At 70.4% G+C, this 57,060-nt stretch carries 49 protein-coding genes (1 of these 49 only partly in view); 26 read left to right on the forward strand and 23 right to left on the reverse strand.

The annotated features are described in order from the left end of the window. Positions 1-23: 23 nt before the first annotated feature. From ACFWXQ_RS12650 to ACFWXQ_RS12660, 3 genes are read right to left on the reverse strand one after another with little or no spacing between them, the layout of a single operon-like run. Positions 24-2,585: an ABC transporter permease gene (locus ACFWXQ_RS12650; RefSeq protein WP_383942120.1), complete on the reverse strand. Its 2,562-nt coding sequence runs from the start codon at positions 2,583-2,585 to the stop codon at positions 24-26. Between the two features lie 37 nt (positions 2,586-2,622). Then, positions 2,623-3,402, reverse strand: coding sequence for an ABC transporter ATP-binding protein (locus ACFWXQ_RS12655; RefSeq protein WP_383380713.1), 780 nt, complete (start codon positions 3,400-3,402; stop codon positions 2,623-2,625). After that, complete coding sequence (locus tag ACFWXQ_RS12660; RefSeq protein ID WP_383942117.1) at positions 3,399-3,746, reverse strand: SHOCT domain-containing protein; 348 nt, start codon at positions 3,744-3,746, stop codon at positions 3,399-3,401. The genes ACFWXQ_RS12655 and ACFWXQ_RS12660 overlap by 4 nt, the downstream gene beginning before the upstream one ends. Before the next feature lie 180 nt (positions 3,747-3,926). Here ACFWXQ_RS12660 and ACFWXQ_RS12665 point away from each other — a divergent pair, with 180 nt between their 5' ends. The 3 genes from ACFWXQ_RS12665 to ACFWXQ_RS12675 all read left to right on the forward strand — a co-directional run bounded on the left by ACFWXQ_RS12665 (position 3,927) and on the right by ACFWXQ_RS12675 (position 6,093). Continuing rightward, complete coding sequence (locus ACFWXQ_RS12665) at positions 3,927-4,505, forward strand: TetR/AcrR family transcriptional regulator (protein ID WP_383942115.1); 579 nt, start codon at positions 3,927-3,929, stop codon at positions 4,503-4,505. 41 nt (positions 4,506-4,546) lie between these two features. Continuing rightward, positions 4,547-5,131 carry a DUF4865 family protein gene (locus ACFWXQ_RS12670; protein ID WP_383942112.1) on the forward strand — a complete coding sequence of 195 codons (585 nt, stop codon included), beginning with the start codon at positions 4,547-4,549 and terminating at the stop codon, positions 5,129-5,131. 65 nt (positions 5,132-5,196) lie between these two features. Further along, a complete protein-coding gene (locus ACFWXQ_RS12675) occupies positions 5,197-6,093 on the forward strand; it encodes a phosphotriesterase (RefSeq protein WP_383942109.1) in 897 nt (298 codons plus the stop codon). A gap of 77 nt (positions 6,094-6,170) precedes the next feature. Here the strand turns inward: ACFWXQ_RS12675 and ACFWXQ_RS12680 are convergent, their stop codons facing one another. Further along, complete coding sequence (locus ACFWXQ_RS12680; RefSeq protein WP_307528437.1) at positions 6,171-7,412, reverse strand: ROK family protein; 1,242 nt, start codon at positions 7,410-7,412, stop codon at positions 6,171-6,173. Between the two features lie 84 nt (positions 7,413-7,496). Then, a complete protein-coding gene (locus ACFWXQ_RS12685) occupies positions 7,497-8,147 on the reverse strand; it encodes an alpha-ketoglutarate-dependent dioxygenase AlkB family protein (protein ID WP_383942106.1) in 651 nt (216 codons plus the stop codon). A 74-nt stretch (positions 8,148-8,221) separates the two neighbouring features. Here ACFWXQ_RS12685 and ACFWXQ_RS12690 point away from each other — a divergent pair, with 74 nt between their 5' ends. After that, on the forward strand, positions 8,222-9,391 hold the full coding sequence (locus tag ACFWXQ_RS12690) for a methyltransferase (protein ID WP_383942103.1): 1,170 nt from the start codon (positions 8,222-8,224) through the stop codon (positions 9,389-9,391). A gap of 27 nt (positions 9,392-9,418) precedes the next feature. Here the strand turns inward: ACFWXQ_RS12690 and ACFWXQ_RS12695 are convergent, their stop codons facing one another. Then, positions 9,419-10,195: a helix-turn-helix domain-containing protein gene (locus ACFWXQ_RS12695; RefSeq protein ID WP_383942100.1), complete on the reverse strand. Its 777-nt coding sequence runs from the start codon at positions 10,193-10,195 to the stop codon at positions 9,419-9,421. A gap of 196 nt (positions 10,196-10,391) precedes the next feature. Here ACFWXQ_RS12695 and ACFWXQ_RS12700 point away from each other — a divergent pair, with 196 nt between their 5' ends. Together ACFWXQ_RS12700 and ACFWXQ_RS12705 are read left to right on the forward strand one after the other, a co-directional pair. Next, positions 10,392-11,171: a phytanoyl-CoA dioxygenase family protein gene (locus ACFWXQ_RS12700; protein ID WP_383942097.1), complete on the forward strand. Its 780-nt coding sequence runs from the start codon at positions 10,392-10,394 to the stop codon at positions 11,169-11,171. Next, entirely contained in the window at positions 11,168-11,443 is a 276-nt protein-coding gene (locus ACFWXQ_RS12705; protein ID WP_383942193.1) for a hypothetical protein, read from the forward strand. Before ACFWXQ_RS12700 ends, ACFWXQ_RS12705 begins: the two co-directional genes overlap by 4 nt. A gap of 3 nt (positions 11,444-11,446) precedes the next feature. Here ACFWXQ_RS12705 and ACFWXQ_RS12710 read toward each other — a convergent pair whose 3' ends face one another. Both ACFWXQ_RS12710 and ACFWXQ_RS12715 read right to left on the reverse strand, forming a co-directional pair. After that, complete coding sequence (locus ACFWXQ_RS12710) at positions 11,447-12,304, reverse strand: ketose-bisphosphate aldolase (RefSeq protein ID WP_383942094.1); 858 nt, start codon at positions 12,302-12,304, stop codon at positions 11,447-11,449. Between the two features lie 11 nt (positions 12,305-12,315). After that, entirely contained in the window at positions 12,316-13,200 is an 885-nt protein-coding gene (locus ACFWXQ_RS12715; protein ID WP_383942091.1) for an SIS domain-containing protein, read from the reverse strand. 169 nt (positions 13,201-13,369) lie between these two features. On the opposite strand from ACFWXQ_RS12715, the gene ACFWXQ_RS12720 reads away from it, so the two are divergent. From ACFWXQ_RS12720 to ACFWXQ_RS12750, 7 genes are all read left to right on the forward strand, one after another. Next, positions 13,370-14,149, forward strand: a complete 780-nt coding sequence (locus ACFWXQ_RS12720) for a DeoR/GlpR family DNA-binding transcription regulator (RefSeq protein ID WP_383945428.1) — start codon at positions 13,370-13,372, stop codon at positions 14,147-14,149. Between the two features lie 257 nt (positions 14,150-14,406). Next, on the forward strand, positions 14,407-15,960 hold the full coding sequence (locus ACFWXQ_RS12725; RefSeq protein WP_386268137.1) for a hypothetical protein: 1,554 nt from the start codon (positions 14,407-14,409) through the stop codon (positions 15,958-15,960). After that, the gene (locus ACFWXQ_RS12730) at positions 15,957-17,078 is read left to right on the forward strand and encodes an AAA family ATPase (RefSeq protein ID WP_383945434.1); all 1,122 of its coding nucleotides are present in this window, start codon (positions 15,957-15,959) and stop codon (positions 17,076-17,078) included. The genes ACFWXQ_RS12725 and ACFWXQ_RS12730 overlap by 4 nt, the downstream gene beginning before the upstream one ends. After that, positions 17,079-21,548, forward strand: coding sequence for an FxSxx-COOH system tetratricopeptide repeat protein (gene fxsT / locus ACFWXQ_RS12735; RefSeq protein WP_383945437.1), 4,470 nt, complete (start codon positions 17,079-17,081; stop codon positions 21,546-21,548). Between the two features lie 112 nt (positions 21,549-21,660). After that, positions 21,661-22,830 carry a hypothetical protein gene (locus tag ACFWXQ_RS12740; protein WP_383945440.1) on the forward strand — a complete coding sequence of 390 codons (1,170 nt, stop codon included), beginning with the start codon at positions 21,661-21,663 and terminating at the stop codon, positions 22,828-22,830. Then, positions 22,827-23,981 carry a caspase family protein gene (locus ACFWXQ_RS12745; RefSeq protein ID WP_383945443.1) on the forward strand — a complete coding sequence of 385 codons (1,155 nt, stop codon included), beginning with the start codon at positions 22,827-22,829 and terminating at the stop codon, positions 23,979-23,981. Before ACFWXQ_RS12740 ends, ACFWXQ_RS12745 begins: the two co-directional genes overlap by 4 nt. A 377-nt stretch (positions 23,982-24,358) precedes the next feature. Continuing rightward, positions 24,359-26,080, forward strand: a complete 1,722-nt coding sequence (locus ACFWXQ_RS12750; RefSeq protein WP_383945446.1) for an HEXXH motif domain-containing protein — start codon at positions 24,359-24,361, stop codon at positions 26,078-26,080. 75 nt (positions 26,081-26,155) lie between these two features. Here the strand turns inward: ACFWXQ_RS12750 and ACFWXQ_RS12755 are convergent, their stop codons facing one another. Next, a complete protein-coding gene (locus ACFWXQ_RS12755) occupies positions 26,156-26,896 on the reverse strand; it encodes a response regulator (protein ID WP_383945491.1) in 741 nt (246 codons plus the stop codon). 14 nt (positions 26,897-26,910) lie between these two features. Next, positions 26,911-28,572, reverse strand: a complete 1,662-nt coding sequence (locus tag ACFWXQ_RS12760; protein ID WP_383945449.1) for an ATP-binding protein — start codon at positions 28,570-28,572, stop codon at positions 26,911-26,913. 301 nt (positions 28,573-28,873) lie between these two features. Here ACFWXQ_RS12760 and ACFWXQ_RS12765 point away from each other — a divergent pair, with 301 nt between their 5' ends. Genes ACFWXQ_RS12765 through ACFWXQ_RS12775 form a run of 3 tightly spaced genes read left to right on the forward strand, consistent with a single transcriptional unit; the run spans position 28,874 to position 31,894 of the window. Then, positions 28,874-29,860: a Bug family tripartite tricarboxylate transporter substrate binding protein gene (locus ACFWXQ_RS12765; protein WP_383945494.1), complete on the forward strand. Its 987-nt coding sequence runs from the start codon at positions 28,874-28,876 to the stop codon at positions 29,858-29,860. Further along, positions 29,857-30,399: a tripartite tricarboxylate transporter TctB family protein gene (locus ACFWXQ_RS12770; RefSeq protein WP_383945452.1), complete on the forward strand. Its 543-nt coding sequence runs from the start codon at positions 29,857-29,859 to the stop codon at positions 30,397-30,399. The genes ACFWXQ_RS12765 and ACFWXQ_RS12770 overlap by 4 nt, the downstream gene beginning before the upstream one ends. A 1-nt stretch (position 30,400) precedes the next feature. Then, positions 30,401-31,894, forward strand: a complete 1,494-nt coding sequence (locus ACFWXQ_RS12775) for a tripartite tricarboxylate transporter permease (protein WP_383945455.1) — start codon at positions 30,401-30,403, stop codon at positions 31,892-31,894. A gap of 42 nt (positions 31,895-31,936) precedes the next feature. On the opposite strand, the gene ACFWXQ_RS12780 is transcribed toward ACFWXQ_RS12775, so the two are convergent. Further along, entirely contained in the window at positions 31,937-32,422 is a 486-nt protein-coding gene (locus ACFWXQ_RS12780; RefSeq protein WP_383945458.1) for a PaaI family thioesterase, read from the reverse strand. Between the two features lie 268 nt (positions 32,423-32,690). Between ACFWXQ_RS12780 and ACFWXQ_RS12785 the strand changes: the two genes are divergently transcribed. Further along, entirely contained in the window at positions 32,691-33,377 is a 687-nt protein-coding gene (locus tag ACFWXQ_RS12785) for a polysaccharide lyase family 7 protein (protein ID WP_383945461.1), read from the forward strand. A 28-nt stretch (positions 33,378-33,405) separates the two neighbouring features. Continuing rightward, the gene (locus tag ACFWXQ_RS12790) at positions 33,406-35,712 is read left to right on the forward strand and encodes a Tat pathway signal sequence domain protein (RefSeq protein ID WP_383945464.1); all 2,307 of its coding nucleotides are present in this window, start codon (positions 33,406-33,408) and stop codon (positions 35,710-35,712) included. Positions 35,713-35,832: 120 nt separating this feature from the next. Here ACFWXQ_RS12790 and ACFWXQ_RS12795 read toward each other — a convergent pair whose 3' ends face one another. Together ACFWXQ_RS12795 and ACFWXQ_RS12800 are read right to left on the reverse strand one after the other, a co-directional pair. After that, complete coding sequence (locus ACFWXQ_RS12795; RefSeq protein WP_383945467.1) at positions 35,833-37,518, reverse strand: thiamine pyrophosphate-binding protein; 1,686 nt, start codon at positions 37,516-37,518, stop codon at positions 35,833-35,835. Further along, complete coding sequence (locus ACFWXQ_RS12800; protein ID WP_383945470.1) at positions 37,515-38,300, reverse strand: cyclase family protein; 786 nt, start codon at positions 38,298-38,300, stop codon at positions 37,515-37,517. The genes ACFWXQ_RS12795 and ACFWXQ_RS12800 overlap by 4 nt, the downstream gene beginning before the upstream one ends. A gap of 381 nt (positions 38,301-38,681) precedes the next feature. Between ACFWXQ_RS12800 and ACFWXQ_RS12805 the strand changes: the two genes are divergently transcribed. Beyond that, the gene (locus ACFWXQ_RS12805) at positions 38,682-39,032 is read left to right on the forward strand and encodes a hypothetical protein (protein WP_383945473.1); all 351 of its coding nucleotides are present in this window, start codon (positions 38,682-38,684) and stop codon (positions 39,030-39,032) included. 135 nt (positions 39,033-39,167) lie between these two features. Here ACFWXQ_RS12805 and ACFWXQ_RS12810 read toward each other — a convergent pair whose 3' ends face one another. From ACFWXQ_RS12810 to ACFWXQ_RS12835, 6 genes are all read right to left on the reverse strand, one after another. Then, positions 39,168-39,629, reverse strand: coding sequence for a DUF3662 domain-containing protein (locus tag ACFWXQ_RS12810; RefSeq protein ID WP_383945476.1), 462 nt, complete (start codon positions 39,627-39,629; stop codon positions 39,168-39,170). A gap of 100 nt (positions 39,630-39,729) precedes the next feature. Then, positions 39,730-40,893: an MFS transporter gene (locus ACFWXQ_RS12815; RefSeq protein WP_383945479.1), complete on the reverse strand. Its 1,164-nt coding sequence runs from the start codon at positions 40,891-40,893 to the stop codon at positions 39,730-39,732. Continuing rightward, positions 40,871-41,476, reverse strand: a complete 606-nt coding sequence (locus ACFWXQ_RS12820) for a GNAT family N-acetyltransferase (RefSeq protein WP_383945482.1) — start codon at positions 41,474-41,476, stop codon at positions 40,871-40,873. Before ACFWXQ_RS12820 ends, ACFWXQ_RS12815 begins: the two co-directional genes overlap by 23 nt. Next, positions 41,473-42,633 (reverse strand): type III PLP-dependent enzyme, encoded by a 1,161-nt coding sequence (locus tag ACFWXQ_RS12825; RefSeq protein ID WP_383945497.1) that lies wholly within the window; start codon positions 42,631-42,633, stop codon positions 41,473-41,475. The genes ACFWXQ_RS12820 and ACFWXQ_RS12825 overlap by 4 nt, the downstream gene beginning before the upstream one ends. Before the next feature lie 59 nt (positions 42,634-42,692). Next, on the reverse strand, positions 42,693-44,012 hold the full coding sequence (locus tag ACFWXQ_RS12830; RefSeq protein WP_383945485.1) for a DUF6271 family protein: 1,320 nt from the start codon (positions 44,010-44,012) through the stop codon (positions 42,693-42,695). After that, a complete protein-coding gene (locus tag ACFWXQ_RS12835) occupies positions 43,994-45,055 on the reverse strand; it encodes a phytanoyl-CoA dioxygenase family protein (protein WP_383945488.1) in 1,062 nt (353 codons plus the stop codon). The genes ACFWXQ_RS12830 and ACFWXQ_RS12835 overlap by 19 nt, the downstream gene beginning before the upstream one ends. A 539-nt stretch (positions 45,056-45,594) precedes the next feature. Here ACFWXQ_RS12835 and ACFWXQ_RS12840 point away from each other — a divergent pair. Then, complete coding sequence (locus tag ACFWXQ_RS12840; protein WP_386268144.1) at positions 45,595-47,115, forward strand: glycoside hydrolase family 3 protein; 1,521 nt, start codon at positions 45,595-45,597, stop codon at positions 47,113-47,115. A 50-nt stretch (positions 47,116-47,165) separates the two neighbouring features. On the opposite strand, the gene ACFWXQ_RS12845 is transcribed toward ACFWXQ_RS12840, so the two are convergent. Both ACFWXQ_RS12845 and ACFWXQ_RS12850 read right to left on the reverse strand, forming a co-directional pair. Continuing rightward, positions 47,166-48,353 (reverse strand): epoxide hydrolase family protein, encoded by a 1,188-nt coding sequence (locus tag ACFWXQ_RS12845; RefSeq protein WP_383938885.1) that lies wholly within the window; start codon positions 48,351-48,353, stop codon positions 47,166-47,168. A 59-nt stretch (positions 48,354-48,412) separates the two neighbouring features. Continuing rightward, positions 48,413-48,844 (reverse strand): helix-turn-helix domain-containing protein, encoded by a 432-nt coding sequence (locus tag ACFWXQ_RS12850; protein WP_383938888.1) that lies wholly within the window; start codon positions 48,842-48,844, stop codon positions 48,413-48,415. A gap of 74 nt (positions 48,845-48,918) precedes the next feature. On the opposite strand from ACFWXQ_RS12850, the gene ACFWXQ_RS12855 reads away from it, so the two are divergent. Next, positions 48,919-49,791 carry a class I SAM-dependent methyltransferase gene (locus ACFWXQ_RS12855; RefSeq protein ID WP_383938891.1) on the forward strand — a complete coding sequence of 291 codons (873 nt, stop codon included), beginning with the start codon at positions 48,919-48,921 and terminating at the stop codon, positions 49,789-49,791. A gap of 27 nt (positions 49,792-49,818) precedes the next feature. On the opposite strand, the gene ACFWXQ_RS12860 is transcribed toward ACFWXQ_RS12855, so the two are convergent. Then, positions 49,819-50,733 (reverse strand): expansin EXLX1 family cellulose-binding protein, encoded by a 915-nt coding sequence (locus ACFWXQ_RS12860; RefSeq protein WP_383938894.1) that lies wholly within the window; start codon positions 50,731-50,733, stop codon positions 49,819-49,821. A gap of 464 nt (positions 50,734-51,197) precedes the next feature. Here ACFWXQ_RS12860 and ACFWXQ_RS12865 point away from each other — a divergent pair, with 464 nt between their 5' ends. Continuing rightward, positions 51,198-52,331, forward strand: coding sequence for a M23 family metallopeptidase (locus ACFWXQ_RS12865; RefSeq protein ID WP_383938896.1), 1,134 nt, complete (start codon positions 51,198-51,200; stop codon positions 52,329-52,331). 61 nt (positions 52,332-52,392) lie between these two features. Here the strand turns inward: ACFWXQ_RS12865 and ACFWXQ_RS12870 are convergent, their stop codons facing one another. Beyond that, on the reverse strand, positions 52,393-53,178 hold the full coding sequence (locus ACFWXQ_RS12870) for a carbonic anhydrase (RefSeq protein WP_383938899.1): 786 nt from the start codon (positions 53,176-53,178) through the stop codon (positions 52,393-52,395). A 367-nt stretch (positions 53,179-53,545) separates the two neighbouring features. Here ACFWXQ_RS12870 and ACFWXQ_RS12875 point away from each other — a divergent pair, with 367 nt between their 5' ends. From ACFWXQ_RS12875 to ACFWXQ_RS12890, 4 genes are all read left to right on the forward strand, one after another. Next, positions 53,546-54,637, forward strand: coding sequence for a sugar ABC transporter substrate-binding protein (locus ACFWXQ_RS12875; RefSeq protein ID WP_383938903.1), 1,092 nt, complete (start codon positions 53,546-53,548; stop codon positions 54,635-54,637). 86 nt (positions 54,638-54,723) lie between these two features. Beyond that, positions 54,724-55,812, forward strand: a complete 1,089-nt coding sequence (locus tag ACFWXQ_RS12880; RefSeq protein ID WP_383938906.1) for a mandelate racemase/muconate lactonizing enzyme family protein — start codon at positions 54,724-54,726, stop codon at positions 55,810-55,812. Next, the gene (locus tag ACFWXQ_RS12885; RefSeq protein WP_383938909.1) at positions 55,809-56,873 is read left to right on the forward strand and encodes an ABC transporter permease; all 1,065 of its coding nucleotides are present in this window, start codon (positions 55,809-55,811) and stop codon (positions 56,871-56,873) included. The genes ACFWXQ_RS12880 and ACFWXQ_RS12885 overlap by 4 nt, the downstream gene beginning before the upstream one ends. Positions 56,874-56,896: 23 nt before the next feature. Beyond that, positions 56,897-57,060: the beginning of an ABC transporter permease gene (locus ACFWXQ_RS12890; RefSeq protein WP_383939003.1), read on the forward strand. Its footprint extends 910 nt past the window's final position; 164 of the gene's 1,074 nt are visible here — the first part of the coding sequence; it begins with the start codon at positions 56,897-56,899; its stop codon lies off the right edge, out of view.

The raw sequence follows: 57,060 nt of genomic DNA on the forward strand, positions 1-57,060 counted from the left end.
CCGGGGACGGGGCGCTTGCCCGGCTACTCGGTGGCGATGGCGCGCAGTACGTCCAGGCGTGCCGCCCGCCGGGCCGGGCGCAGGCCCGCGAGGGCTCCGGCCGCGACCCCCACGAGGGCCACCACGGTGAGCTGGAACGGCGGCATCGCGAAGGCGAAGGCGCTGTCGGACGCTCCGTCGGACGCCTTGACGAGCACCCAGCCGAGGAACCCGCCGAGTGCGAGGCCGCCCACCGTGCCGAACGCGGCGACCAGTACCGACTCCCAGCGGACCATGGCGCGCAGCTGCGCCCTGGTCTGCCCGACGGCCCTCAACAGGCCGAGTTCGCGGGTGCGTTCGTGGACCGCGAGGGTCAGTGTGTTGGCGATGCCGAGCAGTGCGATGAGCACCGCGAGCGCGAGGAGCGCGTAGACCAGGGTGAGCATCATGTCGATGCCGCCGGCCGAGGACTGCGCGTACTCGTCGCGGGTCTGCACCTCCGGATTGCCGTACGCCGTCGCGACCTTCTCGACCGCCGCCTTGCCGTCGGCCGCGCTCACGCCGTCCTTGAAGGTGACGGCGACGAGCGTGTCGGAGTCCTGGGTGCGGTGCGGGGCCCAGGCGTCGCGGGTGATGACGTATTCGCCCGCGAGCTCGGACTGGCCGTAGACCGCGCGGACCGTGAAGGTCTGCTTCTTGCCGTCGGTGAAGGCCAGTTGGGCGGTGTCACCGGTCCTGAGGCCCAGCTTGTCGGCCTCGTTCTCGGTGATGGCTATGCCGTCGTCGCCGAGGTTCCGCATTGAGCCCTGTACGTCGCCGAGGTCGAAGGTGCGCTCCAGCGCGACCGGGTCGGTGACGGTCAACGCCCGTCCCTCGCCGTCGACTTCGGCAACACCGCGGCCGAGTCCGACCGCCGTGTCGACCTCGGGCCGCTCGGCGATCGCGGGGGCGAGCCGCGGGCTGAGTCCACTGCCGCCCGCGCCGAACGACGGTGTGCTCACCGCGACATCGCCCGCGAAGGACCGGGACACCGTCTGGTCCATGGTCGCCTTCAGCGAGGCGCCGAAGACCGTGAACAGCGACACGACGGCGACGCCGATCATCAGCGCGCTGGCGGTGGCGGCCGTCCGCTTGGGGCTGCGCAGGGCGTTGCGCCTGGCCAGGCCGCCGGTGACGCCGCGCAGCTTGTCGAGCGGGCTGCCGAGGACGCGTACAGCGGTGGTCGACGCGACCGGGCCGAGGACCACGAAGGCGGCGAGCGCCAGGATCGCACCGCTGCCGGCGAGCCACAGGGACGGGCTGACGATGACGCCGGTCAGTGTGACGGCGACTGCCAGTGCAGCGAGAGCGGAGCCCACGACGGCACGGGTGCGGGACGCGCCTGACTGGTCGACGGCCGTCTCCCGCAGGGCTGCCAGCGGTGCGGTGCGCCCGGCGCGTACGGCGGGCAGCAGGGCCGAGCCGAGGCAGACCACGATGCCGACCGCGAGCGGCAGGATCATGGACAGCCCGCTGATGACCAAGTCGCCCTCGGGGAACGGGAATCCGATGGCCGGGAACAACGCCTGGAGCCCGGCCGCGATGCCGATGCCGCCCGCGAGTCCTGCGGCGGACGCGACCACGGCGACGACACTCGCCTCGACCAGGGTCGACGCGGTGACCTGTCGGCGTGAGGCACCGAGAGCGCGCAACAGGGCGTTCTCGCGGGTGCGTTGGGCGACGACGATCGCGAAGGTGTTGTGGATGGAGAAGGTCGCGACCAGCAGCGCCACACCGGAGAACACCAGCAGGAAGGTGGTGAAGAGCGACAAGAACTGGCCGGAGATCATGTCGGTGTTCTCCGCGGCCAGCTCCTGGCCGGTGATCGCCTCGACTCCCTTGGGCAGTACGGGAGTCAGGGCGTCGACGAGTTCCTGCTGACCGGTGCCGGGGCCGGCCCGCACCAGGATGCTCGCGGCCTCGCCGGGCTTCGCGGTCAGGTACTTCTCGGCGTCGGACCGTGTCATGCCGGTGTAGGTCACCTGGGCCATGCCGTCCTCGCCGCCGAAGGTCGCGAGGCCGACGATGGTCACCTTGACGGGGTCGGGCGTCCGCAGGGTCGTCGTGTCGCCGATCCTCAGGTCGCCCTTCTCGGCGGCGCCCCGGTTGACGACGACCTCGCCGGACTTCGACGGGGCGCGGCCTTCGGCCAGTTGGTAGGAGTTGAGCTTCGGGTCGTTGATCCAGTTGCCCGCGAGGGTGGGCGGGCCCTGGCCGCCGATGGGCTTGCCGTTCGCGCCGACGAGCTGTCCTGCACCCTGGATGTCGGGCTCGGCGGCCGCGACACCCGGGGCCTTCTCGACGGCCGTCACCAGGTCGGTGTCGACGGGCTGCCTTACGCCCTGGCTCTCGCCCGGCGTGGTGATGGTGCCGGCGCTGCGGACGACGGCGTCGGTGCCACTCGTGGCGTTGCCGAACATCGTGTCGAAGCTGGCTCGCAGGGTGTCGCCCATGACGAGGGTGCCGGCCAGGAAGGCGACGCCGAGGAGCACCGCCAGGAACGTACCGGCGAAGCGGCGCTTGTGGGCGCGCAGGGACGAGACGCTGATGCGCACGGAGGCGTTCACGACGACCGCGCTCCCTTCCGGTTGCTGTCGAAGGCGTTCATGCCGGCGGCGCTCCCTTGCTGTCGAAGGCCTTCATGCGGTCCAGGACCTTGTCGGCCGTGGGGGCTTCCATCCGGTCGACGAGGCGGCCGTCGGCGAGGAAGACGACCTCGTCGGCGTGTGCGGCGGCGACCGGGTCGTGGGTGACCATGACGACCGTGCGGTCCATCTGGCGCACGGCCCGGCCGAGGAGGTTCAGGACCTCCTCGCCCGAGCGCGAGTCGAGGTTGCCGGTGGGCTCGTCGGCGAAGACGACGTCGGGTTGGCCGGCGAACGCCCTTGCCACGGCGACGCGTTGCTGCTGGCCGCCGGAGAGCTCGGAGGGCCGGTGGTGCAGCCGGTCGCGCAGGCCGACCACGTCGACGAGCGCGTCGATCCACTCCTGCGACGAGGCGTCGCCGCGGCCGCCCGCGAGGTCCCTGGGCAGCGTGATGTTCTCCGCGACGGTCAGCGTCGGGACCAGGTTGAACGCCTGGAAGACGAAACCGATGCGGTCGCGCCGCAGCAGGGTGAGGCGGCGGTCGTCGAGGCTGCTCAGTTCGGTGTCGCCGATGAACGCGGCGCCCGAGGTGAGGGTGTCCAGACCGGCCGCGCAGTGCATCAGGGTGGACTTGCCTGAGCCCGAGGGCCCCATGATCGCGGTGAAGCGTCCGGCCCGAAAGGTGACGCTCACCCCGTCCAGGGCCCGGACGGCGGTGTCGCCGCTGCCGTACACCTTCACGGCGTCGGCGACACGTGCCGCGGTCCGCGTGGCCTTCGTGGCGGTCGCGGTGCTCATGCCGCACCGCCCTTGCCCGTACGACCGAAGCCGGTACCGCCGAAGTCCGTCCGGCCGAATTCAGTGCGTCCGAACTGCTCGTCCAGGACGGAGAGCCGACGCCAGTACTCGTCCTCGTCGATCTCGCCGGAGGCGAAGCGCCGGCCGAGCATCGCGATCGGCGAGTCGCCGGCCGGACGGACGTCCGTCGCGGTGCGGTCCATGCCGCGCCACGGGCCACGACGGCCGCGCCACACGGTACGGCGGAGGACGGTCACGACGCCGATCACGACGGCCGCCCAGATCAGCGGGAAGAGAAGGATCCACGGGCCGGGCCCGCCGTCCCAGTGCGCCAGGGTCTGCATCTGAAGTCATCTCCTCGGTGGGTGTTCCGGTGATGCTTCGAGACTCGCGCCGGGTGGGGGTCCGGGTCGTCGTACGGCCAGCGGCACCGCGCGTACCTCCGCGGGAGTAGGAACGGGGCGCTCCGCTGCTCCCTCGACTGCCCTCTCGATTCTGTACCTACTAGTATGTACAGTGATTTTATGAGCACTCCGGAGCGATTGATCGAGGCCACGCGCGAGCTGTTGTGGGAGCGGGGGTACGTGGGCACGAGCCCGAAGGCGATCCAGCAGCAGGCCGGAGCGGGGCAGGGCAGCATGTACCACCACTTCGCGGGCAAGCCCGATCTGGCGCTCGCCGCGATCCGCCGCACGGCGGAGGAGATGCGCGCTACCGCCGAGGGAGTACTCGGCGGCCCTGGTTCTCCGTACGAGCGTGTCGAGGCGTATCTGCGTCGCGAGCGCGATGTGCTGCGCGGCTGCCCGATCGGGCGGCTGACCATGGACCCGGACGTCATCGCGGACGTCGAGCTGCGTGCGCCCCTCGACGAGACGCTGGACTGGCTGCGCGAGCGGCTGGCCGGGCTCGTCGAGGAGGGTCAGGAGCGGGGCGAGTTCGCGCCCTCGCTGGACGGCGAGGAGATCGCCGCGACGATCGTCGCCACGGTCCAGGGCGGGTACGTCCTGGCCCGGGCGTCCGGCTCGACCGCCGCCTTCGACGCGGGAGTTCGCGGGCTGCTGTCGCTGCTCGCCCTCAACTCCCCTGCCAGTCTGGCTGGTTAGGCACCACCGCTCAGAACCTGTTGGAGCCGTTGGAGGCATCGATGCACGCCATGCAGTACGAGATATCCCTGCCCGCCGACTATGACATGGACATCATCCGCGGCCGCGTGGCCCGCGTCGGACACCTGCTCGACGACTGGGACGGACTCGGCCTCAAGGCCTACCTGCTGCGCGAACGCGGAGTGGACGGCTCGCAGGTCAACCAGTACGCGCCGTTCTATCTGTGGCACACGCCCGAAGGCATGAACTCCTTCCTCTGGGGGCCCGGATTCCAGGGCCTCGTGAACGACTTCGGGCGCCCTGTGGTGCAGCACTGGACGGGTCTCGCGTACGAGGACGGGAGCGCCGCCGGTGCCACGCCCGAGATCGCGGTGCGTCGGCGCGTGAGCATTCCGGAGGGAGTACCGCTTGCCGAGGTGACGGAGGAGGCGATGCGGGTGACCGGGCGGCTGGCCGCGCTGGACGGGGTCGTCGGTGCCGCTGTCGCCGTCGATCCGCATCACTGGGAGGTCGTGCACTTCTCGCTCTGGGCCCATGACTCGCCCAAGGCTGCCGGTGAGGTCTACCGGGTGCTGCATCTCTCGGCGCCGGAGCGTGACCGGCTCCGGCGGGGGCGTCAGTGGTGAACGCGACGCCCGGGGCGACAGCCGGGGCGACAGCCGGGGCGCGTCCGGTCCGTGCGGTCGGTACCGTGCGGACGGTCCTCGGGGACGTCTCCCCAACGGAGTTGGGAGTGTGCGACGCGCACGACCATCTCTTCCTCAGCAGCCCGCGACTCCCCGGTCAGGAGTTGCGTGACGCGTCCGCGGCGACGGCCGAGCTGGTGGCGTTCCGTGAGGCGGGCGGCGGAAGCGTCGTGCAGTGGACGCCGTACGGGCTGGGGCGACGGGCCGCCGATCTGCCGCTGCTTGCCCGTGCCACCGGGGTCCACATCGTGGCCGCCACCGGACTGCACCAAGCCGCCCACTACGCCCCCGAGTTGATCGACCGCCTCCGGGACGGACTCGCGGACCTCTTCGTCGCCGAACTGACGGAGGGCCTGGCCACGTCAGGAGTCCGGGCGGGGTTCATCAAGGTCGCCGGCGGCTTCCACGCCCTCGACTCGCACGCCCACTGGACGATGAGCGCGGCGGCCGAGGCGTATCACGCGACGGGGGCGCCCATCGCCGTGCACCTGGGGCTCGGTACGGGCGCGCTCGACGTACTCGACCTGCTGTGTGGGGAGTTGGGGGTGCCGCCGAACCGGGTGATCCTCGGGCACCTCAATCGTTCGCCCGACCCGGTGGTGCATCGGCAGGTCGCGGAGGCCGGTGCCTATCTGGCTTTTGACGGACCGTCACGGGCGAACCACGCGACGGACTCGCGGATGCCGGATGCCGTACGGGCCCTTGCCGAGGCCGGGTTCGGGGATCAGCTGCTGCTCGGCGGGGACACGACGACGGCCGGGGCCCGGTCGGTCGACGGTGGCTCCGGGATGCCGTATCTGCTGCGTCGGGTTCGCCCTCGGCTCGAACTCGCGCTGGGGGCCGCGTTGGTGGAGCGCGTACTGACCGTCAACCCCGGACGGGCCTTCGCTGTCGAGTGGTGAGGGCTGCGCTGTGAGTGGGTTCTTCGGGTGCGGACCGGCTGTGGCTGATCGCGCAGTTCCCCGCGCCCGCGAAGGGTTCAGACCTGGGCCAGCGCCGCGATCGGGTCGTCGAGGACCGGCTGCCACGCCAACTCGGCCGCTCCGACCAGGCTGTTGTGGTCCAGTGTGCAGGCGAGGATCGGGACGCCGCCGCTCTGGCCCCACAGGCTCCGGTCGGCCACCACTGCGCGCAGCCGCTCGGGGTCCGCGTCGAGGAGGGTGCGGTGCAGTCCGCCGAGGATGATGCGGTCCGGGTTGAGGATGTTGACCAGGCCCGCGAGACCCAGGCCGAGCCGGTCGATGAGGGCCTCGACGGCCGTGCGTACGGTCGGGTCGGCGTACTGGTTGCGGATCAGGTCGTTGGACTGCTGGAGCAGCGACACCTCGGGGCCGGGGTCGCGGCCCGCCGCCGTCAGGAACGCCAGGGGGTCCGCCTCGACGTCCAGGCAGCCCCGGCTGCCGCAGTGGCACGGGCGCCCCTCCGGATTGACGGTGAGGTGTCCGACTTCCAGCGCCAGCCCCGAACTGCCCATGTGCAGACGCCCGTCGAGGACGAGCGCGCCGCCGACTCCCCGGTGTCCGGTCGCCACACACAGCAGGTCGCGGGACCCGCGGCCCGCGCCGTGCCGGTGCTCGGCGAGTGCGGCGAGGTTGACGTCGTTGGCCGCGAACGCCGGTCCGGTGATCCCGGCCGCGCGGACGCGCTCCGCGAAGATCTCCCGTACGGGCGCGCCCGCGGGCCAGGCCAGGTGGAGGGGGTTGAGGGCGGTGCCCTCGGGTTCGGCGACGGCCGACGGTACGGCGAGGCCCGCGCCCACGCAGCGGCGTCCCGTCTCCCGGAGCAGTTCGGCGCCCGCCTCGACGACGGAGCCGAGCACCTTGGCCGGGTCGGCGTCGACGGTCTCGCAGCCGGGGGCGGTTGCGACGAGGCGGCCTCCGAGGCCGACCAGGGCGGCGCGGAAGCCGTCGGCGTGTACCTGGGCGGCGAGGGCCACGGGGCCGTCCTCGGCGAGTTCGAGCCGGTGCGAGGGGCGGCCCTGCGAGCCGGCGGCCGCGCCGGGGCGCGCGTCGACGTGGATCAGTCCGAGTGCTTCGAGTTCCGCGGCGACCGCGCCCGCCGTCGCTCGTGTGACGCCGAGTTCTGCGGTGAGTACGGCCCGCGTGGGCGCGCGTCCGGTGTGCACGAGCTCCAGGGCGGGCCCGAGCGCACCCCGCCCCCGGTCCAGGCGTGTCCTGGTGCTTCCTTCTCCCGCCGCTCTGGGGGCCGCATTGCCGCTCATGAGGGCGAGTCTCCCATGATCCGGTCGTCCCGTGGCCAGGGCAACGACCCGGACGAACCGGACGAGCCGGATGAACCCACCGGCCTAGAGGCCGCTCACCCGCAGCGTGACGTTCAGGCGGCCGGTCAGGCCCAACTCGGGCGGTGCCGTGCCCGCGTGTACACGCGGCACGCCGTGATACGCGAGCCGGGCGTCGCCGCCGAACACGAACAGGTCGCCGCTGCGCAGTTCCACGTCGGTGTAGGGGCGGGTCCGCGACTCGGTGTTGCCGAAGCGGAAGACGCAGGTGTCGCCGAGGCTCAGCGACACCACCGGAGCGTCGGACTTCTCGTCGCTGTCGCGGCGCATGCCCATGCGGGCGTCGGCGTCGTAGAAGTTGATGAGGGCGATGTCGTACGCCTCCGGCGTGGCCGCCTCCTGGCCGAGTGCGTCGACGACCGCGCGGCGGCCCAGCTCCCCCAGCCACTCGGGGAACTCCTTCACCGGCGCCCCGTCCCCGTCGACGACCGTGCGCGCATACCCGTACGGGTACCAGTGCCAGCCGAGGCAGACCTGCCGGGACGTCATCGTGCCGCCGCCCGGTGTGCGGACCGTGCGCAGCCCCGCGGGCGGGCGTGCCCAGTCGCGGCAGGCGTCGAGGAGCTCGCTCTGGCGCTCGGCGGTCAGCCAGTCCGGCAGGTGCACGGCGCCCGGCGCGATCTCCGTACGGGCCCGGGGAAACAGCTCGGCGTCCATGGCTCCCATCCTCGCGCACGCCCCTGATGGACGCCGGAAACCCCCTGAGCTGCGCCTCGGATAGCCTGGACCCAATGACCGACCGTATGACGACCCCCTCGGCCGAGCTGCAGCTGGCCCGCTTCCCCGAGGACTCCCGTGACCAGCTCCGTGCGTGGGACGCCTCCGACGAGTATCTGCTGAAGCATCTCGCGGACGGCGACCAGGCACTCGACGGCACGGTGGTCGTGGTCGGCGACCGGTGGGGCGCCCTCACGACGGCACTTCAAGCGCACCGGCCGGTGCAGATCACCGACTCGTTCCTCACCCGGGAGGCAACCCGCGCCAACCTGGCGCGCAACGGCTCGGACCAGGACTCCGTACGCCTCCTCACCACCCAGGACCCGCCCGTCGAGCGCGTCGACGTGCTGCTGGTGCGGGTACCGAAGAGCCTCGCACTCCTGGAGGACCAGCTGCTGCGCCTGGCGCCCGCCGTGCACGAGGGGACGGTCGTCATCGGCACCGGCATGGTCAAGGAGATCCACACCTCCACGCTGAAGCTGTTCGAGCGGATCATCGGCCCCACCCGGACCTCGCTGGCGGAGAAGAAGGCCCGGCTCATCTTCTGCACGCCGAATCCGGGGATCACCAGACCGGCCAACCCGTGGCCGCACAGCTACACGCTGCCCGAGGGGATCGGTCCCGCCTCCGGCCGTACGGTCGTCAACCACGCGGGCGTCTTCTGCGCCGAGCGTCTCGACATCGGCACCAGGTTCTTCCTCCAGCACCTGCCGTACGAGGGCGGGGCAGAGCGTGTGGTGGACCTGGGCTGCGGCAACGGAGTCGTCGGTACGGCGATGGCGCTGGCGCGCCCCCGGGCCGAGACGCTGTTCCTGGACGAGTCGTACCAGGCGGTGACCTCGGCGGAGGCGACCTACTGGGCGAACACCGACGACACGGTGGAGTACGGCAAGGCGGAGTTCCGGGTCGGCGACGGGCTGGAGGGCGTTCCGGACGCGAGCGTCGACCTCGTGCTGAACAATCCGCCCTTCCACTCGCACCAGGCGACATCCGACGCCACCGCCTGGCGGATGTTCACCGGGGCACGCCGGGCGCTGCGGCCGGGCGGCGAGCTGTGGGTGGTCGGCAACCGTCATCTCGGCTACCACGTGAAGCTGCGGCGTCTCTTCGGCAACAGCCAACTGGTCGCGAGCGACGCGAAGTTCGTGGTTCTGAAGGCCGTCAAGGAGTCCGCGGAGTCCTGACGGCCGTTCACAGACGTCCGGTGGGGCTCAGGCGGCGCTCGTCTCGCCGCGCAGGGCTCGCGGGGACGCTCCCAGTTCGCGGCGGCACGCCTTGTTGAAGGCCTGCAGGTCGGGGATGCCGACCGACGCGGCGACCGCCGGGATCGACAGGGTCGACGCTCGCAGCAGGTGGTGGGCGCGGTCGAGCCTGCGGCGCCGGATGTACGCGACGACGGTGCCGCCCGTGGTGGCGCGGAAGAGCCGGGTCAGGTGGTTGTGCGAGACCCCGGCGGCATGGGCCACGGCGGGCACGGTGAGCGGGGCGGCCAGGTTCGCCTCGACAAAGGCGATCGCGGCGGTGACGGCGGGGTGCGGCCCAGGCCGCTCGGCCGCAGGGGCGAGATGGGCGATGCGCCACAGAGCGGTCCAGATCTCCGCCCTGGTGCGCTCGGGCTCGCCCGGTGCGGAGGCGACCGCCTGGAGCAACAGCCCGGTCAGCATGGGGAGTTCGGGTCCGGCGTCCTGCATCACGGGCACGGTGTGCGGCGCCCCTGCGGGAGCGATGCGCAGATGCGCGTACAGGTGTTCCGAGCGGCCCCGGTAGCGGTAGCGGACCGTCGTGCCGGGCGGTACGAGGCTGACTCGGCCGGGACGGATGACGTGTGCCGTGCCGTCGACGGTCAGCTCGGCCTCGTACTGGTACAGATGCAGTTGCCACAGTTCCGGCAGCCGGAAGACGTCCGTACGGCTCGCGACGCCGTGCACGCCGACGCCCGCGTTGGCGACGACGGGCGGCTCCCCGAGGTGGATCTCCGTCTCCCGCATGGTGAAAAACTACCAGCGGTGGCGAAACGGGCCAACGCGGCGGACGGGCGCCGCTCCGTACGTTCGGAGCATGACGAATCCCGAGCATCCGCCGCCGCCCCCTCGTCCTGCCCCTCCCCCTGTCTCGCCCTCTGTCCCTCCCTCTGTCTCGCCGCTGCTGAGGTCGGGTGTCGCTCCGCTGCTGAGCTCCGTGCGGATGGCGCATTTCGTGGCCCACGGCTCGTTGCGCCTCGACGCGGTGGTGCCGGCGGAGATGAACGCCGAGGCGATCGGGTTCCTGGGGCGGGGCGTCCCGGGTGTGCCCTACGGAAGCACGGTGGCGGACGCCTACCCCGAGGGCTCCTTCGCCCGGCGGCTCCTCGACATCCCGGCCGTGGCCGGGGCCCTGCGCAGCCTCGTCGGCCCGGACCGGCGCGTCGACCACCACGCGGTGCACGTCCGCGAGCCTCGCGAGGGGGCGGCGCAGCCGCTGCACGGCGACGCGATCATCGACGTGCGCACCGATGCCTTCGACGTCCAGCTGATGTACTACCCGCAGGACGTGACCCTCGACATGGGTGGCACCCTCAGCGTGCCGGGCAGCCATCTGCGGCGTACGAACGAAACGGACACCGGCCGCTACCAGAACCTGCTCGGTCAGTCCCGGCTCGTCTGCCCGGCCGGCACCGTGGTGTTTCTGCACCACGGCCTCTGGCACGGCGGTCGGCGCAACGACAGCGACGCGGTGCGGTACATGTTCAAGATCCGCTTCAATCCGGCCGTACGTCAGCGACGGCTGTGGGACACCTCGGACCTCGACGATCCCCGGGTGGCCGAGGAGCTCATGACGACCTTCCCCTGGTACGAGCCCGCCACCGGCCGGCTGGAGATCTACAACCGTGTGCTGCTGTGGCGGTCCCTGACCGGCGACGGGTCCTTCGACCTGGAGCACTGGGTGACCCGTGTCTCCAACCGCCCTCAGGAGGAGGTCGCATAACGGTCCGTCAACAGGTTCTGGTGCTCTATCTGGGTACGTCGGCGCTCGACTCGCCTGTGGTCGGCTGGTCCGTGTACGACGGCACGGGGCGTACGTCGCCCACCACTGGGGACAGTGACGAACCCCCGTACAAATCCGGGGTGGACGCCCTGCGGGACGGCTGGCGGCTGTTCCAGGCGGCCCAGTTGATCCCGCCGTACCCGGGGAGCGAGTACGACGTGTCGTTCCTCAAGCACGAGTTCTTCTTCGAGAAGCTCGTGGACGCGGACTGAGCGTCAGCCGGCGGTGCCCAGGACTCGGATGATCCGGGTCACCGTCTCCGCCATCGCCGCCCGTCCCACGGTCAGGTACTTGCGGGAGTCGACCGCTTCGGGATGGGCGGTGAGGTAGTCCCTGATCGCGCCGGTCATCGCGATGTTCAGAGCGGTGCCGACGTTGACCTTCGTGATGCCGCCCGCGACAGCTGCCCTCAGTTCGTCGTCCGGCACACCGGACGAGCCGTGCAGCACGAGCGGCACGTCGAGGGCCTCGGCGAGCCGCTTGAGGAGGTCATGGTCGAGGGCGGCGGTGCGGGTGGTCATGGCGTGTGTGCTGCCGACGGCGACGGCCAGGGCGTCCACGCCGGAGTCGGTGACGAAGGCGCGCGCCTCGGCCGGATCGGTACGGGCGCCCGCCGCGTGGGCGTCCAGCGGCGGTTGTCCCGTCTTGCCGCCGACCTCGCCCAACTCGGCCTCGATCCACAGCCCTTGGGCGTGCGCCCAGTCGGCGGCGGCCCGGGTGGCCGCGAGGTTCTCGGCGTACGGGAGGCGGGCGGCGTCGTACATGACGGAACTGAATCCGGCGCCGGCCGCCTGTCGCAGCAGCTCGTCGCTCTGGACGTGGTCGAGGTGCAACGCGACGGGTACGGAGGCGTGTTCGGCGGCGGCGCTCGCGGCCTGGGCCAGCGGGAGCAGTCGTCCGCCGCGGAACTTCACCGCGTTCTCGCTGACTTGGAGGATGACCGGCGCGTCCGCGACCTCGGCGCCGGCGACGACGGCCTCGACGTGTTCCAGCGTGATGACGTTGAACGCCGCGACGGCGGTGCGGGACGCGACCGCCCGGGCGACCAGCTCTCCGGCTGCTGCGAGAGGCATGGACTCCCCCTTCAGGGCGTGGTGAGGATGACCGAGCGGGTGAGGTGGCGGGGCTGGTCGGGATCGAGGCCCCGGGCCGCGGCGACGGCCACGGCGAGGCGCTGGGCGCGGACGAGTTCGGCGAGCGGGTCGAGTCCGCCCCCGACCCACAACGCGCCCGTGTCACGCACCTGTTGGGCCAGCCCCTCGGGTGCCTCGCCGAGCATCCAGGTCGCGGTCCCCGCGGTGGTCACGCTGATCGGCCCGTGCCGGTACTCCATCGCCGGATAAGCCTCGGTCCACGCGAGCGAGGCCTCGCGCATCTTGAGCCCGGCCTCGTTCGCCAGCCCCACGCTCCAGCCGCGCCCGAGGAACGTGAACTGCCTGCAGTCGACGAGCCCTTCGGGCAGTGGCTCCGCCAGCGCCGTACGGGCGCCGGCGACAACGGCGTCGCCGTGCAGCCCGAGGTGGGCCCGCAGCAGGGTGAGCGCGGTGGTCGCGAACCGCGTCTGCACCACGGACTTCTCATCGGCGTAGTCGAGCACGACCACGTCATCCGCCGCCTCCATCACGGGAGTTCGCGGATCCGCGGTGATCGCGACCGTGCGCGTACGCCCGTTCAGCCTGCCGAGCAGGTCGAGCACCTCGGTGGTGGTGCCGGAGCGGGTCAGGGCGACCACCCGGTCGTACGAGCGGCCGTGCGGGAACTCGGAGGCGGCGAAGGCGTCCGTCTCACCCAGCCCCGCCTGCTCGCGCAGCACCGCGAAGGCCTGTGCCATGAACCACGACGTGCCGCAGCCGACGACGGCTGCCCGCTCCCCCGCGGCGGGCAGCACGTCTCCGTGGACCGCCGCTTCACCGGCGGCCCGCACCCAGCACTCGGGCTGGCTCTTCAGCTCGTTCTCCACGTGGCTCACGCCGCGACCTCCCAGCCATGATGATTGTTCTTGCAAGATATAGCCAGCTTTCGAGCACAATCAAGCATTCACGGGTGAACGGCTTGCGTTAGGGTCACCGAAAGATCAGGGAACGGCCGCTGCACGGATCGTTTGGATCAATACGCGGATCGACGGACGGAGAGTGCGGATGTCGCGCGACGCCCGCTGGCAGGCACTGCTGGAGCTGCTCGTGGAGCGCGGCCGACTGGACGTCGAGGAGGCGGCGGCCGAGCTGGCGGTGTCCGCGGCCACGATCCGGCGCGACTTCGACCAGCTCGCCGAGCAGCAGATGCTCGTACGAACCCGGGGCGGCGCGGTCGTGCACGGCGTCTCGTACGAGCTGCCGCTGCGCTACAAGACGGCCCGCCACGCCTCCGAGAAGCAGCGCATCGCAAAGGCGGTGGCGGACCTCGTCGTGCCCGGCGAGGCGGTCGGCCTGACCGGTGGCACGACCACCACGGAGGTGGCCCGCGCGCTGGCCGTACGCAGTGATCTCGCGTCCGGCTCGCCCGCCCTGACGATCGTCACGAACGCCCTCAACATCGCCAACGAGCTGGCGGTGCGGCCTCAGTTCAAGATCGTGCTGACCGGCGGCGTCGCCCGCCCGCAGTCGTACGAGCTCGTCGGCCCCCTCGCCGACGGGGTGCTCGGCCAGATCACCCTCGACGTGGCCGTCCTCGGCGTGGTCGCCCTCGACGTGACCCATGGCGCGGCGGCGACCGACGAGGCGGAGGCAGCGATCAACCGCCTGCTCTGCGAGCGGGCCGAACGCGTCATCGTCGCCGCCGACTCCAGCAAGCTCGGGCAGCGGGCCTTCGCCCGGATCTGCGCGGCCGAGTCCGTGAACACGCTGGTCACGGACGTGGCGGTGAGCGAGGACATGGTGCGGCGGTTCGAGGAGGCGGGCGTCACGGTCGTCGCCGTCTGAGCCGTCGGCGGACTGCACGCTCCTGGACCGGTCGGTTCGGGCCGCCGCGACCCGCCCACCCCGGAATCTGTCGGCGTCCCGCCTCCAACGCAACACCGAAGACCCTGAGCCGCACACCAACGGACACTTGCCGAACTCTCTCAACCCCGTGTGTGGCAAGGGGAGTCGCGGCATCCCTTGTCCCTGGTTAACCGTCAGGTGCCATGCTAATTTCACTGCTTGGTCAGGCAGGCGTACCGACTCATGGGGGAAAGTCGGTGGAGACGGGCGTGGCTTTCGACGAGTCCGGCGGTAGCTCCTGGCATGGGCCGGGAGTTGAGCTGCTACTGCGGCTGACCGAGGTGCTCTGCGATCTGGGCTGTATGCAAGACGCTTCCGGACGAGGGCAGTTCGCCGTACTGCTCGGAGACCAGCTGCACCAGCACATCGACCTGCGCGGCGTCAGGCTTCGTGAGGACGTAGTGACACTGGTGCGTGCCGCGTTGAGCGCACCGGGCGGGGAACGCGTACTCGTGTGGGTGGTCGATGTCTGCGAAGGGACCGAGGCGGCTGCCGACTTGAAAGCGGTGGTCGATTCCGTCACCGCGCCATCCGCCTCAATGCCGCCGCCCGGCCCGCTGTCCGGCTACGACGAGAGCACCGCGCACGCCCTTCTGAATGCTGTCGGAGAAAATGTGCCGACGACCCGATTACGGGACGCACTCGTCGAGGAGTTGCACGGTATTGATCTGCCCATCGGGCGGACCATTGAACAACTCTTCACTTATACGGTCGAGTTGAATGCCCAACCGGACGGACTGCCGCCCGCCGTACTACTGATCGACCATGCCGCCCGGCTCGTCGGGACTGCCGACCACCGCAAGGCGCTCTCCGACTGGGTCGAGGCGTGGGCACGGCACGCGGGGCTGCTGGAGCCCCTGGAACGACGCCGGACCCGGCGCACGGCGACCGAGTACGATCCCGGAATTCCTCGCTGTCTGGTCGTGGCCGTCGAACCGGCCCGCGACGGTTCCGACGAGATCGTCGTACGCCCATGGCTCAACACCGCGCCAGGCCGCTGGCAACCGCAGCCCGGCGAGCCGGTCACAACGACTCTCGATCGTCTCGGCCCCGCCGTTGAAGGTGTGCTTCGCCAGGGAGCCCGGCTGTGGGCGGTCCACCCCGAACCAAAGCAGGACGACCAGGACCATCCACTTCCGTATATCGAGTTCGTCCTTCCGTATGACCTCCTCAACCACGATGTGGCCAGGCTGAGGCTCACTACGGGAGGCGGGAACCCACTCCCGCTCGGCCTGAGGTACGGGGTGCACCTACGCAGTCTGGATCGCATGCGTACCGATGACGTGCTCGTCATCGACCAGTGGCGGGAGCGCTGGCGCACCATGCAACAGCACGGGATCTCGGTGCAGAGCTGGGGCGAGCCCGATGGCCTGCGGATCGACGACTGGCAGGTGTCGCTCGCCACGGAGCACGACCGGACGGCCGTGGTGCTGGACGCCCCCGCCGAACCGCCCGCGCTTGAGGCACTCAAGGCAGCCATCGCCGAGGGCATAGGTCTGGCGGTCTGGGATCGCAGAGGCGTTTTCCTCGATGAGCGGCGGGAAGTAGTGACCGCCGTGTTCGCGTCAGTGCCGACGCCCGCGCAGGTCCCGATGGCCGTCCACCGCCTTCGCCGAAAAGCCGAAGCCAATCCTCAAGGTCCGCTGCTTCTGGGAAGGCACATCGCCTTCTTCTGGGACGACCCCACACGACTCGTCGACATCCAGACCACCGATCCCGGCGATCTCGCCAGCGAGGAGGCTCCGGCATGACCACACACGAGCAGACGGGCGCGAACGACTGGCGGGTGTTCGAGGCCAGTGGACTCCCGCCCCGGGACCAGCCGCCGGCGCTGCCCGCGCCGCCGCCCTGGCGCCGGTTCCGCGGAACCCCGGTCCAGCCTCCACCGCCGGGCGGGGAGGAAGCCGCGCTGCGCCGTCTGGGACTCGGCGACACGATCCCCCAGCTGGGTCCCGAAGAGATCGACATCGTCAACGCCGCTCTGGTGCTGCGACGTCCGCTGCTGGTCACCGGGCCTCCCGGCATCGGCAAATCCACACTTGCGTACCTCGTCTCACGCGAGATGGGCCTGGGCCGCGTTCTGGAATGGAGCGTCGTCAGTCGCACGGTGCTGCGGGACGGTCTCTACGTCCACGACGCGATGGGACGCGCACAGGCCATCGCCGCATGGCAGGCCGGGCTGAACATGGCCGCGGATCAGAAGACGGCCGCGGCAGCCGGAACAGGCGGCGAGACCGGCGGCGGCACACGGTCCGGCGAGGCCGACGCGGAGTCACCGGCCGACAGCCGCAAGCCGCCCTCTCTGGGGGACTTCATCACCTTGGGGCCGCTGGGCACAGCACTCCTGCCCTATGAGCGCCCGCGGGTCCTCCTCATAGACGAACTGGACAAAAGCGACATCGATCTGCCGAACGACCTGTTGCACGTCCTCGAGAACGGCAGCTACGAAATCCCGGAGCTGGAACGCGCCGCGGCTCCTAGTGCACGCGTGCACACCGCCGACCCCGGAGGGCATGCCCTGGTGCAGCACGGCCGGGTCGAGTGCCGCGAGTTCCCGGTGGTGCTGATCACGAGCAACGGCGAGCGGGAGTTCCCGCCGGCCTTCCGCAGGCGCTGCCTTCCGCTGGAGATGCGTACCCCTACCCGGGAGCAGCTTCTGGCCATCGTGGAACGCCACTTGACGACCCGCCCGGAGGGCACGGAAGCCCTGGTCGACCTGTTCGTGCAGCGTGTCCAGGGCGGCGGAACACACGCACTCGATCAGTTGCTGAACGCTGTCCAGTTGACTACTGCGGGTGGTTTCCAGGCCGACGGAGAGGGGCGTAAGCTCGTTGAACTGCTGCTCCGCGATCTCGCGAAGGGCCGCTGAATGACCGGCTTTCCCAGGGAGCGTGCATCCGGCCCCGGCGACACCGACCCCACCTCGGAGGTGTCGTCGCTCTTGGCGTTCCCTGAGACCGAGACCGCGCCCCACTGGCAGGAGCTTGCTGACGCCGTCTGGCTGGCAGCTCTCTGGGCCCGGCATGGGCGCACCATCGACCCGTCGTCGAGCCCTGTGTGCGACGGCAACGCAGCCGCGCAGCGGCCTGACCACCATCCCACGGCCCTGGGCACCGGGGAACGGGACCGCCCCCGCGACGAAGGGCGGCCGACGGACACGCCGTCCGACGGCAGGGCACGCCGTGCTTCACCGGAACCGGCCGCGGATCCGGGTTCACGGCCGGGCGCACTGGACACCTCCGGGCACGATGCACTGCCCGGGCGACCGTTCACCGGGGCTCCGGAGCCACCCCCCAAGCTGTCGCTCGTCCCCGCCCCCGAAGGGCCCGACGCCATACATCTGGAGCGCCCCCTGCTGCCCTCCTCCCGCTCCGGACCGGTGAATCCGAGCCGTGGCAGTCGCACCGCCCAGCTCGCCCGGTCCCTGCACGGGCTCGCGCGTCGCGTGCCTTCCCGGCGTGCGACGGAGCTGGACGAGCGGACCACAGCGGAGCGAGGCGTCGTGGACCAGCTCTGGCTGCCCTTCCACCAGCCCGTCCGCAGTTGCGCCTTCGACTTGGTGTTACTCGTCGACGAAGCCCCCACCATGCAGATCTGGCAGGACACCGTGGCCGGCCTGGCCGAGGCCGCCGAGCAGAGCGGCGCCTTTCGGGTCGTCCGCACCGTCCGGGTAAAGGTGCCGCTCACCGGTGACCCGACACTGCGCTGGCCGACCGGACGGTCCGTCACGGACTTGGGTGAAGTACTGGACGGCAGCGGTGGCCGGCTCTTCCTGGTCGTCACCGACGGCCTGGCACACGGATGGGCCTCATCGACCGCGGACAACTTGCTCGGGCGCCTCGCGGCCGCCGGCCCCACCGCCCTGGTGCACCTCTTGACACCCCATCTGCGCCATCGTTCCTCTCTCTATCCGTACCCGGCGGTCCTGGAGTCCGGCGGCTTCGGCGCGCCCAACGCCAGGCTCAGGCATCTCGCGCCGTCCGCCGGGCCCGACCCGATGCGCCCGCTGCCCGAGACCGGCGACGGATCCGTGCCTGTTCCGGTGTTGTCGCTCAAGGCAGGCTCCATCGAGGCGTGGGCCTGTCTCGTGACCGGTGAGCGTGGAATGCGCCGGGAGTTGCCCGTGGTCCTGGCCGGCAGTCTTTTCAAAGGAACACCGGCGCCAGGGCTGCGCGCGCCTCGCATGCCTGCCGCAGCCGACCGGGCGGTGGGCGCGTTCCTCGAACTCGCCACGCCGATGGCTCGTCAGCTCGCAGCCCAACTGGCGGTTATTCCCTTCGAGTTCGACCTGGTCGAGCAGTTACGGAACCGGACCATGCCGCACACCGGTCCCGGCCATCTGGCCGAGATCATGATGGGCGGACTGATCGACTGGAGCGGCGACCGGCCGGAGTTCGCCGAAGGTGTCCGTGAGGCGCTCCTGGCGACCACGACCCGGACTCAGCTCGCCCGCACCGTGAGCGTCCTGGGTGATCTTCCAGCTGCGGGGGAGCGCGGTGTGGCTCTTCGCGCCGCGTTGCGCGATCCGGCGGGGACCATGCTCCCCGACCCGGTCGACACGGGATGGCAGCGGAGCGAGCTGGCAGTGCTCCGAGCCTTGGCGGGCCCGTACTCCGAACGCGCCAAACGTATTGATCCCCTGGGCAGGAGCAGGCCGAGAAATGCTCCCGGCACGGCAAAAGACCCATCCGGCAGCGGGTCATTCGACAGCGGTCAGGGAAGTGATCAAGCGCCGGTAGTCCCTGACCCGACTGGAGAGCCCGTGCCGATGCAGGTAACCGACGTGTCCCGCCCTGAAGCCTCGGAGGCTGAGTCCCTCATGCAGAGCACCACGACCGGATCACCTGCCGTTCTGGTGAACGTTCCCCTGCGGAACACATCGTTCGTGGGCCGCACCGAGCTGCTGCGAGCTGTGGAGCAACAGCTGGGAGACCAGGACACCGCGGCTGTGCTGCCACACGCCCTACATGGCATGGGAGGTGTAGGAAAGTCACAATTGGCGCTCGAATACATCTACCGGCACCAGCAGGACTACAAGGTGATCTGCTGGGTCCCGGCCGAGCGGGAGCCTCTCATCCTGGCGGCACTGGCAGGTCTGGCGGCCAGGCTGCGCCTCACCGGGTCAGGAGCCGAGGGCAGTGCCCCCGCCGCGAATACAGCCGCGCCCGCGGTCCTGGAGGCGCTGGGCGCCGGAGGCCAGTACGACGACTGGCTACTCGTGTTCGACAACGCCGAGAACGTCGACGTGGTGCGGAGGTACTTCCCGGCCAATGGCCCGGGGAAGATCATCGTCACCTCGCGCAACCGCGAGTGGGAGCGGGTGGCGACACCGCTGCCGGTGAACGTCTTCGAGCGTGACGAGTCGATCCAGTTGCTCCAGAAGCGCTCTCCGGATCTGTCCGCGGACGATGCCGACCGGCTCGCCGGCGCGCTGGGCGATCTCCCACTCGCCGTGGAGCAGGCCGGTGCCTGGCGTGCCGTCACCGGAATGCTCGTGGCCGACTATATCGACCTGCTGAACGAGCGCCGCCCGGAGATCCTCCAGCTCGACCCCTCCCCCGACTACCCCGTCTCCGTCGCCGCCGCCTGGGACATCTCGCTGGCACAGATCGCGGAGAACAGCCCGGGCGCGCGCCAGCTCCTCGACATCTGCGCCAGCATGGCGCCCGAGCCGGTCCCTCTTTCCATGCTGCGCGGCCGCCGTGCCATCGACATCACGCCCGAGGTCAACCCCCTGCTGAGCGACTCGGTCAAGCTGGGCAAGGCCATCCGGGAACTGAACCGCTTCTCCCTGGTAAAGCTCGACCTGCGGTTTGACACCCTGCAGATGCACCGACTGCTGCAGAACGTGCTCCTCGCCAAGCTGAACAGCGAGGAACGCGAGCGCATGCGCGAGGCCGCCCACCAACTCTTGTCGGCAGCCAAACCGGGCCACTACGCCTCGTCCGCGGAGTGGCCCGCCTACCAGACGCTTCTGCCCCACGTCCTCTCGTCGCGCGCGGTGACCAGCACGGACACGTTCGTGCGTGAGCTGGTCTACGACACAGTGCTGTTCCTGTACTTCTGGGGCGACCACGAAACCGCTGTCGACACCGCGCGGCAGACGCACACGACCTGGCTCGCGGCGTCCGGCGAGGAAAACATCCACGTCATGCGGATCTCGAAGATCCTCGCCTTCCTGCTGCGTGTCGTCGGTCAGATTCCCGAATCCATCCCGCTCAACGAAGGGGCTCTGGACGTCTCGCGCCGCACAGGTGTCGAACCGGAGGACCTCATCGACTCCATGTCCCAACTGGCGGGTGCGCTGCGCTACCTGGGTCAGTACAGGGAAGCGGAGGAGCTGGACCGGGAAGCCACCGAACAGGGTCGGATCCTGATCGGCGCGGAGGACTTCAACACGCTTCAGGCAGCGCACAACTGGGGTGTGTCGCTACGACTGTGCGGCGAGTTCGGCAAGGCTCTGAGTCTGGACCGGGAGACCGCCCAGCAGCGCGAACTGCTCCTGGGGCCGACCAGCAGCCTCACTCTGAGCACGCTCAGTGGCGTCGGGCTCGACATGCGTGAGGGGGGCGACTTTCCGGGATCCCGCGACTTCCTGGAGGACATCTACCGCAGGGCGCACGAGTCCCTGGGCCAGGACAACTTCTACACATTGGGCAGCGCCCGGAACCTGGCGGTGTGCAGGCGCCTCGACGGAGCGGTCGCCGAAGCGGCCAAACTGTCGGAGGAGACATTGCGCCGGCTGATGACCGGATACGGCCCCAACCACGGCGAAACGCTTCTGACCGCCGCCGAAGTCACCATCGACCGCCGTCTCATGGGCGACCTCGAAGGCTCACGCGAACTGGGCCAGGACACCATGCGGCGCTACGCGAACAGCCTCGGCGAAAACCACCCCAACACCTCGATGACCAAGGCGAATCTGGCCACGACCCTCCGCGCCCTGGGCCACCTCGAGGAGGCGCGGAACCTGGAGGACGACGCGGCTCTCCGGCTCACGGAGTCCCTCGGCCCGGAGCACATGACGACCCTGACCGTTGCCCTGGGCCGGGCCAGCACGGCCTACACAGCTCTGGACTTCGAACTGGCCAGGGAAATCGACGAGGCCGCTCTGCCGTCATTGGCACAGGTCGCCGGCAGGAACCACCCGCTGACCCTGGCGTGCACGACCAATCTTGCCCTGGATCTGCGAGGGCTCGGTCGCAGGTCGGAAGCGGACGAGTTGGCGGACAAGGCGGTCGAAGGCCTGAACCTCGTGGTGCGCGCCGATCACCCCTGGCTGTTGGCCGCCCGCCAACGACGCCGTATCGAATGCGACATGGCGCCTCTGCCCTTGTAAGGCGTTCGTCCACGGGGGCCGCGGCGCGCGGTCCCCGCACCTTGCCCTATCGGACGGTCGAGGATGCCTCGACCGTGGCACAGAGACTTGGAGCGGGACCACGGGGGGGCACATGCCGTCGGTCGTATTCATTCACGGAACAGGGGTACGCGAGCCGGGTTTCTCCGCGCTGACGGGTCGGTTCGCCGCAGGACTGAAGGGCCTGCGGGGCGAGGCGCGTGTGGTGCCCTACTACTGGGGAGGCCCGTACGGCGCCACGCTTGCCGCGGGCGGTGCAAGTCTGCCGCCCGAGGCGGGCACGTCCCGCGGTATCGCCGAGGCGGATCCGGACGACGACACCGCAGCCTGGGCCGCCCTGTACGCAGACCCGGACGCCGAGTTGGTCCTCGCCGCCTCCGGCGCGAAGCCGGCCGTGGAGCGGCCACCCGGTTTCGTCCCACCTGAGCAGAAGATCCAGTTGCTGCTGTCCTCGCTGACAGCCGAAGGGAGTCTGCCCGTCGCAGAGTTGGGCGACTTGGGGCCCGGCATGGCCCGCGCCGCAGCGGACTTGGCCGCCCATCCTCTCCTCGGACCCGCCGCGGCCGTCCTCCAGCCGGACGAACTCGCGATCCTCACGGCCCGGTCCCTGGTAGCCCGCGTCATGGCCGCCGCCCTCGACGACGATGTCCCGTTCGTTCCGGTCGGTGACACCCGCGACCTCGTCGTGGACCGGCTCGCACAGGCACTCGGCGCACCGCCCCAGGGTGCCGAACGCGGCCTGCGGACCATGGTGTTACGGTCGGCCGGCTCCGCCGCCTCCCGGGCCGTCCTACGCCGACGTCGTGCACTGACCCAGGCCTCCCATCCTGCGGCCGGTGACGTTCTGCGCTACCTCGCACGGGGCGAGCGGGTGCGCGCCGGCCTGCGCACCCTGGTGGCCGGACTGGAGGCCCCGGTCACTCTCGTCGGCCACAGCCTCGGCGGGATCATCGCCCTGGACACGCTCATCACAACTCCGATGCCCCAGGTCCGCCTGCTCGTGACCGCAGGCTCCCAAGGGCCCTTCCTGTACGAGTCGGGTTCACTGCCCTCCCTCGTGCACCCCGAACCGCTGCCGTCCCACGTACCCGAGTGGCTGAACCTCTACGACCGTCGCGACCTGCTCGGCTTCATCGGCGCCGGGCTCTTCCCCGGGAGAGTCACCGACATCGCCGTCGACAGCCGCCAGCCGTTCCCCGCCGCGCACAGCGCCTACTGGACCAACCCGGCCGTGTACCGGCACATCGCGGACCATCTGCCGTGACCGGACCACTGTGGCCGACACGGGGCGTGGACCCGGCCCGGGTCCACGCGCTGATCGTGGGCATCGAGACCTACGCCGCCGGGCCCGGCTGGGATCTGCCCGGGCCCGCCCGGGACGCCCTCGCCTTCCGTCGGCTGCTGCTTGCCGCCGGAGTACCCGATGCCAACCTGCGACTCCACTTGGCTCCGTTGGCCCCCTTCTCCCCCGACACCCCCTATGCCCCCGCCGACCACGCCACCCTGCGCAGCACCCTCGTGAACGGGGTCCCGTCGACAGACGGCGACATCCTGTGGGTGTGGTGGGGCGGCCACGGAATCCTCGACCGGGCAGGTCACCTACGGCTGTTCTGCACGGATGCCACCACCGCCGACAAGCTGGGCGTCGACCTGGAATCCGCCCTCGCGCGCTACAGCAGTGACGCCGTACCCGGGTTCTCCGAGCAGCTGTGGATCGTGGACGCGTGCGAGACCTTCGAAGAGGCACTGGCCTTCCGGGAACAACTACCGGCGAATTCCCTTCCCGTGGGACAGCGCAATCTGGCACACCGGCAGACGGTGCTGCGCTCGGCAGGCCGCGGCCGGGCCGCGGTCAACGACCCCGCGCGGGCCACCGGCCTCTTTTCGGAGATCCTCCTGGAGCTGTTGATGAACCATCAGTCCCAACTGCCTGCGTTCCCCGACCCGGAGGAGCTGTTTTCCGCCGTTCGGAGTCGCTTTGCAGAGCTCCGGTCAGCGGGCCGTACCTTGCAGTACCCGGAGATCCGGTTGCAGAGCCCCGCGAGGACCGAGACCCTGCCATCGGCGGAGCCGGCGGCCGGTCGTCGCCACGACCCTCACGGATCCCCGCTCTCCCCACTGAAACGCGTCGTGGACGTCCTCATGTCCTATCCGCTGATGGCCGATCCGGTCGAACGGCAGGTCGTGGTCGCGGCGTTGAGCCCACGGATCACCGGAACACTGACCCGACACCCAAAGGCCCGCACGGATGTCACCAGCATCGTCACCGCGCTGGCCCGCCGTCACCCCGGGGCACTGCGGGACCTGTTCGACGCCATGGTGTCCCTCGATGACGACCTGCAACGCGAGCGGGAACTCGCCGATGCCCTGAGGGATTTGCTGACATCGAGCGAACAGCCGCACGATCCACGCTGATCACGTGGCGTGATCGCACGGGTTTCCGATATGGACAGGGTCCGTCATGATGGTCAGAGCATGAGGCATCGCGTGCCGCCGTCGGAGAAGGGGGACGCATCTTGGACCAGCCGCCCGCTCTGTTCGATGCCAATACCGCCGAAGACAGGCAGGCGCCTGCGGTAGGCGGACGCGTCTGGGAGTCGGATCTCGCGGATCTCGCCACGGTGTCGTGCACCGCCGTGGACCGCCTTGCTCCGCTCCCATCCACTGCCCGCATGCTCCAAGAGGTCCTGCGTTCCCGCAGCGGCATCAGCGGGGGAACCAATCCGAGGGCCGAATAGCCGAGCTGAGCCGTGGCACCGCATGCCCGCACTCACCACCGGAGGACCCCGGGAATGACCAGCGAGCAGATCCGCCCTCCGCTCCGCATGCCCGATCACCTCTTCGCGGAACTCGCCGCCGGCGGCGGCTCTCCCGTGGCCGTCACCTTTCTCGAACAAGGCGAACGCGCCCGTCGGCTGCTGCTCCTGCGCACCGCGCTCTCCCACATCGGTGCGGTGCCCACTCCACTCGGCCCGTCCATGGAAGCCTGGCACGCCCTCAAAATGGTGGCCGAACAGTCGCCCGATCATGTGGAGCGGCTGCTGCTCGCTCCTCAGACCGGCGGCTGGCTCGCCCATCTGTTGCGCCGTGTGCACGACACAGCGCCAGGGCCACCCCTCTGGGCCGAGACCGGCCACCTGCACGTACTGGCGGTCACGGCCGCACTGCAGGCGGAGCTGGAAGTCGACCTCCCGGTTCCGCTGGTCGACGGGGCGCTGAACCTTCCGGGCCTCGGACTGGCCCGGCTGCCCGGGGTGCGGCAGGGTCTGTCCATCGGACGGGCCAGGACGAAGGCGGGCGAACTGGAGCTCACGACACCAGAAGACGATGCCTCCTGTGTCTGCCGACCTCGGACCATGACCGCGCGGGGGTCAGCGGCACCGCTGGACGCCGGTTACGCACCCGCACCGGGTGCGGGGCAATGGATCCCGCTGCGCGTTCTGACCCACACCGGCCCTTCGGGCACGACTGCCATCCCGCTCGACGATCTCGGCCCCTACCGTGACCTGGATGAGCCGATCGCCCCCGACCGGCTCGATCCCGACGAGGCCGCGGCCTGGCAGGAGTTACTAGAGGAGGCCTCAGGCCTCCTCACAGCCCGACGCGATCCCGGCCCCGGCCGTCTGGATCCGGCCCGGATCCGGGCCATCGTGCCGTGGGGCCGCACCAGCACCACGCCCCCGCCCCCGCCGGTCGTGGAGCTGTCGGCCTCCAGCGGTGACTCGTTCGGGTCCATGGTGATCACCCGGCCGGCCACAGGGCTCGCGCTCGCCGAGACTCTCGTCCACGAGTTCCAGCACAGCAAGCTCGCCGCACTCATCCATCTCTTGCCGCTCCTCGACGACGACCGCGAGGAGCGGTACTACGCGCCTTGGCGCAACGACCCGCGCCACCTCACCGGCCTGCTGCACGGCGCGTACGCCTTCACCGGCGTTGCCGGCTATTGGCGGGACAGAATGTCCGAGCCGCAGCACGCACACGTCGCCGCGTACTACTTCGCACTCCGCCGTGTACAGACACGTCTCGTCGTACGCACCCTGCTGACCAGTGAGCGGCTCACCGCGCCCGGGCGCCGACTCCTCAACGGCCTCGCCCAAACCTTGGACAGCTGGCTGCGCGAGCCCGTGGATCCGACGACCCTGGCCCGGGCCCGTACGGCCGCCGCGCTGCACCGCACCGAGTGGCGGCTGCGCAATGTGGTCCCGCCTCAGGAATCCGAGACCGGACGCGGCGGTTCACCTCTCCGCTTCCGTGCCGACCAATCTCCCTGGCCCGACCTGCGCACTCATGCCTTCGCCCACCGACCCGTCACCCGCCGAACCGCCGACGACCATCTGGCGGCCGGAGACCCGGCAACCGCCGTTGCCCGGTATGCCGACGCTCTCGCTCGCGACCCCGGTGAGCCTCACCTCCTGGCCGGGTGGATCGTGGCCCGCGCCGCTCTCGAAAACGGCCGTACCAACCGGCGCATGCTGGCCCGGCCGGAGCTGGCGCCACCGCTCCCCGGCCGATGACGACGGGCGACCCGGCCCATCACCTCGTCCCAACGCCAAGCGCGGGCCTCGCCGCCGGAACGGCATCCGCCCGGACTACCCCTGGAACCGGTACCGCCGCTCGGGCCGCCCCGCCGCCCCGTAGCGCAACGTCACGTCCGCGCTGCCGACGGTGTGGAAGTGTTCCAGGTAGCGGCGGGCGCTGACGCGGGAGATGCCGGCCAGGGTGGCGCATTCGGCGGCGGAGAGGGTGCCCTCGGCGGTGCGTAGGGTGCGTTCGATCAGCTCGGCGGTCTCGACGCTCATGCCCTTGGGGAGGGTGCCCCCGGCCGAGGCCGGCACGGTCGCTCCGGCCAGGACCCGGTCCACGTCGGCCTGGCCGTGCACGACGGTGGCGAGGAGGCGGCCCCGCTGGACGGCGTAGCGCTCCAGGCGGGCGCGCAGGTCCTCGAACTCGAACGGTTTGAGGAGGTAGTCGACGACGCCGTGGCGGACGGCACCGCGGACCGTGTCGGCCTCCCGGGCGGCGCTGATGACCATGACGTCGCAGTCGTGGCCGGAGGTGCGCAGCCGGGGGATGACGTCCAGACCGAAGACGTCCGGCAGGTAGAGGTCGAGCAGGACCAGGTCCGGGTGCAGTTCGTCGACGGCGTGGGCCGCCTGCTCGCCGGTGTTGGCGACGCCGACGACCCGGAACGGCTCGACGCGTTCGACGAAGGTGCGGTGGACGCGGGCCACCATGAAGTCGTCATCGACCACGAGCACGTCGATGGTGTCGGTCGCGACGGACGTGCCCGGCCCACGGGGCGTGTCCGGCGTGCCGGACGTGCCTTTCATCCCCTTCGTCCCCTTCATCGGGCCGCTCCTTCCGCCACCGCGTCGGCGAGGTGGCTGACGGTCATGCGTGCGGTGAACATGGCCCCCTCGGGGGTGTTGGTCACCGAGATCTCACCACCGTGACGCTCGCAGACCAGCCGGGTGAGCGCCAGGCCGATGCCCCGCTCGCCCTCCTGGGCCGCCTTGGTGGTGAAGCCGTGCAGGAAGACCTCCCGGGCGAGTTCCGGGGCGACGCCGGGGCCGGAGTCGCGGACCACGATCTCCACGCTGGAGGCGTCCTGCCGCAGCTCGACCTCCACCCAGGCCTCGTGGCCGTCCGCCTCACCCGCGACCCCGGCGACGGACGCGGCGTCCACGGCGTTGTCGACGAGGTTGCCCACCACGGTCGCCACATCGGCGGCGTCCTCCGGTACCAGCCGGTCGAGCGCGGTGCTGTCGGAGATCCGCAGCCGCACCTTCCGCTCGGCGGCCAATGACGCCTTCGCCATGAGCAGGGCGGCGACGGCGGTGTCGCGGACGCGGCGGCTGAGGGTGACGTCCAGCGACTGGCGGCGCTGGTTCAACGCGCGGATGTAGCACACGACTTCGTCCTCCTCACCGATCTCGATCAGCCCGGAGATGGTGTGCAGCTGGTTGGCGAACTCGTGGGCCTGCGCGCGCAGTAGCTCGGACGAGCTGCGGAAGGAGCCGATCTCCCGCTCCAGGCGGGCCAGTTCGGTGCGGTCGCGCAGGGTGGTGACCGAGCCGAGCGGGCGGCCGTCCTTGGTGACGGTCATCCGGTTCATCACCAGTACGCGGCCGTGCCGGATCACGACCTCGTCGCGCTCGTGGGGCGCGCCCTTGCGGTCGCCGACCAGGACGTCCCGCAGCCGTCCCTCGATGCCGAGTTCGGCCAGGCTCTGGCCCACGCAGTCCTCGGGAAGGTCGAGCAGGCGGCGGCCCATGTCGTTGGCCAGGGTGAGCCGGTGCTGCGGGTCGAGGGCGATCACGCCCTCGGCGATCCCGTACAGCATCGCCTCGCGGTGTTCGGCCAGTCCGGCGATCTCGCGGGGTTCCAGGCCGAGGGTCTGCCGTTTGACGCGTCTGGCCAGCAGCCAGGAGCCCACCAGGCCGAGTCCGCTGGCGATGCCCAGGTAGGCGAGCAGATACGAGGACGCGCCGTTGAGGCGTTGCCACACGGTCGGGTCGGCCTCGCCGATCATCACCGTGCCCAGGTACTGACCGAGGTTCTGCTGTGTGGCGCCGAGTACCGGCACCTGGGCCACGAGCTGGCGGCTGCCGTCCAGGGTCAGCGAGCCCGACCAGCCTCGGCCCTCGGCGGCGCCCTCACCGAGTGCCAGCCGGTCACCGATCGCCGTGGGGTTCGTGGAGCTGACGATCCGGCCGTCGGCGTCGGTCACCGTCACGGAGGTGACCCCGGACTGGGTCTGTGTGGAGTTCACCAGCGGGGCGAGGGCCTCCAGCGGCGCGGGCCGTACGAGCTGGCTGCGGACCAGGGGGTTGGCGGCCAACTGCTCGGCCAGTGCGGCGACGCGGCGGCCCTCCACGCGGTTGAAGGTCGCCTCCGACTGGGCGAGGGAGACCGCGGCGACGGCCAGCAGCACCACCACGACGATGGCGAGCTGGAGCACCAGCATCTCGCCCGCGAGGGTCTGACGGCGGAAGGTGGCGACCACGACGTACTCAATCTCTCGGGCCGACACGGCGTTGGGCGGCTCGTCTGTGGGGTCGCCCCATCATGGACCCCTCCCGTGGCCGGGAAAAGGGGTGAGCGAAAAGGGGTGAGCAGGGAGCCGGGGCGGGAGAGGCGCCGTACCATCCGTGCACGCGACCGGCGCCGGTGGCCACAAAGACCACAACCTCCGTTGGTTCCGGAAGAGAGACAGACGTTCGACGTACGGGCAACATGTGGCCCACGTCACCCTCCCCACAGGGCTTCCCCCGACCTCATCGACGTACCGACAGGTGGTGGCATTCGTGCGCCTGCGCACCCTCCTCGCCCTGTTCGGGGCCGCCGTGCTCGTGCTCGTGGGCCCGCCGTTGCTCACGGCGGGCAGCGATTCCGCGACGGGCACGCAGATCCCGGGCCTGCGCTTCATGGTCCCCAACACGCCCGGCGGCGGCTACGACATCACGGCCCGTACGGCCGCGAAGAACGCCGAGGACGCCGAACTCACGCACAACATCGAGGTGTTCAACCTTCCGGGCGCCGGCGGCACCGTCGGACTGAGCCGGCTGGTGAGCGAGCACGGCAACGGCAAGCTCGCCATGTCGATGGGCCTCGGAGTCGTGGGCGCCGTCCGCTCGAACGACGCGCCCAAGACGCTCGCCGACACCACCCCGATCGCCCGGCTCACCGAGGAGCAGGACGTCGTGGTGGTCGGCAAGGACTCCCCGTACAAGACGATCGACCAGCTCGTCGACGCCTGGAAGAAGGACCCGGGCAAGCTGCCGGTGGGCGGCGGTTCCTCGCCCGGCGGGCCCGACCATCTCGCGCCCATGCTGATGGCGAAGGCCGCCGGTATCGCCCCGAAGGACGTCAACTACGTGCCCTTCGACGGCGGTGGCGAGCTGCTCGCCTCGATCCTCGGCAACAAGGTCGCCTTCGGGGTGTCCGGTGTCGGCGAGTACCTCGACCAGATCAAGGCCGGCGAGCTCCGGATTCTCGCGGTCACCGGACCGGAGCGGGTCGACGAACTCGCCCAGGCGCCCACGCTGAAGGAGTCCGGCTACGACGTGGACTTCACCAACTGGCGGGGCATCGTGGCCCCGCCCGGTCTGTCCGACGCCGAGCGCGACAAGCTCGTACGCCTCGTCGAGGAGCTGCACGACTCGCCCGAGTGGCAGAAGTCGATGCAGCAGAACGGCTGGGACGACGCCTTCCTCACCGGGGAGAAGTTCGGTGACTTCCTCGACGCCCAGGACAAGCGCGTGGTTTCGGTACTGAAGGAGCTGGGACTGTGACGACGCCGACCACCGAAGCCTCCCCGACGCCACCGACGGACGAACGGCGCTCGTGGCTGCGCGACCACTCCGAACTGGGCGTCTGCGTCCTCCTGTTGGCGCTCGGCGCGCTGGTTCTGGGCGACGCGCTCACCATGGACGTGGAGATCACCCAGCGCGGTCCCGTCGGGCCGAAGACCGTGCCGATCGTGGTCGGCGTCGGGCTGCTCGTCATCGCCGCCCTGCTCGCCGTGGACGTACTGCGCGGCGGCCGTGGCGAGGCCGAGGGCGGTGAGGACATCGATCTGTCCGAACCGGCCGACTGGCGCACGGTGTTGCTGCTCGCCGGGGTGTTCCTGGGCGCGGCCGTCCTCATCGAGCCCGTCGGCTTCCCCGTCGCGGGCGCGCTCCTCTTCTGGGGAGCGGCCTTCGCGCTCGGCAGCCGCCGCTTCGACCGGGACCCGCTCATCGCGGCCGTGCTCTCCCTCGCCACGTACGTGATCTTCAACAATCTGCTCGGGGTACCGCTGCCCGGCGGCCCGCTGATGGGAGTGCTGTGACATGGACGCCCTCAACTCCCTGATGGACGGGTTCGGTACGGCGCTCACCCCGATCAACCTGCTGTGGGCCGCCATCGGTGTGCTGCTCGGCACGGCGATCGGTGTGCTGCCCGGTATCGGCCCCGCGATGGCGGTGGCCCTGCTGCTGCCGGTGACGTACGGCCTGAATCCGATCGGCGCGTTCATCATGTTCGCCGGCATCTACTACGGCGCGATGTTCGGCGGCTCGACCACCTCGATCCTGCTGAACACGCCGGGCGAGAGCGCGGCCGTGGTCGCGGCCATGGAGGGCAACCCGATGGCCAAGTCGGGGCGCGGCGCGCAGGCGCTCGCGGCCGCCGCCATCGGCCACTTCGCGGGCGGCCTGATCGGCACGATCCTGCTGGTCCTGCTCGCGCCGACGGTCGCCGAACTGGCGGTGGACATCGGTGCGCCCGACTACTTCGCCATCATGGTGCTGGCGTTCATCGCCGTGACGTCCGTGCTCGGCTCGTCCCGGATCCGGGGGCTGGCGTCCCTGCTGATCGGACTGACGATCGGGCTGGTCGGCCTCGACCAGATGACCGGGCAGCAGCGGCTGACCTTCGGCTCGCTCCAACTCGCCGACGGCATCGACGTGGTGATCGTGGCGGTGGGTCTCTTCGCGATCGGCGAGGCCCTGTGGGTGGCGGCGCATCTGCGGCGCAGTCCGGGCGAGCCGATCCCGGTGGGCCGGCCGTGGCTGGGCAAGGCCGATGTGCGGCGGACCTGGAAGTCGTGGCTGCGCGGACCGGTCATCGGTTTCCCGTTCGGCGCGATCCCGGCGGGCGGCGCCGAGATCCCGACCTTCCTGTCGTACGTCACGGAGAAGCGCCTGTCGAAGCACAAGGACGAGTTCGGCAAGGGCGCGATCGAGGGCGTGGCGGGGCCGGAGTCGGCGGCGTCGGCCTCCGCGGCGGGCACGCTGGTGTCCATGCTGACCCTGGGTCTGCCGACCACGGCGGTCGCGGCGGTCATGCTGGCCGCCTTCCAGCAGTACGGCATCCAGCCGGGCCCGCTCCTCTTCGAGCGCGAACCCGACCTGGTGTGGGGCCTGATCGCCTCCCTCTTCGTCGGCATGGTGCTGCTGCTCGCGCTCAACCTGCCACTGGCGCCGGTGTGGGCGAAGCTGCTGCGCATCCCGCGGCCGTACCTGTACGCGGGGATCATGTTCTTCGCGGCGGTCGGCGCGTACGCGGTCGGCGGCGAGGTCATCGACCTGGTGATCCTCCTGATCATCGGCCTGATCGGCTTCGGTATGCGGCGCTACGGGCTGCCGGTGCTCCCCGCCGTCATCGGCGTCATCCTCGGCCCGAACGCCGAACAGCAGCTCCGGCGTGCCCTGCAGATCAGCGACGGCAGCGTCACGGGCCTGGTCAACACGACCTTCTCGGTGATCGTGTACGCGGTGATCGTGCTGCTGCTGGCCTGGCCGCTCATCAAGAAGCTCGTGATACGCAAGCGGGCAGAGGTCTGATCGGTTCCCGGTGCCCTTCGGGGCGCCGGGAACCTCGTTCGCTCACTCCGGGTGGTGCCGCGTCGCCGGGGGCGCGGTCCGCCGGACACTCCAGTCGAAGGCGCCCCGGCACACCAATGTCCCCTCGGCGTCGGTGACTTCGGCACTGGTGGCGAACCGGGCCCGGTCCGCCTGTCCGTCGAGAAGCGGACGCAGTACGCGCCGAGCCTCGTCGGTGAGACGGCAGGTGGCCACGAGCCGCCCGCGCGCCGGGGCGAGGAACTCCAGGGATGCGGCCGCCCCCAAGGGCACGACACCCTGAAAGTCCTCGGGCCGCGCCGCGGCGGCGATGATCGCTCCAAGCCCGGCCGCGTCCACCAGGGCGACGAGGCCGCTGGAGTGCAGCGACCCGATGACGTTCGTCAGCCCCTCGGGGGTGTCCGCGGCGATCTCGGCCACGCCGTCGGCGGCCCGGAGCACCTCGACGCCCACGGTCCGATGCGCCGGTATCGGTTCCAGCAGCGAGCGCGCCAGTGGCGTCATGTCCATCGCCGCAGCGTGGCACTTCCCGCTTACGCCCGGGTGTCCCCAGGGTGCCCAGTGCGTGCGGCGTGCGCGCTCCGCCGGCAACCGTCGGGAACTCCAGGGCCTTGGCATCCGACCCACTGCAACAACAACCCCCGGCCCCAAGACCGATCACCGAGCCCTTCACATCGGATCTATCTTTGACTCATCACCATCATTGACGCCCTGAGCGGCCAGATCTACCCTTCGACAGGCAATAGATCCGATGAATCCCTTCGAGGATTGGATTGGCATGCCCCCATCAAACCCATCGAGACGCACCGTTCTCGCCGCCGGAGGCTTACTGGCCGGAGGCGCCGCCTGGGCGACGACCACATCGACGTCCTCCGCTGCCGCCTCCGCCGCGTCGCCCACGGACGGCTGGAGCAAGACCGCGTTCACCTACGGCATGCAGAAGCCGTGGAACCTGGACCTGGGTGACCGGTACAGCAACAGCGGCGGCGTCCACCGCATGTGGGTGTACGACACCGACGAGCCCATGTCGCAGGGCAGTTCCACCGACCCGCGCACCGAGATGCGCTGGCGGCAGGAGTACACCTCCGGACAGCACATGTGGGATGCCGACGTGTACCTCCCGTCGGGCACGAACGGTGCGACCTTCGTGCAGATCCTCCGTGTGATCCACCCGTCGGGCACACCGGCGACGGACTTCATGCTCAACGCCTACAGCGCGAGCGGCGGCACGGTGAGGGCGTACGACAGCACGGTCCTCAGGACGAACGCCTTCAACACGTGGTTCAACGTCAAACTGGAGCACAACGCCTCCGGTGGCGGCGTCAAGGTCTACTTCGACGACGAGCTGGTCCTGACGACCGCGGACCGGGGGCCGGCCACCCGCCACTTCAAGAACGGTGTCTACCACCACGGCAGCGGCCGGGCCGAGGCACGCTTCCGCAACCTCACGTACTGGACTCGGTGAGCCGTGTCGCATCTTGGAGGCACCCGCAATGACCTCTAGAAGAGTCGTGCTCGGTTCGGTGCTGGGCGGCACGGCCGCCGCCGCACTGCCCTCGGCCGCCGAGGCGGCACCCGCCCCGGTCCCGGACGCCGTCGACGAGGACCTCAACGCCGGTTCCATCGGCGGCCGTTGGACGCTCCGCAACCGTATGGGCTCGGACGGCGCGTGGACCGACTTCCTGCGCCGGCAGGACCTGGTGTGGCACAGGATGCCCACCCTGTGGCACGAGGGGCCCTTCCTCGGTGACGGCCGACTGGGCAGCATGGTCTACAAGGAGCCGGGCGCCAACAGCGTCCGCTTCACCGTCCAGCACGGCGAAGTACAGGACCACCGGCCCGAGTTCGGCAGCGGCTGGGGCACCTGCCGACTGCCCGTGGGACATCTGACCCTCGATCCGGTCGGCACCATCGGCACGGTCGACTGGCGCCTGAGCCTGTGGAACGCCGAACTCACCGGCACCATCACCACCGACAAGGGCACCCTGACCCTCTCCGCCCTCATCCACGACGGAATCCTCGCCGCACGCGTCACGGCCGACGGCGACGAGGAGGTCCGCTGGACGTTCCACCCCGAGGAGGCCATCAGCCCCCGGAAGATCAGCGAGGCACCGCCGACGGGTTACGTCGCCAACCCGCCCTGGACCACGCGCACCACCGGTGACGTCGAGCAGGTGCTCCAGCCGCTCGTGGGCGGCGGCCAGACCGCGACCGCCTACCGCCGCACCGCCGACACCCTGTTGCTCAATGTCGCCCACAGCCACCCCTCCGACACCCGGGCCGGGGAGGCGTCGCTCAGGAAGATCCAGCGTGCGGCTCCCTACGCAACGCTCCGCAGGCAGCACACCCGCTGGTGGCACGCGTTCTACCGCAAGAGCTTCGTCTCGATCCCCGACCAACGGCTGCAGAGCTTCCACTGGATCCAGCTCTACAAGATCGCGTCGGCCAGCCGCGAGGGCGGCCCCCCGATGGCCACGTGTGGGCCCTGGCTCGAACCCACCCCCTGGCCCGCCGTGTGGTGGAACCTCAACATCCAGCTGGAGTACTGGCTGATCCACGGCTCCAACCACCTCGAACTCGACTCGCTCGCCAGCACCCTGAGGCAGAACCAGGAGCAGCTGATCGCGAACGTGCCCGCCGCGTACCGGGCGGACAGCGCCGGAGTCGGCCGCAGCTCCGACATGTTCGCCAACCGCGGTGTCCCCGTGCCGGGCAGCGGGGGCGAGGCGGGCAATCTGACCTGGGCCCTGCACAACGTATGGCTGAGCTACCGCCACAGCATGGACGAGGACCTGCTGCGCGACACGGTGTACCCGCTGCTGCGCCGCGCGATCAACTACTACCTGCACTTCCTCCAGCCCGCCGACGACGGCAAGCTGCATCTGCCGTCGACGCTGTCCCCGGAGTATCCGGTGGTCCCGCCGAAGGACACCAACTACGATCTGGCGCTGATCCGTTGGGGCTGCGGCACGCTGCTGGAGGCGTCCGAGCGCCTGGGTGTCGACGACCCGCTCGTACCGCGCTGGCGGGAGGTGCTGGCCAGGCTGACGCCCTACCCCGTGGACGCCAACGGCTACATGATCGGCGCGGACACGCCGTACGCGCAGTCCCACCGCCACTACTCGCATCTGCTGATGGTCTATCCGCTGTATCTCGTGAACTGGGACCAGCCTGAGCAGCGCGAGCTGATCGAGAAGTCGGTCGTCCACTGGCACGCGCTGACCGGCTCCCACCGCGGCTACAGCTATACGGGCGCCGCGTCGCTGTACGCGATGATGGGCCGCGGCGACACGGCACTCTCGTACCTGAAGAAGTTCTTCGACACCAGCACGCGCTATCCGTGCCGGGCCAACACCCACTACACGGAGGCCGGGCCGGTCATCGAGACACCGCTGTCGGCGTCCCAGTCCCTGCACGACATGCTCTGCCAGAGCTGGGACGGCGTCGTACGGGTCTTTCCCGCCGTGCCCGACTCCTGGGCCGATGTCACCCTGCACGACTTCCGCACCCAGGGAGCCTTCCTGGTCAGCGCGGTCCGCAGCGGCGGCGTCACCCGCTTCGTACGCGTGCGGAGTCTGGCGGGCGAACCGCTGCGCCTGCGGCACGGTCTGACCGGCGGGCGGGTCACCGCGGTCCTTGACGACGGCAGACCGGCGCGCACCCACACGGCGGACGACGGCACTCTCGCCGTCGAACTGCCCAAGGGACGCGAGGTGTTGTTGTACGCGGGTGAGCGACCCGACCTCGTCATCGCCCCGGTCACCCCGAGTGAGCCGGGAGAGCCCTGGGGACTGCCGTAGCCGGGGTGGCGTAACCGGGTCGGCGTGGCCGGGCGGCCACAAACCAGGAGCAACACCGCTGCCCGGTCACGCCGGTACCCCGCAGGTGGACCGCGATCCCCTCCCGCCGCGGACCGTCGCTCAATGTCCGCGGAACGCCTCTTCCAGCCACCAGGCTCCCCGGTCCGCGACCACCTTGGCGTCGATGAGGAGGGGCGCGGAGCGTGGCCCGGCGAGCCAGTCCTCGACGGCCTTCAGATCCGCCCGCGTGCGTACGGTCAGCGCCTCGAAGCCGTAGCCACGCGCCACGGCGGCGATGTCTGTCGGCGGGAACTCGACGGTGTCCAGCGGATGTCCGTCCGGCCCGAAGTGGTGGACCTCCGCCCCGTAGGCATCGTCGTTGTAGACGACGACCACCATGGGCAGTCCGAGCCTGCGTACGGTGTCGAACTCCGCGGCTCCCATCATCGCGCCGCCGTCCCCGAGCGCGGCCACGGGAAGCCGGTCCGGCCGTGCCAGTGCCGCGCCGATCGCGGTCGCGAGGCCCAGTCCGATCGACTGGAACGCCTGGGTGAAGCACAGGCCGTTCTCGTCCGGCACCGACAGATACATGCTCGGGTAGCCCATGAAGTTCCCCGAGTCCACGCCGATCACCCGTTCCGCGGGGAGGATGTCGTCGAGCGCGATGCTCAGTGTGCGCGGGTCGATCCGCTCGCGGCTGCTCGTGTCGTCGTACGGCACGTCCCGCCAGCGCACGCGTGCGGCGATGGCCGCGCCGATGTCGGCGGTCCGAAAGCCCGGTCGGGCCTGTCGCTCTTGTTGGGTCTGCTGCCCTTCCTGAGGCCCCCGGTTCGTGTCGCCCGTCTCCAGCACGCGCCGTGCCGTGAGTTCCACGTCTCCGGTGACTCCGAGGTGCACCTCCCGATGCGCGCCGAGGGCCGAGGCGTCGTCGTCGACCTGTACGACGGTGGTGTCCGGGCCGATCAGCCGACCGTGCCGCATGGTCCACATGTTCAGCGCGCAGCCCCAGCCGACGATCAGGTCGGCTTCCTGGATGAGTTCGGCCGCCAGCGGCGACGCGAAACCTCCGGACACGTCGAGCGACCATGGATCGCCGTGGAACAGGCCGCAGGCGACAGCCGAGGTGGCCAGCAGCGCGCCATGGTGTTCGGCGAGCGCCGCCAGGGCGTCCCGGGAGCCTGTCGAGCGCGCTCCCCGGCCGGCCACGAAGACCGGTCGCCTGGACATCTCCAACACCCGCGCCAGCGCCTCCACTTCGGCGAACTCCGGTTCCACCGGCGCCCGTTCGGGCGGCACGACGGCGAGGACCGACTCACCGTCAGGTACGTCAAGGGCCTGTACACCCAGTGGAAGGTTGAGCAGCACGGTCCGCCGCTCGCACACTGCCCGCCGAACGGCGTCGAGGGCCTGTGTGACGGCCTCCTCCGCCGAGGTCACGCGCGCCGTGACCGCGCCCACCGAACGCGCCAACGCCTCCTGGTCGACGTAGAAGTTGGACCGCGGCTCGGTCACCTCGGCCGCCAGCACGAGCAGTGGCGTACGGCTCTTGGCCGCCTCGGCGATGCCGGTCATGGCGTTCGTCAGGCCGGGTCCCTGATGAACGCTCAGCGCGGCCACGGTTCCGCTCACCCGGGCGTACGCGTCTGCCATGGTCGCCGCGCCGCCTTCATGACGTGCGGCCACGAACCGCGAACCCGCCGCGACCATGGCATTGGTGAGATGGAAGTTTCCCGAGCCGACGACGCCGAAGACCTGACCGACCCCGGCCGCGTGCAGCGCCCGTCCGACGGCCTCGGCGACCTTCACGAACGTTCCACCAGGGCGAGCACCCGCGCGGGAGACCCGGACCCCGTGACGATCGGCAGCGGCCCCGCGACGACGACGGAGCCGGTCGCGGGCAGCGCGGCCAGGTTCTGCAACTGGGTCAGCCCGTATTTGTCGCTGCCCATGAGGTACGAGTGACACGGGAAGGCCGGGTCGAAGGAGTGCGCCCCGCCGGCGTCGGTGCCAACCGTCTCGACCCCGAGGCCGATGACGGGCGACTCCTGAGCCACCCAACGGGCGCACTCCGACGACAGGCCGGGGGTGTGCGGGCCGTTCTCGTCCGCGTTCAGGAACGGCTCCTGCGCATGCGAGCGCGCGTCCCAGCCGGTGCGTACCAACAGCCAGCCGCCGTCGGGCAGCGGCCCGTGCTCCGCCTCCCACGCCTTCACGTGGTCGACCTCCACGAGGAAGTCGGGGTTCTCCCGCGCCTCCGCGGTGAAGTCCAGCACGGCGGCGGGCGCGACCAGCCGGTTCACCGGTACGGACGCCACGTCGGCGAGGTCCTTCCCGGTCACCCAGTGGTTCGGGGCGTCGAAGTGGGTACCGGTGTGCTCGCCGCTGCGGAAGTTGTTCCAGTACCAGGCCGGCCCCCGGTCGTCGTACCTGCTGATCTCGTCCAGCTCGAACACCGCCGTCTGGCCGAACTCGGGCGGCAGCTGGAGCACCGGTGTCGACGACGACAGCGGTGCCGTCAGGTCGACGACTTCGATCGCCCCGCTCCGCAGCGCGGACACCAGTGAGGCGAGGACGGACGGCTCGGGCATGAAGACCTCCATGAGGCAGCGCGGAACTGACAGCATGGCACCGGACATGACGATTGCGGTTCCGTGGTACTCACAGTCCGGTTGAGTCGGTCGACGGTGACGGGCGGGGGCACGATGTTCGGAGGGCGTACGGTCGCGATGGCGGTCTCGGTGATCGCGGTCGGGGTACTGGGGCTGACCGGCTGCACGTCGGGGTCGGACGGCGGTTCGGAACAGTCGCCGGACGCGGCGGGAACGGCAGGCACGTCGGGTACGGCGGTCAGCACCGCGCCTCCTTCCTCCAGTTCGCCGCCGGTCTCACCCACGGCCTCCCCTTCCGACCCTTCCGAGTCCGCTTCGGCTTCTTCGGGGTCCGGTTCAGCTTCGAGGAGCCCGTCGCCGGTGCCCGTCACCGGGCCCAAGCAGAAGCTGGTGACCATGACGGTCACCGGCGGCTTCGCGGGGGTCAACCAGAAGGTGGTTCTCCGGGGCGACGGCAGCGTCCTCGCCGAGGACAAAGGTGACCCCGTGGTGCGCCGTACGAGCGCGGCCCAGTTCACCGAACTGCGCACGCTGCTCGGCGATCCGGAGCTCGCCGATGTCCCCGAGTTCACGATCGACACGGGGGCGGCCGACATGTTCCAGTACGCGCTGCAGTTCAACGGCCGCACGGTCATGACGGACCGCTCCGCCGACCAGCCCGCCCTCGACCGTCTCATCGACGCGCTCAGCGAATGGCTGCCGGGGAACTGAGCTCGCAGACCGAGCGAGGCAGGGGTCTTCCCGGCTGTGCGCGGAGGGTTTCCGCGGCGGGGCGAGTGTGGGCCTGCCCTGCGTGACCCTCACGAACTGACGGGCGGACGCCTCGGGCCCGGCTCAGCTGTGGAATCAGTTGTGGAACTCGCCGGCCCGTACGTGCCGCATCACGCTGCTCGTCACCCGGTACCGGCCGTTCGGCACGGAGGGCGCCTTGGTGACATGCACCGCGAGCGGTCCGGCCCATTCGTAGCCCCGGTTCTCGCCGTGCCGGAGCAGGCTCTCGGTGAGCGCCTGGTCGACGCGACCGCCGTTCCGTTCGAGTTCCTGATGGACGGACTCGGGCAGTTCGACACCGTAGGCGTTGGGGACGACGACCAGGCTCTCGCTGCACACGACGGCCTGGTCGTCGCACTCCCGGCGCAGGGCGGCGACCAGTTCGACCGGTTCCTTGTGGCGGAACTGCGCGAGCAGCGACGCTCCGAAGCGCTCCAGCGCCCGCTCCAGACCGGTGAGTCCGCTCTCGCCCTCGGGCTGCTTCGGCACCGGGTCGCTGTTCGCGGTCTCGCGAGGTTTCTCTTCGGGGACGGTCACGGCGGGCGGGACTCCTTGGTCGGGTGAGTTCGTATCGATGTGCTCCATTCGTCTTCAGATTCCCCGTAAGCGGAGAACGAGTCGTCCCCGGCGCAACCGGTCAGCTACTGGCCGGTGTCCAGCGGATCTGGGTGCTGCACAGGGACACCACGACCGCCGCCGCCGCGACCACCCCCAGCCCCCACACCAGGCTGCTGGCGTTCGCCACGAAGCCGATGAACGGCGGGCCCGCCAGCAGGCCCGTCGTGCCCGTGGCGGCGACGAGGGCCAGTGCATCCGAGCCCTGTTTGGCGGCGGCCACGTACACGCACGGGGTCACGGCCGCGCAGCCCAGTCCGACGCAGGCGAATCCGATGAGGGCGGGCACCACTCCCCCGCTCACCAGGGCGAAGGCCAGCCCGGCGGCGGCCAGCGCGCTGCCGAGGAGAACTACCCGTCCGTCGCCCCAGCGGCTGCGCCAGCCGTCCGCGAAGAGGCGGGCCACCACCATCATTCCCGAGACGACGGCGATGCCCATGGGGGCCAGTTCCGCCGACGCCTTGGCCACGTCCTTCATGTAGAGGGCGGACCAGTCCGTCATGGCGCCCTCGGTCACGGTGCCGAACGCCATGGCGCAGCACATCCACAGCGTCATACGGGACGGCAGGTTCCATCTGCCGCGGGTCTTCTGCTCCTTCGCCTCGGCAGGCGCGTCCTCGGCGAGAAGGCCGGGGCGTGCGGCGGCGGTCAGCAGGACGAGGATTACGGCCGCCACGCCGAAATGGGCCGCGATCGAGGAGGTCGCCGCGTTCATGCCGGAGGCGAGGAGCGCGGCGAGCAGTGAACCGCCACTGAAGGTCGCGTGCAGTCTGGCCATGGTGTTGCGTTCGTGCCGTGCCTCAAGGGCCGCGCCCTGCGCGTTCATGGCGACGTTCAGGCATCCCACGAAGATGCCGTCGACTCCCATGACCAGCAGGGCGACCGGATAGTTGGGCGCCACGGCCAGCGCCAGGAGCAGGAGGGTCAGGCAGAGGGACGACAGGAGGGCGAGCCGCGCCGAACCCAGCCGTTTCATGAGCACCGGGACCACGGGGAACGACGCCACCGCGCCGATCCCCGCCGCCATCAGCAGCACACCCACCTCGGCCGCGGTCAGGCCGAGGTCCGTCTTGATGGCGGGGATGCGCGCGGCCCAGGTGGCGTACTGGAAGCCGAGGACGCAGAACAGTGCGGCGATCGCCAACTGGCTGCGAAGGAAGGGGTCATGGACACGGGACACGCGCATCAGCTCGCTTCGTGGGGACGGAGGGGCCGCGCGGCACCACGCCGGTCGGCTCAGGCTGTGCACCCGGGTCGGTCGGCACCGCCTTGGACATGTAGACGGCGTCCGCGCCATAGCCGTCGGGCGAGATTCCCGGGTGTGCGGTGTAGCCGCGGGCCGACCAGAACGTGTCGCTGCGGCCGACGGCGATCAGCGAGATCCGTTCGTACCCGCGCGACCGAGCCGTCAGGGTGAAGTGGTGGAGAAGGCGCTGCCCCAGTCCCCGGCCCCGAAGGCCCTCCTCGACAACGATGTCGTGCAAGTGGAGATTGCTCGTTGCGGGCGTGGACAGCGACGGGACCACCGCCTCCTCGGTCCGCTCCAGGTCCGGGTAGCGGAGGGCCGGATAGGGCAGTGCCAGCAGGTAGCCGGCCGGCCCGGATCCGACGTCCAGGACGAAGCACGTGCCCGGCGAGATCTCCGCCCGCGACCGGAGCGCCGCGCGGCCCTCCGACAGGCCGAGCGCGGTGTAGGCGCGGGACTCGATCGCCACGATGCCGTCCCAGTCGGCCTCGGTGATGTGGCGTATGTGTACGACGTCTCTCACGGGCGGTCCGCCCTCGTCCAGGTGTACGGGAGCGGATCGAAACCGTTGAAGCCCTGGGTCATGTAACTGATCGCGTAGGCGCCGCTGGACATCACCCAGACCGGATCACCCGACGCCAGGTCCTTCGGTACGTGGACAAGGCCGCCGTGTTCATGGAGGTAGGCGTCGTCGCTGTCGCAGGTGGGACCCGCCACGACGGCGGGAACGCACTCGGCGTCGGGGTGGGTGGGAAACACGAGCCGGTACTGCAGCGCGTCCATCTCGTAGAGCCCGTTGAACTTGCCGCAGCTCAGATAGAGCCAGTGCTGCCGTTCGCCGTCCGGTCCCCGCCGCTCGGCGAGCCGGGCCACATGGGCCCGGATGGCTCCCTGGTCGGCGACCAGATGACGCCCCGGCTCCATGACGAACCGGAGGTGGTCGCCGTGAACGCCCTTCAGGTACCGCATTCCCTCGCGGATCACGGCGAAGATCTTGTCCATCGGCGGATCCAGGGGCATGCCGAACCTGTCGAGGTATCCGAGTGCCGGAAGACCGCCGCCGAGGTTGACATGGTCCAGGGTCATCCCGCGCCGCCCCAGGGCGGTCAGGACGTCCGCCAGGGACTCGACTGCGCTGTGCCAGGCGTCGGCCGTCATCTGCTGGGAACCGACGTGCACGGACAGGCCCGAGGGTGTCAGGCCCTGTTCCCGTGCCGCCTCAAGCACCTGTACGGCGTCGGCGGGTGAGCAGCCGAACTTGTTGCTGAGGCCCCACAGCGCCCCTTCACCGCTGGTCGTCAGCCTGCAGAACACCCGGGCGCCCGGGGCATGGGTGGCGATGGCCGCCACGTCCTCCAGGCTGTCGGTCGCGAAGTCCCTGACGCCGAGGCGATGGGCGTCGGCGATGTCCCGGTCGGACTTGACGGTGTTGCCGTAGTGCACGCGGTCGAGCGGCACCCCCGCCCGCAGCGCCTGCTCCAGTTCCCGCGGGCTCGCCCCGTCCACTCCGGCGCCGTTCGCCGCCAGGCACGCGAGCACCTCGTCCACCGGACAGGCCTTCATCGCGAACCGCACGAGGACTCCGGGCAGTTCGCGTCGCAGCGTGTCGTAGCGGTCCTCGATGCCGGTCAGGTCGAAGACGATCCGGTCCTCGTCGGCGGCAGCCAGCGCGGCGAGCAGGGCCGCGGACTCATGTGTCGCCGGCTCAGGTGTTGTCGACTTGCGCGTCGTGGCCGCCTTCACCCCGGCCGCCCCGGTGAGGTGTGTACGGGGGTGAGCCTGGCCGCGCGCACCAATGGGCCCCACGCCTCGGTCAGGAGGGCGAAGTCCTCCATGTCGCTGCGGGCCTCGTCGAGGAGCCGTTCGCGGCGCGTGGCCAGAAGGTCGGCGAACTCGGCGTAGGCGCCGCCCAGTTTGCGGTACGCGGTGTCGAGGGCGTCCAGCCGCTGGACGTTCTCGGTGCGGTCGAGCCGCGTGCTCTCGCTCACCAGCCGGGCGACGACGGACGCGCGCACCTGTCCCCGCTCGTCGGTCAGCTCCGGTCCGGCCTGGGCCATCCCGTCGTAGACGACGTTGAAGTAGAGCATCGACAGCAGGAACTTGACGTAGCGCATCTGGTACGCCGTGAAGCCCGCGTCCGTTCTGCGTTCGCCGGTGTAGAAGTTCACGATGTTCCGGTTGTGCAGCACACCGGGCAGGGCGGCGTCGTGGACCAGATGGATCAGGAAGTAGTCGCTGCCGATGGTGTCGTTGGCGGGTGGCAGAGGCACGTGTTCGTGCACCCCGTGGAAGCTGATGTTGCACATGTCCACACGCATGGGGTCGACCAGGGCGAGCGTCGAGTGGTCCCGGACGAATGGGTCCGTGCCCGCGCCGCGGAAGGACTCGTCGACGAGTTCCCTCTTCTGCTCGGCCGACCAGTGGGCGGGTGCCCACAGGCTGACCAGGTCGTAGTAGACGTCGGGGTCGATCCGGAGGATCTCGCCGATGTCCACGGAGAGTTCGCCCACGAAGGAGCTGCCCACCATGGCGACCCGCTTGTCCGCGTGTGGTGCGGCCAGCGCGTTCTCGGTGACGTCGTGCGCGGCGTCGGCCGCGCGTCTGCCGAGCGAGGTGAGTTCGTGATGGATGGGGAAGACGGTCTCGCCGTTCACGGTCTGGTACCGGCTGTCGGAGTCCCTGCGGTGCACGGACTCGCAGCCGAGCGCGGCGCCGATGAGGAACGCCCGGTTGGTGCAGGCACCGTAGGAGAGGCCGGCGGGGAGCATCAGTTCCAGCAGGAGGTCGGGCTTCGTGGCCGCGGCCCGGCCGATCGCCCGCTGGAGGAAGTCCCGCTGCCGTACCTCGTCGAGGTGGTGTACGACGATCCGCGGGTCGACGGGGAGTCGGCGCACGGTCTCGGCGTGTTCCGCGTAGGCGGGTGTGTCGCAGGAGTCCAGGATCAGCAGGTGCACCTCGGTGTCGAAGTGCTCGGCGGCGTAGACCGCTTCCTCACCGATGGCCTCGATCGTTGCGGAACACGGCCTGTTGGTGGGAAGGGTCAGACATATTCTGCGCATGCCGCTTCTCCGACCGGCTCGTTCAGTTCCGGACCGTTCCAGGACGCGAGGCCGAGCAACTTGGCGCCCAGGTCGCTGAGTTCGGCCCTGCCGTACCGAAGGGACTCGTGCCGCACGGCGTCGCCGAGCAGGGTCGCGTTCCAGTCCGGTGTGCTGAGGGTGCGCCACGATTCGACCCGTGAGTCCCTGAGGGTCTTGTGGGTCTCCAGCGCCGGCATCATCGACAGGTACTGCACCGCCCGCACGCCGTTGCGGGTGGAGGTGTTGGGGGCCACTCCGTGTGCCAGGAGGCCGTTGAAGATCAGCAGGTCGCCGGCCTCCAGTTCCGGTCGTACGACGGGAAATTCGGCCTTGTCGATCCTGGGCCGGATCGGGTCGCGGCCGTCCGGCTGGAGTGCCTTCCACCGGTCCAGCTGCCGGAACAGTTCGGGGCAGCACTGGAAGCCGCCGAGTTCCGGACTGGTGTCGTTGAGCGCGATGATGCCCTGGACCCGCTGCGGCGGTATGCCGAGCGTGGTGTCGACGTCCCAGTGCAGCTCGATGTCGAAGCCCTCGTCCGTGCTCGGTATCAGGGCACGGTCGCGGTTCTTGATGTTGGGCGGGTTCAGGTTGAGCCGGTCGAGGGTGACCCACAGCTCTTCGCAGTCCCATACGTCGACGAAGGCGTCGTAGACCCGCTGCGCCTGGCGGCTGTCCCAGAGGAGTTGGTGCTGGTAGGCCTCGACGAACCCGTAGATGTGCAGGTCACGGTCCAGGTCCGAGCGGTACTCGCGGTCCTCGTACCAGGTGTCCGGGCGCTCGGGGTCGAGTCCTTGGAAGTCCCAGGTGAAGTCCAGCAGACTCCGGGCCGCCGAGGCGGGGATGGCCTGCTTCACCACGACGTAACCGTAGGTCTGCCATAAGGCCAGGTCTTCCTCGGACAGCACCCTGAGCGGGACGGTCTTCTTCAGGTCGCGCAGCGGGGTCTGCGCCAGATAGGTCTCGCCGTCCGAACTGAAGTAGGGGACGCGAGACGGGGCTCGGTGGAGATAGTCGTCAGGCATGGGCGTGCAGTGCTCCGGACCTCGGGGTTCCCCGTCGACGGAGGTGTCGACGGGACAGGAACGCGGTCACCGGTGGTTCGCGGCACGTGAATCGCGTGGATCCGGACGGGCGGCGGGCTGCGCAGCCCGCTTCCGGACGCGCACCGGCGCTGTACGACGACGCCTGAAGCAGCGCACGTCGTACGGCATGAAGAGAGCCGGCCGGCCTGCAGGGTCACTGCATCGGGTGCCGCGCCAGCCCCCCTCGAACTCGCGTGGCACTAACCTGGACTAGACCAACCGCCCTGTCAAACATGGTCGTTGAGTGCGTGTCGCACCCAAATCGCCTGCGCCGACGCCCGGTTGAGGGCATCCAGGACACGGGCCACCTGGCACAACAGCCCCAGGCAACGCCCGCGCCACGACACAACCCGCCTCTTGACACGAGCGGTTAGCCTGAGCGGAAACTCATTGGTCTGTACCAAGCTGTGTCGTGGTGTCGATGCGCCGTCGTCGGCGGCACCGACGCGCGGGCCCTACCCGAAAGGCGAACGCACTCGATGGTCTCCAGCAAGCACAGCAAGGAGTTGCGGCGGCTGGCGCTCTCCGTCCTGCAGCCGGGGTTCGTGGGCACCGAGGCACCGGACTGGGTTCTGCGCGAGATCGGCGACGGACTGGCGTCCGTCGTGCTCTTCTCCCGCAACATCGTCTCGCTGGACCAGGTCGCCCGGCTGACCGGCCAACTCCGCGCGGAAAACCCCGAGTTGATCATCGCCATCGACGAGGAGGCCGGCGACGTCACCCGGATCGAGTCCGCGACCGGCTCCACCCGGCCGGGCAACTTCGCCCTCGGAACCGTCGACGACACCGAACTCACCGAGTCCGTCGCCGCCGGCCTCGGCCGCCAGCTGCGCGCCATCGGCGTGAGCCTGGACTACGCGCCCAGCGCGGACGTCAACTCCAACCCCGACAACCCGATCATCGGGGTCAGGTCCTTCGGCGTGGACCCGAAGGTGGTGTCCCGGCACACCGCCGCGTGGATCCGGGGGCTCCAGTCGGCCGGGGTCGCCGCCTGCGCCAAGCACTTCCCCGGCCACGGCGACGTGGCCGTCGACTCCCACCACGGCCTGCCCACGTACGGCGCCGACCGCGAGGAGATCGCCGCCCAGGCCCTGCCGCCGTTCCGGGCCGCCCTGGACGCGGGTGTCCGCGCGGTGATGAGCGGCCACCTCCTGGTGCCCGCGTACGATCCCGAACTGCCCGCCACTCTCAGCCCGAGCATCCTGGGCGACCTGCTCCGCGGGGAGCTCGGGTTCGATGGGATGACGGTCACCGACGCCATCGAGATGGGTGCCGTCGCCGACCGTTACGGGATCGACGGCGCCACGGTGAAGGCGGTCGCCGCCGGTGCCGACGCGGTCTGTGTCGGCGGTGAGAACGCCGAGGAGGCCATCGTCGGCCTGCTCGCCGGCGCTCTCGCCGACGCCGTGGCCTCCGGCGACCTCACCCGGGAGCGCCTGGAGGAAGCGGCCGGGCGCGTACGGGCGTTCGCCGACTGGTCGGCCGGCCTGGTGCAGGCCGACGCCGTCGACGCGATCAGCAGCGACATCGGCTTCACGGCGGCCCGCCGCGCCATCCGGCTGGCCGGAGCGGCACGGGAGGCCCTGCCGCTGTCCGCCGCGCCGCACGTGGTGGAGTTCGTGGCCACCACCAACCTGGCCATCGGCAAGGAGACCCCTTGGGGTGTCGCCGCCCCGCTGAGCGAGCGGCTGCCCGGCACGACCACCGTCCGGGTGCGGCACCAGGAGTTGGACTCACGGACCGCCGCCATGAGCGCCCTGAAGACCTGCGCGCTCGAACCGGCCGCCGGGCGCCCCTTGGTCGTCGTCGTCAGGGACGCCTCCCGGCACGAGTGGATGGCCCGTGCCCTCGCGGACCTCATCGCGGCGCGTCCCGACGCGATCGTCGTGGAGATGGGTCTGCCGAGTGCCGCTGTTCCGGGGGCGGTACAGATCTTCACCCATGGCGCCACGGCCGCGTCCGGGGTGGCCGCCGCGGAGGTGCTGGTGGGGGCGCGGTAGGCCGTTGGACGGGGCTGGTGGGCCGGCCGGCTTGGGGACCGGCCTCGCCCTCAGCCCGTTGCCACCGTCGTCGCCGCTGACCGGAAGGGGCGGAAGAACTCGCGCAACTCCTCCGCGTACAGCTCGGGCTCCTCGAAGGGTGCGAAGTGCCCGCCGCGCGGGGGTTCGGTCACTCGTACGGCGTTCGTGGTGCGTTCGAGCCAGGCCCTCGGTGGGCGCACGACGTCGCCGCGGAAGAGCGAGAACCCGGACGGCACCTCGACCCGGCGGGCGAGCTGCTCGGGCGGGATGGCCGCGTTCGCGTTGTACATGCGCATCGACGAACCGATCGTCCCCGTGAGCCAGTAGAGCGTGACGTTCGTGAGGATCTCGTCCTTGGTGAACGCCCGCTCGACGTCGCCGTCGCAGTCGCTCCACGCCCGGAGCTTCTCGACGATCCACGCGGCGAGCCCGGCCGGTGAGTCGGTGAGCCCAACGGCGGCGGTCTGGGGCTTCGTGCGGTGCATGGCGGCGTAGGCACCCTCGGTCGCGCTCCAGGCCCCGACGCCGTCCATCCAGGCGCGTTCCTCGGGCGCGAGGTCCGCCGGGTCGCCGGTGAACACGGGCAGGCCTCCGTCCATGCGGTGGACGGCCACGACCCGGTCGGGGTGGTCGAGCGCGAGGTAGCGGCTCACATGGCTGCCGATGTCCCCGCCCGCCGCACCGAACCGCTCGTAACCGAGGACGCCCATGAGCTCGGCCCACAGTCCGGCGACGGCGATGGAGTCGAGCGGCGGGCCCGTGGGGCGGTCGGAGTACCCGTAGCCCGGCACGTCGGGAACGACCACGTCGAACGCGTCGGCGGGGTCGGCGCCGTGCGCGCCGGGGTCGGTGAGGAGCGGGACGACCTTCGAGTAGCGCCAGAACGAGTCCGGCCAGCCGTGGCTGAGGACGAGCGGCAGCACGGGCCCGGTCGGCGCGACGGCCCGGGCGTGTACGAAGTGGATGCCCAGGCCGCCGACCGGGACGCGGAAGCGGGGCAGCCGGGCGAGCGCCGCCTCCTGGGCCGGCCAGTCGAACCCGTCCGCCCAGTAGGCGATCAGCTCGCGGAGGTAGGCGATGTCGGTGCCGAGCGACCACCCGGCGTCCTCGGGAGCGTCCGGCCAGCGCGTCGCGCGCAGTCGCGCACGGAGGTCCTCCAGCACCGCGGGATCGGTGTGCGGTGCGAACGGCTCGGGGCGGGGCGAAGCGTCCGACATGGGACGCACCCTACAAGTCGCACCCCGGCGTGTTCGCGCTGCCTCGGCCGGGTACGGGGTCACGGTGGCCCCGAAACCCGCTTCCTCGGGACTCCGACGACGCCGGACACGGCGGCCTTGAGAATGCGGCGGAAGGTGGGGCATTCCATATGGCTCGGCGCGGGACAGGCGGCGGCGTGCCGCAGGGAATCGCGCAGGACGCCGAGTTCGCGGATCGTCCTGTCCAGCTCCTCCGCCTTGGCCGTGAGCATCTGCCGGTCGATGCTCGGCTGTCCGTCGGGCGCGATCATGCGCGCGATCTCGTCGAGCGAGAACCCGGCGGTCCGCCCCAACGCGATCAGCGCCAGGCGCTCCAGTACGCCGGGATCGTACTGACGGCGCAGGCCCCGTCTGCCGGTCGGGGCGATCAGCCCCTTCTCCTCGTAGAACCGCAGCGTCGAGGCGGGGACCCCGGCGCGGTGCGCCACCTCGGAGATGTCCAGGTCTGTCATTCTCTTGACCTCAAGTCGACTTGAAGTAGCACGCTTTCACCCAGGCCCGTTGAAGGCAAGCAGAGGAGACGAACATGGACGCCACACGCAGGACCGAGGATGAGCAGGCGGCACGCTGGAACGGGCCCGCCGCCAGTGCCTGGGTCGAGGCCCAACCACTGGTGGACGGCGTGCTCAAGCCCTTCGAGGACCTCCTCGTCGAAGCGCTGGCCGCCGATCAGGAAGGCCCTGCACTCGGTGACGGGGGCAGCGTGCTCGACGTCGGCTGCGGCACGGGCACGACCACGCTGGCAGTGGCGCGGCGGCTCGGTGCGGCGGGTCACATCGTCGGCGTCGACATCTCCGGGCCGATGCTCACCGCGGCCCGGGCGAGGGCCGAGCAGGCGGACGTACCGGCGTCCTTCATCCACGCCGACGCGCAGGAGTACACGTTCGAACCCGCCACCTTCGACGCCGTCATCTCGCGTTTCGGCGTCATGTTCTTCAACGACTCGGTCCGGGCCTTCGCGAACCTGCGGCGTGCCGCGAAGGACGGGGCCGTGCTCCGGTTCATCGCGTGGCGCGGCCCGGCGGAGAATCCGTTCATGACGACGGCGGAACGCGCCGCGGCACCGCTCCTTCCGAACCTTCCCGCCCGCCGGCCGGACGGGCCGGGGCAGTTCGCCTTCGCGGACGCCGACAGGGTCCGGCGCATCCTGGCGGAGGCCGGTTGGACCGGGATCGACATCCAGCCGAAGGACGTGACCTGCACGCTCCCCGAGAGCGAGTTGATCCGCTACTTCACCCGGTTCGGTCCCGTCGGCCAGATGCTGGGCGAGGCGGACGAGCAGACCCGCACGCAGGTCGTCGAAACGGTCCGTGCCGCCTTCGACCCCTTTGTGGAGGGCCCGGAAGTCCGCTTCAGCGCAGGCTGTTGGGTGGTCGGCGCCCGAGCGTCGTCCGCGTGAACGAGGTGGCCGAAGAACCGGCCCGGGTCAGCGCTTGGCGAACTGGACCCGGGTCGGCTGAACGGCGTCGGCCGTCAACGCGATCCCATTGAGCGTGAGTTGCTCCCCGAAGATGTCCGTGACCCTGATCGCGCCGCCGCACCCGCTGCCGTCGTCGGAGATGAAGTAGTTGTATTCGGTGCGCGACAGCAGCCGCCAGCCGCTGCCCGCGCGTACTTCGAGCCGGGCCACCGGATTGCGGTGTCCGATGACCTGGATGCCGCACCAGTAGCGGCTGGACCCTGTCTTGTACCGGATCGAGACCGTGTCCGCGGCGCCGGGGCTCGACAGCGACCAGGTGATCGGGATCTTGCCGGCCGAGGGCTGGGCGAGTTCGGCGAAGGCCTCCGCGCTGAGGTCGATCTGGCCGGGCGCGCAGTCCCCCGGGCACTCGTTGGTGATGCGAACCGTGACGGAGGCCCCGTTGGCCGCGCGAACGAGTACGTACGCCCCGCACGCCTTGGCGGTTTCGTAGTCGGTACTGTTCATCGCCCCGGTCATGACGTCACCGCTCGCGTCGTACATGCAGGCGCCCGAACCGTCCGAGTCGTAGAACGTGGCGACGCCTCGGTACGTGGCACCGGGCCGTATGCGTCCCGCCAACGGGGCGGCGGCGGACCCGGCTCGCGAGGTGTCCGCGGCCGAAGGCTTCGCCGACGTGGCGGTCGCGCGGGCGGACTCCTTCCGCGGAGTGCTCTTGGCCGACGGCTTCACCGACGCTTCGGTCGCACTGGCGGACGCGCTCGGAGACACCGTCGCGGGCGGGACATCCGCCTGGGTGCCGGCGGCTGGCTTGGCCTCGGCGCCCCCGGTGCCGGCCTCGTGGTCGACCAGCAGCCCCACGATCAAGGAGACGACTATGAGCGCCCCGGCCGCCGCGACGAACAGCCACCGTCTGTGCACCGGACCTCCTCGACTGCCGCAACCTGTTGCCGCGGGCGCAGGGTCAGCGATCGTCGCAGACCCGGGAACACGGCGGCAAGCCCGAGTTTGCGGGGTGGCTGACGGTCGCGGTGATGGTCGTCGCGGGCTTGGCCCTGGTCTCGACGGCTTCCTGCCCGTCGCTCCCGTTGGCCGCGACGAGAGCGCCCGCGATGAACAGTCCCGAGCCGCCGATCCACACCAGTACGCGCTTGTGAAGCGGGCGGGATGCGTGGACGGCGTGCGGGAGATGTGGCTGTTCCGTGACGCCCGGCGTGGTCTGCCGTGTATGACGCCGGACATCAACACTGCCCCTTCGGGCAGGACACCGTGCCTCGATGACCGGTGACGTCCGGTCGCGGGGACCGTTAGCGTCCGAACGTGAGCCTGAACATTTCGCCGACACCACGCCCAGCCGCACTACCTCAGCGCAGCCAGCCCGGCACGTGACCGAGGAGAGGGAAGGCGCGGCAGCCGTCCGCGAGGCGGCGGGCACGGCTGAACGAGCTGGTGCCGAAGAGGCGTTCAGTCCGCAGCCACGGCCGCGGCGCCGTGGGCCCGGCCCCTTCGCCCTGATCGTGGCGCCCAGTCTGGTGGCGCTGATCGGGGTCTCGGGATATCTGGCCATGACCGGCGGGCTCTCCCCCGGCCAGTCCCAGGGGCCGGATCCGGCACAGACGTCCGTCGCCAACGTCGATGCCTCCTACGTCCCGTGGCTGCGCAAGGCGGCCGAGGCCTGCACGGTCGTCACCCCCTCCCTGCTCGCCGCCCAGATCGACCAGCTCTCCGGGTGGAGCAACGACAGCGCCAGCCTGTCGCAGCAGGGAATCGCGGGCTTCACGGACGCCCAATGGCGGACCTGGGGCGAGGACGACAACGCCAACGGCCGTTCCTCGCCGCGCGATCCGGAGGACGCCATCATGGCCCTCGGCCGGCAGGACTGCTCTCTCGCCGAGCAGGTGACCGACCTCAGGACCGAGGGAACCGTCAGCGGCAACCTCGTGGACCTCACGCTCGCCGCCTACACGGTCGGGACGGACACCGTGAAGCGGGCGGGCCGCGTGCCCGCCGACGCAAGCACGTTCCTCAAGCAGGTCAAGGCACGGCTTCCGCGGTACGAGGCGCTCGTCCGCCGGACCCCCGACCAGAACGGCGGCGGCCAGAACGCCAGCGCCGTACTGACACCTCCCGTCAGCACACTCACGGTCACCTCGTCCTTCGGATCGCGTACGCATCCGCTCACCGGGGTCACCAAGCTCCACACGGGAGTTGACTTCGGCACACCCCAAGGGGCACAGGTGTCTGCCGCGCGTGACGGCCGGATCGAGTTCGCGGGCACGACCGCGGCGTACGGCATCCGTGTGGTGATCGACCACGGCACGATCGGCGGCAAGCGGCTGCAGACGACCTACAGTCACCTGTCGGCCCTCCAGGTCACGACGGGCCAGACCGTGACCGCCGGCACACCGGTCGGGCTCGTCGGCTCCACCGGCCTGTCCACGGGACCCCACCTGCACTTCGAGGTCCTCCTCGACGGCCAGTACATGGACCCGTTGCCCTGGCTCAGCACCGCCCGCTGACCAGGGCACGAGGGGCGACCGCGGCAACTGTCCGCCGCGGTCGCCCCCGTGTGTGCGTGGCTCAGCCGATGCGGTGCACCCGCTGGGTGGTCAGCTCATAGCGGGCGCCGACGATGGCCAGCGCCCCCGAGTCCACCTTGGCGGCGAGGTCGGGCTCCGCCGCGAGCCGTGACCGTATGAGCCGTATGTTGGCGTCGATCGTGGCGTCGACGCGCGCGTCACCCTCCTGGCTGCGATCGATGGCCGGGCTGATCTGGTCGGCCAAGTACTGGATGTGGGCGGGCAGTTCCTCGCCCGACTCATCCGCCTGGACCGTGGCCTTCACTGCCCCGCACGACTGGTGGCCGAGCACCATGAGCAGCGGGATCCCCAGTTCGAGCACCCCGTAGGCGAGGCTGCCGAGCACGGCCTCGTCGAGGACCTGGCCCGCGCTGCGTACGGTCATCAGGTCGCCGAGGCCCTGGTCGAAGACCAGCTCCGGGGGCACCCGGGAGTCGATGCAGCCGAGCACGAGGGCGAAGGGGTGCTGAGCCGTCGTCAGCGCCTGCCGGACGGCGGGAGACTCGTCGGGATGCTGCTGGCGGAAGGTGCGCCAGCGGTGGTTGCCCGCCGCCAGCTCCCGCAGGGCCTCTTCGGCCGTGGTGGGCCGCTTGCGCGCGGCGGCGGTGGAGGGTGCGGCGGCCGCGGGTGCGGCGCCGACGGCCAGGCCGGCGCCGAGGACCGCGGTCCCGGTGAGCGCGGCGCGGAGGAGGGAGCGCCGGGCGGGGGGTGTCGCGCCGGAGAGCGGGGCGACGGATGCCGTCTGCGAAGGGCGGACAGCTCTGTGGGGTGCTGGGTCAGAGATCACGAACGGGAACGTACGTCCGGCTCAACAGCCCTCTGTTCGGGTTGCCGAATCATGGACGAGCATTGATGAATCATGATCAGCCGTTGAACCGTTCTTGGGAACCCCGAGGGGAATCCTTGGCCAGAGCTCGCATGCCGTTACCGAGCAAGACATCTTCAGTTTCCTATATGATTTTGCGGACGTTCAGGCTTCCCAGGAAGTACAGGAACCACACCCTCCGAGGCTGCCCCACAGTCGGAACGAGCCACGACATGCCAGCGTAAACCTCTCTTTACGCCATCGTCCCGTGCCGCAAGTCTTGACGCGTCAGCGTTCCTGCCCCACGATCGCCGCATCGATTTCCTATCTGATTCCTCAGGGGTGGGGCATGCGCTTCCCAACCAGATCCGTCCTGCCCGGAGTTGTCGCAGCCGTGGTGCTGGCCGCGGGGACAGCGGCGTGCACCTACAAGAACTCGGGTGCTCCGGCAGGCGGTCAGGCCGCGCCGGACTCACGGACGGGCGGCGGGGCCGAACTCGTGGACGGCTCCCGGACCAAGGTCGCCCTCGTGCCCGGCGGCGCCCACCCGTACTTCCAGCCCTGGAAGTCGGCGGTCACCACCGCGCGCAAGACCTACGGCCTCGGGGCCGTCACCTTCGACGAGACGGCGGAGTGGGACCAGCAGAAGCAGAACAACCTGCTGTCCACGCTGGCGGCGCGCGGCTACAACTCCTTCGGGGTGTTCGGTGTCTCCCCCACCGACATCAACTCGACCTTCGCGGACCTGAGATCGCAGGGCTTCCCCGTGGCGTCCCTGGGTTCCTGCCCCGCCGGTGACAAGGACGAGGCCGACTTCTGCCTCTCCACGGACGTCGAACTCGCCGCGTACAAGGCCACGAAGGCGGCGATCGAGGCCATGGGCGGCCGCGGCACGCTGGTCCACCTGACCGGCAACAACGTCGACGCCAACACGCAGTTGCGCATCAAGGGTGTCGCCCGGGCCGTGGGGGAGACGGGCGGGAAGGTACGTCTCCTGCAGACCGTCACCGACATCGACACGGACCTGCAGACCGCGCAGAAGGCGGTGTCCGACCTGATGGCGGCCAAGGGCGACAGGATCACGGGCATCGTCGCCACCGCCTACAACCCGGCCGTCGCCGCCGCCGACGCCGTCAGCACGTCCGGATCGAAGGCGAAGGTCATCGCCATCGACGACGACGCCAAGATCCTGAGCGGCATCGAGCAGGGCACGGTCACGGCCACCGTGGTGCAGAACCCGGTCGGTCAGGCCGAGGTCGGAACGTGGGCCCTGGCGCTGCTGCAGACGAAGCAGTGCACCGTGCGCGAACCCGGGGTGGAGGTGGACTCCGGTTCGTTCGTCGTCGACAAGGCGAACGTCTCCGCCTACGACAAGGCCCGGCAGAAGAGGACCGCGCAGCTCAAGACGGAGTTCGCCGACAAGATCCTCTCGTGCGGCTGACCGGCTCCCCCGACGACAGACCCACGGGACCTCGACGAAACCTCGGCCGACCGACAACGGACCACGACAGAAATCGGATTCGCTGGATGAGCATCATCACGACCGCGACCGCCCGGCTGGCCGACATAGCCGTCGAGCAGGACCGTACCGACGCGGTGCAGTCCTTCGTCAAACAGGAGACGGTCCTGGTCGGCCTGGAGACGGCGGACGGCGTCACGGGAACCGGCTACACCTACACGATCGGCACCGGCGGCACATCCGTACTGGCCCTGCTGCGCGACCATCTGCTGCCCGCCCTCGTCGGGCAGGACTCCCGCAACGTCGAGGCGCTGTGGCAGCGGCTGTTCGCCCTGACCCGGGCGACCACCACCGGAGCCATCACCTCGCTCGCCCTCGCCGCCGTGGACACCGCCCTGTGGGACGTGCGGTGCAAGCGGGCGGGCGAGCCGCTGTGGCGGCTGGCCGGCGGACACCGCCGGGAAGTTCCGGTCTACGACACCGAGGGCGGCTGGCTGCACCTGAGCGCCGAGGAGTTGGTGAAGGGCGCCCTGCGGGCCCAGGAGGCGGGGTGGGCAGGTGTCAAGATCAAGGTGGGCCGACCGTATCCCGCCGAGGACGCGGAACGGCTGCGCGCGGTACGCGAGGCCGTGGGCCCCTCGCTGCACATCATGACCGACGCCAACCAGTCCCAGACGGCGTCCTCCGTCCTGCGGCTGGCGGCCGCGCTGGAGCCGTACGACCCGTACTGGCTGGAGGAGCCGCTGCCCGCGGACGACATCAGCGGGCACGCCCGTCTCGCGGGTGCGACCCGGATTCCCGTCGCCGTCGGGGAGTCCATGTACTCGCTCATGCAGTTCCGCAGTTATCTGGAGGCCGGCGCCGCCTCCGTCGTGCAGGTCGACGCCGCCCGGATCGGTGGCATCACACCGTGGCTGAAGGTCGCGCACCTGGCCGAGAGCCACAACGTCATGGTCTGCCCGCACTTCCTGATGGAACTGCATGTCAGCCTCGCCGCCGCGGTGCCGAACGGCCAATACGTCGAGTACATCCCGCAGTTGCGCGCCGTGACCCGGACCGAGTTGACCATCCGCGACGGCATGGCCGTGGCACCTGACGTGCCGGGCATCGGCATCGACTGGGACCTGGACGCCCTTGACGACCGGAGGGTGGCATGACGACCTCCATCAGCCCGCCGGACACCGTCCCGGAGGAGAAGGCGGCAGGTCACCGCATGCCGTTCTGGGTCAACCAGCGGCTCGGCCTGCTCGTGCTGGTCATCGCGCTCAGTGTCCTGTTCGGTGTGCTGCGACCGGCGTTCACCGACCAGCGCCTGGTGCTCTTTCCGCTCCTGCGGGACGTCGCCACGCTGACCGTGGTGGCGCTCGCGCAGATGGTGGCCCTGTCCGTGGGGCACATGAATCTCGCGGTCGGGCGGATGGCGGCCTTCGGGGCCATGTTCGCGGGCCTCGGGTACGACCGGCTCGGTCTGCCGATGCCCGCCGGGCTGCTGCTGTGCCTGACCGCCGGTGCCGCCATCGGCGCCGTCACCGGCTGGCTCATCGCCCGTACCGGCGTGAGTTCCTTCGTCGTCACGCTGGCGATGGACTTCGCCCTGCTGGGGCTGGTGTCCCTGCTGTACTCGGCACTCACCGAGGACGCCGCCTTCACCACCCGGCCGTCCGGAATCGACGAACTGCGGTCCTACTCGCTCGCCGACATCTGCGCGGGGCCCATCTGCGGCTCACCCGCCATACCGCAGATCGCTCAGTTCACCGTGCTCGCCATGGCCGGCCTCGGTTTTCTGTACGGGTGCACCCGCATCGGCAGGGAGCTGCTGCTCACCGGTGCGAACCCGGCGGCCGCGGAGCTGTCCGGCATTCCCACCGGGCGCCGTGTCCTGCTCGCCCACACCCTCTCCGGGCTGCTCGCCGCGCTCGCCGGATTCATGGCCGCCGCCGGCACGGGAACGTTCCGCGCCTCCATCGGCAACGACTTCATGCTGCCCTCCTTCCTGGGTGCGGTGCTCGGCGGCACCCTGCTCACCGGCGGGGTGGTGTCCGTGCTGGGCACGCTGCTCGGCACCGCCCTGGTCGGCGTGATCCGCAAGGGCCTCGACCTGCTCGGCGTCGGCCTGGAAAGCCTGAACATCTACCTCGGCTGTGTCCTCCTGCTCGCCCTGTCGGCCGACCGGATACGCACCGTGGTGTCCTATCGCAAGGTGGTGCGCTCCACATGAGCCGCATGAGTCGCATGAATGACATGAGCCGCCCGGGGGCGATCCGCGAGCAGTGGGGCCGGACCACACCGGCACTGCGGCGGTTCTCCCGTTCCACGACGGCGATGCTGCTGTGTGTGGTCGTGGCGGGATACGTGGCGCTGGGTGCGGCCTCGTCGGGCGCCTTCTTCGAAGGCCCCTCGGTGCG

The organism is Streptomyces sp. NPDC058697 (assembly GCF_042715345.1).
GTDB classification, from domain to species: Bacteria; Actinomycetota; Actinomycetes; order Streptomycetales; family Streptomycetaceae; genus Streptomyces; species Streptomyces liliifuscus.

Excerpts from the sequence above, each read along its gene's own strand:
- ACFWXQ_RS12775 (WP_383945455.1), top strand. The coding sequence starts at position 30,401 with ATGGACGCCCTCAACTCCCTGATGGACGGGTTCGGTACGGCGCTCACC.
- ACFWXQ_RS12755 (WP_383945491.1), bottom strand. The coding sequence starts at position 26,896 with ATGAAAGGCACGTCCGGCACGCCGGACACGCCCCGTGGGCCGGGCACG.
- ACFWXQ_RS12660 (WP_383942117.1), bottom strand. The coding sequence starts at position 3,746 with ATGCAGACCCTGGCGCACTGGGACGGCGGGCCCGGCCCGTGGATCCTT.
- ACFWXQ_RS12685 (WP_383942106.1), bottom strand. The coding sequence starts at position 8,147 with ATGGACGCCGAGCTGTTTCCCCGGGCCCGTACGGAGATCGCGCCGGGC.
- ACFWXQ_RS12855 (WP_383938891.1), top strand. The coding sequence starts at position 48,919 with ATGGACGCCACACGCAGGACCGAGGATGAGCAGGCGGCACGCTGGAAC.
- ACFWXQ_RS12880 (WP_383938906.1), top strand. The coding sequence starts at position 54,724 with ATGAGCATCATCACGACCGCGACCGCCCGGCTGGCCGACATAGCCGTC.
- ACFWXQ_RS12680 (WP_307528437.1), bottom strand. The coding sequence starts at position 7,412 with ATGAGCGGCAATGCGGCCCCCAGAGCGGCGGGAGAAGGAAGCACCAGG.
- ACFWXQ_RS12695 (WP_383942100.1), bottom strand. The coding sequence starts at position 10,195 with ATGCGGGAGACGGAGATCCACCTCGGGGAGCCGCCCGTCGTCGCCAAC.
- ACFWXQ_RS12815 (WP_383945479.1), bottom strand. The coding sequence starts at position 40,893 with ATGCGCGTGTCCCGTGTCCATGACCCCTTCCTTCGCAGCCAGTTGGCG.
- ACFWXQ_RS12710 (WP_383942094.1), bottom strand. The coding sequence starts at position 12,304 with ATGCCTCTCGCAGCAGCCGGAGAGCTGGTCGCCCGGGCGGTCGCGTCC.
- ACFWXQ_RS12790 (WP_383945464.1), top strand. The coding sequence starts at position 33,406 with ATGACCTCTAGAAGAGTCGTGCTCGGTTCGGTGCTGGGCGGCACGGCC.
- ACFWXQ_RS12830 (WP_383945485.1), bottom strand. The coding sequence starts at position 44,012 with ATGCGCAGAATATGTCTGACCCTTCCCACCAACAGGCCGTGTTCCGCA.
- ACFWXQ_RS12720 (WP_383945428.1), top strand. The coding sequence starts at position 13,370 with ATGTCGCGCGACGCCCGCTGGCAGGCACTGCTGGAGCTGCTCGTGGAG.
- ACFWXQ_RS12740 (WP_383945440.1), top strand. The coding sequence starts at position 21,661 with ATGCCGTCGGTCGTATTCATTCACGGAACAGGGGTACGCGAGCCGGGT.
- ACFWXQ_RS12780 (WP_383945458.1), bottom strand. The coding sequence starts at position 32,422 with ATGGACATGACGCCACTGGCGCGCTCGCTGCTGGAACCGATACCGGCG.
- ACFWXQ_RS12690 (WP_383942103.1), top strand. The coding sequence starts at position 8,222 with ATGACCGACCGTATGACGACCCCCTCGGCCGAGCTGCAGCTGGCCCGC.
- ACFWXQ_RS12850 (WP_383938888.1), bottom strand. The coding sequence starts at position 48,844 with ATGACAGACCTGGACATCTCCGAGGTGGCGCACCGCGCCGGGGTCCCC.
- ACFWXQ_RS12800 (WP_383945470.1), bottom strand. The coding sequence starts at position 38,300 with ATGCCCGAGCCGTCCGTCCTCGCCTCACTGGTGTCCGCGCTGCGGAGC.
- ACFWXQ_RS12655 (WP_383380713.1), bottom strand. The coding sequence starts at position 3,402 with ATGAGCACCGCGACCGCCACGAAGGCCACGCGGACCGCGGCACGTGTC.
- ACFWXQ_RS12670 (WP_383942112.1), top strand. The coding sequence starts at position 4,547 with ATGCACGCCATGCAGTACGAGATATCCCTGCCCGCCGACTATGACATG.
- ACFWXQ_RS12785 (WP_383945461.1), top strand. The coding sequence starts at position 32,691 with ATGCCCCCATCAAACCCATCGAGACGCACCGTTCTCGCCGCCGGAGGC.
- ACFWXQ_RS12885 (WP_383938909.1), top strand. The coding sequence starts at position 55,809 with ATGACGACCTCCATCAGCCCGCCGGACACCGTCCCGGAGGAGAAGGCG.
- ACFWXQ_RS12845 (WP_383938885.1), bottom strand. The coding sequence starts at position 48,353 with ATGTCGGACGCTTCGCCCCGCCCCGAGCCGTTCGCACCGCACACCGAT.
- ACFWXQ_RS12665 (WP_383942115.1), top strand. The coding sequence starts at position 3,927 with ATGAGCACTCCGGAGCGATTGATCGAGGCCACGCGCGAGCTGTTGTGG.
- ACFWXQ_RS12730 (WP_383945434.1), top strand. The coding sequence starts at position 15,957 with ATGACCACACACGAGCAGACGGGCGCGAACGACTGGCGGGTGTTCGAG.
- fxsT (WP_383945437.1), top strand. The coding sequence starts at position 17,079 with ATGACCGGCTTTCCCAGGGAGCGTGCATCCGGCCCCGGCGACACCGAC.
- ACFWXQ_RS12700 (WP_383942097.1), top strand. The coding sequence starts at position 10,392 with ATGGCGCATTTCGTGGCCCACGGCTCGTTGCGCCTCGACGCGGTGGTG.
- ACFWXQ_RS12875 (WP_383938903.1), top strand. The coding sequence starts at position 53,546 with ATGCGCTTCCCAACCAGATCCGTCCTGCCCGGAGTTGTCGCAGCCGTG.
- ACFWXQ_RS12835 (WP_383945488.1), bottom strand. The coding sequence starts at position 45,055 with ATGCCTGACGACTATCTCCACCGAGCCCCGTCTCGCGTCCCCTACTTC.
- ACFWXQ_RS12840 (WP_386268144.1), top strand. The coding sequence starts at position 45,595 with ATGGTCTCCAGCAAGCACAGCAAGGAGTTGCGGCGGCTGGCGCTCTCC.
- ACFWXQ_RS12750 (WP_383945446.1), top strand. The coding sequence starts at position 24,359 with ATGACCAGCGAGCAGATCCGCCCTCCGCTCCGCATGCCCGATCACCTC.